This is a genomic window from Streptomyces sp. GQFP (assembly GCF_021545335.1).
Taxonomy (GTDB): Bacteria; Actinomycetota; Actinomycetes; order Streptomycetales; family Streptomycetaceae; genus Streptomyces.
The window spans coordinates 8,119,926-8,174,410 of record NZ_CP089312.1 but is presented as its reverse complement, the minus strand read 5'-3'; the positions used below and the strand labels follow the sequence as shown (position 1 = coordinate 8,174,410).

General features: G+C 70.2%; 58 protein-coding genes (1 of these 58 only partly in view). 26 read left to right on the top strand and 32 right to left on the bottom strand.

Translation table 11 applies throughout. The features are described from left to right. Positions 1–54: 54 nt before the first annotated feature. The 5 genes from LUX31_RS36840 to LUX31_RS36820 all read right to left on the bottom strand — a co-directional run bounded on the left by LUX31_RS36840 (position 55) and on the right by LUX31_RS36820 (position 5,068). A complete protein-coding gene (locus tag LUX31_RS36840) occupies positions 55–1,353 on the bottom strand; it encodes a family 2 encapsulin nanocompartment cargo protein terpene cyclase (protein WP_235479642.1) in 1,299 nt (432 codons plus the stop codon). A 69-nt stretch (positions 1,354–1,422) separates the two neighbouring features. Then, entirely contained in the window at positions 1,423–2,838 is a 1,416-nt protein-coding gene (locus LUX31_RS36835; protein WP_235479641.1) for a family 2B encapsulin nanocompartment shell protein, read from the bottom strand. A gap of 140 nt (positions 2,839–2,978) precedes the next feature. Beyond that, the gene (locus tag LUX31_RS36830; RefSeq protein WP_235479640.1) at positions 2,979–3,224 is read right to left on the bottom strand and encodes a hypothetical protein; all 246 of its coding nucleotides are present in this window, start codon (positions 3,222–3,224) and stop codon (positions 2,979–2,981) included. Positions 3,225–3,228: 4 nt separating this feature from the next. After that, entirely contained in the window at positions 3,229–3,954 is a 726-nt protein-coding gene (gene npdG / locus LUX31_RS36825; RefSeq protein ID WP_235479639.1) for an NADPH-dependent F420 reductase, read from the bottom strand. Positions 3,955–3,991: 37 nt separating this feature from the next. Then, on the bottom strand, positions 3,992–5,068 hold the full coding sequence (locus LUX31_RS36820) for a sialidase family protein (protein ID WP_235479638.1): 1,077 nt from the start codon (positions 5,066–5,068) through the stop codon (positions 3,992–3,994). A 155-nt stretch (positions 5,069–5,223) separates the two neighbouring features. Between LUX31_RS36820 and LUX31_RS36815 the strand changes: the two genes are divergently transcribed. Both LUX31_RS36815 and LUX31_RS36810 read left to right on the top strand, forming a co-directional pair. Beyond that, complete coding sequence (locus LUX31_RS36815; protein WP_235479637.1) at positions 5,224–5,793, top strand: hypothetical protein; 570 nt, start codon at positions 5,224–5,226, stop codon at positions 5,791–5,793. Between the two features lie 83 nt (positions 5,794–5,876). Beyond that, complete coding sequence (locus LUX31_RS36810) at positions 5,877–7,175, top strand: MFS transporter (RefSeq protein ID WP_235479636.1); 1,299 nt, start codon at positions 5,877–5,879, stop codon at positions 7,173–7,175. A 98-nt stretch (positions 7,176–7,273) separates the two neighbouring features. Here the strand turns inward: LUX31_RS36810 and LUX31_RS36805 are convergent, their stop codons facing one another. Beyond that, positions 7,274–7,501, bottom strand: a complete 228-nt coding sequence (locus tag LUX31_RS36805) for a hypothetical protein (RefSeq protein WP_235479635.1) — start codon at positions 7,499–7,501, stop codon at positions 7,274–7,276. 60 nt (positions 7,502–7,561) lie between these two features. On the opposite strand from LUX31_RS36805, the gene map reads away from it, so the two are divergent. Both map and LUX31_RS36795 read left to right on the top strand, forming a co-directional pair. Further along, entirely contained in the window at positions 7,562–8,419 is an 858-nt protein-coding gene (gene map, locus LUX31_RS36800; RefSeq protein ID WP_235479634.1) for a type I methionyl aminopeptidase, read from the top strand. A gap of 142 nt (positions 8,420–8,561) precedes the next feature. Beyond that, entirely contained in the window at positions 8,562–9,215 is a 654-nt protein-coding gene (locus LUX31_RS36795; RefSeq protein WP_235479633.1) for a biliverdin-producing heme oxygenase, read from the top strand. A 176-nt stretch (positions 9,216–9,391) separates the two neighbouring features. Here the strand turns inward: LUX31_RS36795 and LUX31_RS36790 are convergent, their stop codons facing one another. The 3 genes from LUX31_RS36790 to LUX31_RS36780 are packed head-to-tail and all read right to left on the bottom strand — an operon-like array spanning position 9,392 to position 13,130. Further along, positions 9,392–10,036, bottom strand: coding sequence for a PhzF family phenazine biosynthesis protein (locus LUX31_RS36790; RefSeq protein WP_235479632.1), 645 nt, complete (start codon positions 10,034–10,036; stop codon positions 9,392–9,394). Positions 10,037–10,093: 57 nt separating this feature from the next. Continuing rightward, a complete protein-coding gene (locus LUX31_RS36785; RefSeq protein WP_235479631.1) occupies positions 10,094–11,614 on the bottom strand; it encodes an HtaA domain-containing protein in 1,521 nt (506 codons plus the stop codon). Positions 11,615–11,669: 55 nt separating this feature from the next. Continuing rightward, a complete protein-coding gene (locus LUX31_RS36780; protein ID WP_235479630.1) occupies positions 11,670–13,130 on the bottom strand; it encodes an HtaA domain-containing protein in 1,461 nt (486 codons plus the stop codon). 162 nt (positions 13,131–13,292) lie between these two features. Here LUX31_RS36780 and LUX31_RS36775 point away from each other — a divergent pair, with 162 nt between their 5' ends. From LUX31_RS36775 to LUX31_RS36745, 7 genes are all read left to right on the top strand, one after another. Next, a complete protein-coding gene (locus LUX31_RS36775) occupies positions 13,293–14,324 on the top strand; it encodes a heme/hemin ABC transporter substrate-binding protein (RefSeq protein WP_443046035.1) in 1,032 nt (343 codons plus the stop codon). Continuing rightward, positions 14,321–15,406, top strand: a complete 1,086-nt coding sequence (locus LUX31_RS36770) for a FecCD family ABC transporter permease (RefSeq protein ID WP_235479628.1) — start codon at positions 14,321–14,323, stop codon at positions 15,404–15,406. The genes LUX31_RS36775 and LUX31_RS36770 overlap by 4 nt, the downstream gene beginning before the upstream one ends. 94 nt (positions 15,407–15,500) lie before the next feature. Further along, a complete protein-coding gene (locus tag LUX31_RS36765) occupies positions 15,501–16,325 on the top strand; it encodes a heme ABC transporter ATP-binding protein (RefSeq protein ID WP_235479627.1) in 825 nt (274 codons plus the stop codon). A gap of 219 nt (positions 16,326–16,544) precedes the next feature. Continuing rightward, a complete protein-coding gene (gene efeO / locus LUX31_RS36760; RefSeq protein WP_235479626.1) occupies positions 16,545–17,687 on the top strand; it encodes an iron uptake system protein EfeO in 1,143 nt (380 codons plus the stop codon). 19 nt (positions 17,688–17,706) lie between these two features. Then, positions 17,707–18,972 (top strand): iron uptake transporter deferrochelatase/peroxidase subunit, encoded by a 1,266-nt coding sequence (gene efeB, locus LUX31_RS36755; protein ID WP_235479625.1) that lies wholly within the window; start codon positions 17,707–17,709, stop codon positions 18,970–18,972. Positions 18,973–18,977: 5 nt separating this feature from the next. Continuing rightward, entirely contained in the window at positions 18,978–19,874 is an 897-nt protein-coding gene (gene efeU / locus LUX31_RS36750; RefSeq protein ID WP_235479624.1) for an iron uptake transporter permease EfeU, read from the top strand. Next, the gene (locus LUX31_RS36745; RefSeq protein WP_235480190.1) at positions 19,819–20,838 is read left to right on the top strand and encodes a hypothetical protein; all 1,020 of its coding nucleotides are present in this window, start codon (positions 19,819–19,821) and stop codon (positions 20,836–20,838) included. Before efeU ends, LUX31_RS36745 begins: the two co-directional genes overlap by 56 nt. Positions 20,839–20,860: 22 nt before the next feature. On the opposite strand, the gene LUX31_RS36740 is transcribed toward LUX31_RS36745, so the two are convergent. Then, a complete protein-coding gene (locus LUX31_RS36740) occupies positions 20,861–21,613 on the bottom strand; it encodes a bifunctional DNA primase/polymerase (protein ID WP_235479623.1) in 753 nt (250 codons plus the stop codon). A 177-nt stretch (positions 21,614–21,790) separates the two neighbouring features. Next, positions 21,791–22,432: a TetR/AcrR family transcriptional regulator gene (locus LUX31_RS36735; RefSeq protein ID WP_235479622.1), complete on the bottom strand. Its 642-nt coding sequence runs from the start codon at positions 22,430–22,432 to the stop codon at positions 21,791–21,793. A gap of 111 nt (positions 22,433–22,543) precedes the next feature. Between LUX31_RS36735 and LUX31_RS36730 the strand changes: the two genes are divergently transcribed. Beyond that, positions 22,544–22,729, top strand: coding sequence for a DUF6243 family protein (locus tag LUX31_RS36730; RefSeq protein ID WP_235479621.1), 186 nt, complete (start codon positions 22,544–22,546; stop codon positions 22,727–22,729). A 9-nt stretch (positions 22,730–22,738) separates the two neighbouring features. Here LUX31_RS36730 and LUX31_RS36725 read toward each other — a convergent pair whose 3' ends face one another. Further along, complete coding sequence (locus tag LUX31_RS36725; RefSeq protein WP_235479620.1) at positions 22,739–23,836, bottom strand: helix-turn-helix domain-containing protein; 1,098 nt, start codon at positions 23,834–23,836, stop codon at positions 22,739–22,741. Between the two features lie 99 nt (positions 23,837–23,935). Here LUX31_RS36725 and LUX31_RS36720 point away from each other — a divergent pair, with 99 nt between their 5' ends. Both LUX31_RS36720 and LUX31_RS36715 read left to right on the top strand, forming a co-directional pair. Beyond that, positions 23,936–25,153, top strand: a complete 1,218-nt coding sequence (locus tag LUX31_RS36720; RefSeq protein WP_235479619.1) for an MFS transporter — start codon at positions 23,936–23,938, stop codon at positions 25,151–25,153. Beyond that, positions 25,150–25,563: a cytidine deaminase gene (locus tag LUX31_RS36715; protein WP_235479618.1), complete on the top strand. Its 414-nt coding sequence runs from the start codon at positions 25,150–25,152 to the stop codon at positions 25,561–25,563. The genes LUX31_RS36720 and LUX31_RS36715 overlap by 4 nt, the downstream gene beginning before the upstream one ends. Before the next feature lie 316 nt (positions 25,564–25,879). On the opposite strand, the gene LUX31_RS36710 is transcribed toward LUX31_RS36715, so the two are convergent. From LUX31_RS36710 to LUX31_RS36700, 4 genes are read right to left on the bottom strand one after another with little or no spacing between them, the layout of a single operon-like run. Further along, on the bottom strand, positions 25,880–26,185 hold the full coding sequence (locus LUX31_RS36710; RefSeq protein WP_235479617.1) for a putative quinol monooxygenase: 306 nt from the start codon (positions 26,183–26,185) through the stop codon (positions 25,880–25,882). A 59-nt stretch (positions 26,186–26,244) separates the two neighbouring features. Further along, complete coding sequence (locus tag LUX31_RS37605) at positions 26,245–26,649, bottom strand: ExeA family protein (RefSeq protein ID WP_268828275.1); 405 nt, start codon at positions 26,647–26,649, stop codon at positions 26,245–26,247. Beyond that, positions 26,610–27,053 carry an AAA family ATPase gene (locus tag LUX31_RS37600; RefSeq protein WP_268828246.1) on the bottom strand — a complete coding sequence of 148 codons (444 nt, stop codon included), beginning with the start codon at positions 27,051–27,053 and terminating at the stop codon, positions 26,610–26,612. Before LUX31_RS37600 ends, LUX31_RS37605 begins: the two co-directional genes overlap by 40 nt. A gap of 31 nt (positions 27,054–27,084) precedes the next feature. Next, positions 27,085–27,456, bottom strand: coding sequence for a Mu transposase C-terminal domain-containing protein (locus LUX31_RS36700; protein WP_268828274.1), 372 nt, complete (start codon positions 27,454–27,456; stop codon positions 27,085–27,087). A 365-nt stretch (positions 27,457–27,821) separates the two neighbouring features. Between LUX31_RS36700 and LUX31_RS36695 the strand changes: the two genes are divergently transcribed. Beyond that, on the top strand, positions 27,822–29,030 hold the full coding sequence (locus LUX31_RS36695; protein WP_235479615.1) for a Mucin-2: 1,209 nt from the start codon (positions 27,822–27,824) through the stop codon (positions 29,028–29,030). On the opposite strand, the gene LUX31_RS36690 is transcribed toward LUX31_RS36695, so the two are convergent. Both LUX31_RS36690 and LUX31_RS36685 read right to left on the bottom strand, forming a co-directional pair. Continuing rightward, the gene (locus tag LUX31_RS36690) at positions 29,031–29,240 is read right to left on the bottom strand and encodes a DUF397 domain-containing protein (RefSeq protein WP_235479614.1); all 210 of its coding nucleotides are present in this window, start codon (positions 29,238–29,240) and stop codon (positions 29,031–29,033) included. Then, positions 29,237–30,064: a helix-turn-helix domain-containing protein gene (locus tag LUX31_RS36685; protein WP_235479613.1), complete on the bottom strand. Its 828-nt coding sequence runs from the start codon at positions 30,062–30,064 to the stop codon at positions 29,237–29,239. The genes LUX31_RS36690 and LUX31_RS36685 overlap by 4 nt, the downstream gene beginning before the upstream one ends. A gap of 79 nt (positions 30,065–30,143) precedes the next feature. Here LUX31_RS36685 and LUX31_RS36680 point away from each other — a divergent pair, with 79 nt between their 5' ends. The 3 genes from LUX31_RS36680 to LUX31_RS36670 are packed head-to-tail and all read left to right on the top strand — an operon-like array spanning position 30,144 to position 31,722. Further along, positions 30,144–30,392, top strand: coding sequence for a hypothetical protein (locus LUX31_RS36680; RefSeq protein ID WP_235479612.1), 249 nt, complete (start codon positions 30,144–30,146; stop codon positions 30,390–30,392). After that, on the top strand, positions 30,389–30,568 hold the full coding sequence (locus LUX31_RS36675) for a hypothetical protein (protein ID WP_235479611.1): 180 nt from the start codon (positions 30,389–30,391) through the stop codon (positions 30,566–30,568). The genes LUX31_RS36680 and LUX31_RS36675 overlap by 4 nt, the downstream gene beginning before the upstream one ends. Positions 30,569–30,576: 8 nt before the next feature. Next, positions 30,577–31,722 (top strand): methyltransferase type 11, encoded by a 1,146-nt coding sequence (locus LUX31_RS36670; RefSeq protein ID WP_235480189.1) that lies wholly within the window; start codon positions 30,577–30,579, stop codon positions 31,720–31,722. Between the two features lie 49 nt (positions 31,723–31,771). Here the strand turns inward: LUX31_RS36670 and LUX31_RS36665 are convergent, their stop codons facing one another. Beyond that, positions 31,772–32,494, bottom strand: a complete 723-nt coding sequence (locus LUX31_RS36665; RefSeq protein WP_235480188.1) for a class I SAM-dependent methyltransferase — start codon at positions 32,492–32,494, stop codon at positions 31,772–31,774. A gap of 245 nt (positions 32,495–32,739) precedes the next feature. On the opposite strand from LUX31_RS36665, the gene LUX31_RS36660 reads away from it, so the two are divergent. Beyond that, complete coding sequence (locus LUX31_RS36660; RefSeq protein ID WP_235479610.1) at positions 32,740–33,315, top strand: DUF1062 domain-containing protein; 576 nt, start codon at positions 32,740–32,742, stop codon at positions 33,313–33,315. A 2-nt stretch (positions 33,316–33,317) separates the two neighbouring features. Here the strand turns inward: LUX31_RS36660 and LUX31_RS36655 are convergent, their stop codons facing one another. From LUX31_RS36655 to LUX31_RS36610, 10 genes are all read right to left on the bottom strand, one after another. After that, on the bottom strand, positions 33,318–34,316 hold the full coding sequence (locus LUX31_RS36655) for a small ribosomal subunit Rsm22 family protein (protein WP_235479609.1): 999 nt from the start codon (positions 34,314–34,316) through the stop codon (positions 33,318–33,320). Between the two features lie 56 nt (positions 34,317–34,372). After that, positions 34,373–34,942, bottom strand: coding sequence for a Uma2 family endonuclease (locus tag LUX31_RS36650; protein ID WP_235479608.1), 570 nt, complete (start codon positions 34,940–34,942; stop codon positions 34,373–34,375). 97 nt (positions 34,943–35,039) lie between these two features. Then, positions 35,040–36,863, bottom strand: a complete 1,824-nt coding sequence (locus tag LUX31_RS36645; protein WP_235479607.1) for an endo alpha-1,4 polygalactosaminidase — start codon at positions 36,861–36,863, stop codon at positions 35,040–35,042. 154 nt (positions 36,864–37,017) lie between these two features. Next, a complete protein-coding gene (locus LUX31_RS36640) occupies positions 37,018–38,469 on the bottom strand; it encodes a diacylglycerol kinase family protein (protein ID WP_235479606.1) in 1,452 nt (483 codons plus the stop codon). An 88-nt stretch (positions 38,470–38,557) separates the two neighbouring features. Continuing rightward, positions 38,558–39,025, bottom strand: a complete 468-nt coding sequence (locus LUX31_RS36635; RefSeq protein WP_235479605.1) for a DUF7144 family membrane protein — start codon at positions 39,023–39,025, stop codon at positions 38,558–38,560. A 30-nt stretch (positions 39,026–39,055) separates the two neighbouring features. Beyond that, on the bottom strand, positions 39,056–39,520 hold the full coding sequence (locus LUX31_RS36630; protein ID WP_235479604.1) for an SHOCT domain-containing protein: 465 nt from the start codon (positions 39,518–39,520) through the stop codon (positions 39,056–39,058). Between the two features lie 133 nt (positions 39,521–39,653). Continuing rightward, a complete protein-coding gene (locus tag LUX31_RS36625; protein WP_235479603.1) occupies positions 39,654–39,851 on the bottom strand; it encodes a hypothetical protein in 198 nt (65 codons plus the stop codon). 54 nt (positions 39,852–39,905) lie between these two features. Continuing rightward, positions 39,906–40,421: a hypothetical protein gene (locus LUX31_RS36620; protein ID WP_235480187.1), complete on the bottom strand. Its 516-nt coding sequence runs from the start codon at positions 40,419–40,421 to the stop codon at positions 39,906–39,908. A gap of 565 nt (positions 40,422–40,986) precedes the next feature. Further along, the gene (locus LUX31_RS36615; protein ID WP_235479602.1) at positions 40,987–43,686 is read right to left on the bottom strand and encodes a LuxR C-terminal-related transcriptional regulator; all 2,700 of its coding nucleotides are present in this window, start codon (positions 43,684–43,686) and stop codon (positions 40,987–40,989) included. Between the two features lie 122 nt (positions 43,687–43,808). Beyond that, on the bottom strand, positions 43,809–44,135 hold the full coding sequence (locus LUX31_RS36610) for a carboxymuconolactone decarboxylase family protein (protein WP_235479601.1): 327 nt from the start codon (positions 44,133–44,135) through the stop codon (positions 43,809–43,811). Between the two features lie 191 nt (positions 44,136–44,326). Here LUX31_RS36610 and LUX31_RS36605 point away from each other — a divergent pair, with 191 nt between their 5' ends. The 3 genes from LUX31_RS36605 to LUX31_RS36595 all read left to right on the top strand — a co-directional run bounded on the left by LUX31_RS36605 (position 44,327) and on the right by LUX31_RS36595 (position 46,948). Further along, the gene (locus tag LUX31_RS36605; RefSeq protein WP_235479600.1) at positions 44,327–44,695 is read left to right on the top strand and encodes an amphi-Trp domain-containing protein; all 369 of its coding nucleotides are present in this window, start codon (positions 44,327–44,329) and stop codon (positions 44,693–44,695) included. Between the two features lie 130 nt (positions 44,696–44,825). Further along, positions 44,826–46,181, top strand: a complete 1,356-nt coding sequence (locus tag LUX31_RS36600; protein ID WP_235479599.1) for a hypothetical protein — start codon at positions 44,826–44,828, stop codon at positions 46,179–46,181. 41 nt (positions 46,182–46,222) lie between these two features. Beyond that, on the top strand, positions 46,223–46,948 hold the full coding sequence (locus tag LUX31_RS36595) for a class I SAM-dependent methyltransferase (RefSeq protein ID WP_235479598.1): 726 nt from the start codon (positions 46,223–46,225) through the stop codon (positions 46,946–46,948). 12 nt (positions 46,949–46,960) lie between these two features. Here LUX31_RS36595 and LUX31_RS36590 read toward each other — a convergent pair whose 3' ends face one another. After that, on the bottom strand, positions 46,961–48,145 hold the full coding sequence (locus tag LUX31_RS36590; RefSeq protein ID WP_235479597.1) for a serine hydrolase domain-containing protein: 1,185 nt from the start codon (positions 48,143–48,145) through the stop codon (positions 46,961–46,963). Continuing rightward, on the bottom strand, positions 48,097–49,413 hold the full coding sequence (locus LUX31_RS36585; protein WP_235479596.1) for a multidrug effflux MFS transporter: 1,317 nt from the start codon (positions 49,411–49,413) through the stop codon (positions 48,097–48,099). Before LUX31_RS36585 ends, LUX31_RS36590 begins: the two co-directional genes overlap by 49 nt. A 104-nt stretch (positions 49,414–49,517) precedes the next feature. On the opposite strand from LUX31_RS36585, the gene LUX31_RS36580 reads away from it, so the two are divergent. The 4 genes from LUX31_RS36580 to LUX31_RS36565 all read left to right on the top strand — a co-directional run bounded on the left by LUX31_RS36580 (position 49,518) and on the right by LUX31_RS36565 (position 53,997). Further along, positions 49,518–50,522: a Gfo/Idh/MocA family protein gene (locus LUX31_RS36580; RefSeq protein WP_235479595.1), complete on the top strand. Its 1,005-nt coding sequence runs from the start codon at positions 49,518–49,520 to the stop codon at positions 50,520–50,522. After that, complete coding sequence (locus tag LUX31_RS36575) at positions 50,519–51,280, top strand: SDR family oxidoreductase (protein WP_235479594.1); 762 nt, start codon at positions 50,519–50,521, stop codon at positions 51,278–51,280. Before LUX31_RS36580 ends, LUX31_RS36575 begins: the two co-directional genes overlap by 4 nt. A gap of 449 nt (positions 51,281–51,729) precedes the next feature. Beyond that, positions 51,730–53,229 carry an ABC transporter permease gene (locus LUX31_RS36570; RefSeq protein ID WP_235479593.1) on the top strand — a complete coding sequence of 500 codons (1,500 nt, stop codon included), beginning with the start codon at positions 51,730–51,732 and terminating at the stop codon, positions 53,227–53,229. 78 nt (positions 53,230–53,307) lie between these two features. Next, the gene (locus tag LUX31_RS36565; RefSeq protein ID WP_235479592.1) at positions 53,308–53,997 is read left to right on the top strand and encodes an ABC transporter ATP-binding protein; all 690 of its coding nucleotides are present in this window, start codon (positions 53,308–53,310) and stop codon (positions 53,995–53,997) included. Between the two features lie 99 nt (positions 53,998–54,096). Here LUX31_RS36565 and LUX31_RS36560 read toward each other — a convergent pair whose 3' ends face one another. Continuing rightward, positions 54,097–54,485, bottom strand: partial view of an aldo/keto reductase gene (locus LUX31_RS36560; RefSeq protein WP_235479591.1) — the 3' portion only. 616 nt of this gene lie beyond the right edge of the window; only the last 389 of its 1,005 coding nucleotides appear in the window; its start codon lies beyond the right edge, outside the window — the gene reads right to left on this strand; its stop codon occupies positions 54,097–54,099.

The following is a 54,485-nucleotide window of genomic DNA, read 5'->3' as shown; positions in this document are numbered from 1 at the left end:
GGAGAGGGCGGGGGTGATATCCGTGGTCACAGAGGCTTCCGTTCGTCCGTTCGATTACCAGAAGTCGGGCAGGGTGTAGCGGTAGGTGTTGGTGCGGTGCCAGTCGTGGTTGCCGTCGACCCAGGCGGCCACGCCCTTGAGGAAGCGCGCCACGGCGGGCAGGGGGCAGGCTGCGGCGAGGTCGGCCGCTGCCGCCTCGAAGGCGTGCATGAGGTCGTTGTGGACCTCGACCGCCTTGAGATACGCGTCGCGCTCGGAGAGCCGTTCGCGTTCCGCGATCACCACGGGCAGGTTCAGGTGCCGGCCGGGACTGGCCAGTTCCTTGGTGTAGGAGTACAGGTCGTTGACGATGGTGGTCGCGTTGCCGGCCAGCGCGATGACCCGCTGTGTCTCCGGCTGTGCGTGCAGGTCCGCCGGGAGCTCGTAGCCTCCGACGGTGTCGGTGATGGTGGGGCAGGGGCGGAAGTTGTTGAACTGGCGCATCGCCAGGTACTCCCACACCTCCGGGACGTGATCGGTCTCGGCCCAGGCCGCCTCGGCGAGATACCCCATGTGCAGCCGGGCCATGTCGTGCCGGAAGCGGTCGGCCTGGGAGGGTGTGGCCGCGCGGACGAAGTGGTCCATCGCGCTGCGATAGGCGCGCCGCGGCGGATCCGAGCCGAGCGACGTCTGCCACTCCGGCGCGTACTCCGGGGTGGTGTGGAGAGGGTCGAGCGCGGTGTGCGCGAGCAGGAGACGGCCGCCGAGACCGACGGGTGAACCGCCGTGGTCCTCGCAGTAGCAGTCGTCGACGGCGTTCTCCGCGACCATCAGCCGGGTGGCGATCATCAGATGATCCACGGTGGGGGCGTCGGGGTGGCAGCCGACCATGTACCGCCCGACGGAGAAGCCGTCGAACTGGCCTTCCCACTCCTCGGGGTAGAGCTGGACCTCGTCCTCGGCCCAGCGTTTGATCCGGCGGCTCACCTCCTCGACGCGCACCGGGTCGGGCTCCGGGACGGAGTGGTGGTACAGGCCGGGAACGGCCTTGCCCTCGGCGGGTGGCGCGGGAGCGGGGAGCACCGGGTCGGGTGTGCGGGCCAGGGACAGGGAGGCCGTCCCCAGACCGGTCGGCCCGCCCAGGACCCGCCGCTGGACGACGGGTACGGGAGGTGGAGGTACGGGAGGTGGAGGTGCGGCCGGTGGACGCGGTGCACTGGCCAGGGACAGCGAGGCCGTTCCCAGTCCGGTCGGCCCGCCCAGGACCGGGGGGACGACGGGTTCGGGAGGCTTGGCGGGCAGGACCGGCGTGGTGGTGGACGGCCCCGGCCGCCGCTCGGGCACGGGTGGTCCGAGGGGCCCGGTGTCGGGCATCTGTTGCTCCTTGCTGTGGTGCTGTGGTGGGACGAGCGGGGGCGTCGACCTGTTCGACGCGGCGCGCCGTCAGTCCCGCGTGCGGGCGATCTGCACGTTCTCCAGCACTCCGAGCGCGTCGGGCAGGAGGACCGCGGCGGAGTAGTACGTGCTGACGAGATAGGAGATGACGGCCTGCTCGTTGATGCCCATGAAGCGCGCGGAGAGGCCCGGCTCGACCTCGTCCGGCAGGTCTGTCTGCCGCAGGCCGATGACTCCCTGGTTCTCCTCGCCCGTGCGCATCGCGATGATGGAGCTGGTCTGTTCCCTGCTGATCGGGATCTTGTTGCAGGGCAGGATCGGGACCCCGCGCCAGGCCGGGACCGACTGCCCGCCGAGGTCGACGTGGTCCGGGTAGAGGCCGTAGGCGTTGAAGCCGCGTCCGATCGCGGCGATCGTCCTCGGGTGGGCGAGGAAGAGCTTGGTGCCGCGGCGGCGGCAGAGCAGGTCGTCCATGTCGTCCGGGGTCGGCGGGCCGGAGTGCGTCTGGATGCGCTGCTTGAAGTCGGCGTTGTGCAGCAGTCCGAACTCGGGGTTGTTGACGAGCTCGTGCTCCTGCCGCTCACGCAACGCCTCGATGGTGAGCCGAAGTTGCTCCTCGGACTGGTTCATCGGCCCGTTGTAGAGGTCGGCGACCCGGGTGTGGATCCTCAGGACGGTCTGGGCGACGGAGAGTTCGTACTCGCGCGGCTTCAGCTCGTAGTCGACGAAGGTGGCCGGCAGGTCGGCCTCGCCGGTATGGCCGGCCGACAGGGCGATCGCGGCCTCGCCGTGTTTGTTCTGCGGCTGCCGTGCGGCGGAGCCGAACTCCTCGATGTGGGCCTGAAGGCCGGGCGCGGCCTCCCGTACGGCGGCGAAATCTGCGCGGGAGAGCGTGAGGAGAGTGCCGGAGGTCTCAGCGGTGACCGTGTAGTCGTGGCGGGCGTCGGAGTCCAGCAGGGCGTTCTCGCCGAAGCGGTCGCCGTCCGCGAGTACCGCGATGGCGATCGCCCCGCCGTACGGGCCCTCGCCGGACTGACTGACGCGGCCGTGGGCGATCAGGTGGATCCGGTCCGCCGGGCTGCCGCGCTCGACGAGGACCTCACCGGCGGCGAAGTCGCGCCGCACACAGCGTTCGGCGAGGGCGGTCAGGACGTCCACGTCGTCGAAGCCCCGCAGCAGGGCCAGTTCACCGAGTTCGCGGGGGATCACCCGGACCGTGGCGCCGTCCTGGACGAACTCGATGCGCCCGTCGCCGACGGTGTGCCTGAGCCGCCGGTTGACCCGGTAGGCGCCGCCCTTGGTCTCGACCCAGGGGAGCATCCGCAGCAACCAGCGGGAGGTGATCTCCTGCATCTGCGGGGCGGACTTGGTGGTGGTGGCGAGGTTGCGGGCGGCGGCGGTGCCGAGGGCCTGCTGCGGCACTGCTGGCTCGGCCTGGACTTCCGGGCTGCTGTCCACGGTCATCGGGGTGCGGTACTCCTTGCCGGACACAGTGAGGATCGCGGCGATCCGTCTACCCGCAGGACGCTATGACCGGCCGACCGGCATCTCCAGGGAAAGCCCGGCAGCTTCCTTCGAAGCGGTGAAACTCCTCTGGCTTCGGTTTATCCGTGGGTCTGCTTGCCGCGCCGGACGTAGTACCAGCACATGTTGGACGACAGCCCGGCCAGCAGCACCCACACGATCCCCAGCAGGTTGCCCTGGACGAAGGACACGACGGCGGCGGCCACGGCGAGCAGGCAGACGGCCAGGGCGTAGAGGGCGAGGCGGGGCATGTGGACTGCTCTCCTGTCGGGGACACCGGTCGGGGGGACACTGCCGGAAACGGAAACCCGTCCAGTGTCCCCCATCCGCTCAGATGTCGGTGACGCGCAGGCCCGCGTGGGCCTTGTAGCGGCGGTTCACCGAGATCAGGTTGGCGACCAGCGACTCGACCTGGTGGGCGTTGCGCAGCCGGCCCGAGAAGACCCCGCGCATGCCGGGGATACGGCCGGCGAGCGCCTGCACGATCTCCACGTCCGCGCGCTCCTCGCCGAGGACCATCACATCGGTGTCGATCTCCTCGATCTCCGGGTCCTGGAGCAGTACGGCCGACAGGTGGTGGAAGGCGGCCGTGACCCGGGAGTCCGGCAGCAGGGCGGCGGCCTGTTCGGCGGCGCTGCCCTCCTCCGGCTTCAGCGCGAACGCGCCCTTCTTGTCGAAGCCGAGCGGGTTCACACAGTCCACGACGAGCTTGCCGGCCAGTTCCTCGCGCAACGATTCGAGGGTCTTGCCGTGTCCGTCCCAGGGCACGGCGACGATCACGATGTCGCTGCGGCGCGCGGTCTCGGCGTTGTCGGCGCCCTCGACCCCGTGGCCGAGTTCGTCGGCGGCGGCCTGGGCACGGTCGGCGGCGCGCGACCCGATGATCACCTTCTGGCCGGCCCTGGCGAGCCGGTAGGCGAGGCCCTTGCCCTGCGGCCCGGTCCCGCCGAGCACGCCGACGACGAGCCCGGAGACGTCGGGAAGGTCCCAGGGGTCCTTGGCGGGGGCCTTCGCAGGGGCCTGGGCAGGGGTCTGTGCACTGTCGGTAGAGGTCATGGGCCGACTTTACGTCCGTGCCAGGGCACCCATGGGATCAGGTGAGCTGGGTCACGGGCACCCGCCGGAAGGGGATCCTCTCGTACGGGCCGAAGTCGCCGGTCTCGAAGAGGAGTCCGACGGTGTCGGCGTCGATCCGGACGAGGTCGGAGTAGGCGGCGGGCAGGCCGTTCACCGTGTGCACGGGGCGCCAGGTGGTGCCGCCGTCTGTGGAGACGCGGATGGTCATCAGGGCACGGGCGGCGGGATCGGCGGGCCCGGAGAAGAGGAGCAGATCGGGGTCGCGGAACTGGAGCACACTGCCCTGGCAGATGGGGGCGGCCAGACCGGCCTGCGGGCGGAACTGCTTGACGAGGGTCCGGCCGCCGTCCGTGGAGTGGGCGTCGGCGCGGTTGCCGGGTGACGGGGAGTCGTTGCGGGTGTTGAAGTAGACGCGGCCGTCGGGGAGTTCGGCGGCGGTGGTCTCGTTGACGTTGATGTACCCGTTGGTGTTCTCGTCCAGGTACCCGATGTACCAGCTCTCGCCGCGGTCGTCGCTGAGCAGACAGTGGCCGCTGTTGTAGCGGGCCTCGTTGCCCAGGTCCTCGCCGGTGGGCGGAATCGTGTGGTTGGCGGCGACGACGACCCGGCCGCCGCTCAGCTGGATGGCGTGGCCGGGGGTGGTGGCGTACCAGCGCCAGTCCGTGTGCTTGACCTGGTCGGTGATCTCCACGGAGGAGGACCAGCTGACGCCGTCGTCGTCGCTGTGGCGGACCCAGATACGGCGGCCGTCGGCGGCCGAGACGTTGCCGAGCAGGATGTCCTTCTCGGTCACCGCGCCCGAGGCCCGGACGTACACGAGGAGGATGCGGCCGGTGTCGAGGACGACGGGGGCGGGGTTGCCCGCGAGATGGACGCCGTTGTTGGCGGCGACCGTGAGCGGGCCCCAGGTGCGGCCGCCGTCCGTGGACCGCTTCAGCACGATGTCGATGTGACCGTGGTCCGACGCGGAGTCGACCCGGCCCTCGCAGAAGGCGAGCACGGTACCGGAGTGGGTGACGACGACGGCCGGGATGCGGTAACTGGCGTAGCCCTCCTGGCCGGACCAGAAGGGGATGCTCGTCTCGACGGTCATGTGCGGCTCCTCGGTGGGGCGGTGAGTCGGTAAGTAGGTGCCTACGTGGTAGATGAGTGCGTGGTGAGGGCAGTGATTCGTGTCCTTACCCAGGTTGGGCGAAAACACTGTGAAGTGAGCGCCCCGAGTTGTCCGTTGCGGCAGGATGCGCGGTCATGGACGCCGTACGGGTCGCGCTGCTCCGCGAAGTGCTCGCGGGAACCGAGTGGTTGGGGGCCACGCGGAGGTTCGCGGGGGCGTTACGGGGATCCGTGGTGTCGTACGGGGGCGGACTGCTGTTGGCGGGCACGCCGGAGTACGAGCCGTGGCACCTGGCGGCCCATCTCGTGGACGAGGCGGCGTGGTCGGGGACACCCGAGCTGGCCCCGACGCTCGTACGGTCGGACGGGCTCGGGCGGATCGAGGCGGCCCGCCGGGGTGAGACGTTGCTGATGGTGGCGCCGGAGGGGGTGGACGGCGGCCTGCTGGAGCGGGTTCTCGACGCTCGGCGGAGCGGCGTGAAGGTGCTGGTGCTGGGGTCGGGTGAGGGGGAACTGGTGTCGCTGGCGCATGAGTCGCTGGCGGTGCCGGAGGGCCTGGAACTGGACCTGGACACGGTGCAGCACCTGGTCAGCGCGGCGGTCGGGGAGAACTCGGTGCCGGTGGTCCGAGGGCGGCGGAGTTTCCGTGACCGGCTGTCGAGGCTGGCGGATGTCCTGACGGCACCGCCGCCGTCCCGCTGGTGAAGACGCCCTTCCCGAAGATCGGGAAAACCCTTCCCGAATAAACCTGTTGCTTCGCCCTCCCCCACCCCACAGCATGACCCCCCGTGACCTCAGCGCTCCGTGCCCTCCTCCCCGACCTCTCCCCCTGGCGGGCCTCCCCCGACTTCCGGAAGCTCTGGCTGTCGGGGCTGATCACCAACTTCGGGAGTTTTCTGACCTTCGTCGCGCTGCCGGTGCAGATGAAGGAGCTGACCGGGTCGGCCGCCGCGGTCGGGGCGATCGGGGCCGTGGAGCTGGTCCCGCTGATCGTGTTCGGGCTGTACGGCGGGGCGCTGGCCGACGCGGCGGACAAACGGAAGCTGATCCTGTGGACGGAGGCCGGGCAGGGGCTGCTGTGCGCCGCACTGCTCGTCAACGCCCTGCTGCCCGACCCCCTCATCTGGCCGCTGTACGTCGTCGCCGCGCTCACCTCGGCCCTCGGGTCGGTGCAACGGCCGGCGCTGGACTCGCTGATGCCGAGGATCGTGGCGCACGAACATCTGCCGGCCGCGGCGGCGCTCAACTCCTTCCGCTGGACGGTCGGCGGGGTCGCGGGCCCGGCGCTCGCGGGCGTGGTCGTGGCGTACGCGGGGCTCGGCTGGGCGTACGCCGTCGATGTCGTGACCTTCGCCGTGTCCCTGCTGTTCGTCGTGGGGCTGGCCGCCTCCCCCGCCTCCCACGAGGCCGCGAAACCCTCCCTCCGGTCGATCGCGGAGGGCGCCCGCTACGCGTGGAACCGCAAGGAACTCCTCGGGACGTACGCCATCGACCTGGCCGCGATGTTCCTGGCGATGCCGCTGGCCGTCCTCCCGTTCCTGGCGGACGAGTTGAACGCCGAGTGGTCGCTGGGCCTGATGTACGCGGCGATCCCGGCCGGTTCCCTGCTCGTGAGCCTCACCAGCGGCTGGACCTCACGGGTGCACCGGCACGGGCGGATGGTGGTGCTCGGGGCGGCGGGCTGGGGCCTGGCGATCGCCGCGTCCGGGACCGTAGCCAACGTATGGCTGGTCCTGCTGTTCCTCCTCCTCGCCGGCTGCTTCGACATGATCAGCGGGATCTTCCGAGGCGCGATGTGGAACCAGACCATCCCGGACGAACTACGCGGCCGCCTCGCCGGCATCGAACTGCTCTCCTACTCGGTCGGCCCCCAGCTCGGCCAGGTCAGGGCAGGCGGCGTGGCCGCGTTGCGCGGGGTGCGCACATCGGTCTGGTCGGGCGGCCTGGCCTGCGCGGCGGGCGTGGGCGCACTGGCCCTGTGCCTACCGGCCCTGATGCGCTACGACGTCCGAACGAACGAACACGCGATACGGCTACGAAAGCAACGGGAGAAGACTGGCGGTACTGCCAAACAGAGGGCGATCTGACCTGCTCAGGGGCGCGGGGCTGTATCTGATCTGCGGCTCCGCCGCGTGGGCGCGACCAGCCACAGCGCACCCGCAGCCAACGAACCGCCCCCGACAACTCAGTCCTGGTCCCCGCCGCGCGCTCCCTCGTGCCACTTGGGATCGTTCTCCCACTCAAGGTTCCGCTCGCGGGCCGTCTCCATCGCGTGTTCGGCCTCCGCGCGAGTGGCATACGGACCGAACCGGTCCTTGCCCGGACAGTCCGGCCCCTCTTCGACCTTCTTGTGCTCCAGGCAGTAGTACCACTCGCCCGGTTTACCGACCGTGCGCTTCTTGAACAGGGCCATTGCCCACGCTCCTTTCACCACGTTCATCGTCCCCCACCCACGCTCGTTAAACTCACTGTCATGTCTGGCCAGTCGCTGCTCGTACCAGGGGACCTGTCCCCCATCCGTTCCGTGCCCGGAAACATCCGGCGTCCCGAGTACGTCGGGAAGCCCGCACCGACCCCGTACACCGGGGCGGAGGTGCAGACGCCCGAGACGATCGAGGCGATGCGGATCGCCGGGCGGATCGCCGCGCGGGCGATGGCGGAGGCCGCGAAGCTCATCGTGCCCGGGGTGACCACCGACGAGTTGGACCGGGTGGCGCACGAGTACATGTGCGACCACGGCGCCTACCCGTCCACCCTCGGTTACCGCGGCTTCCCCAAGTCTCTGTGCACGTCCGTCAACGAGGTCATCTGCCACGGCATCCCGGACTCGACGGTGCTGCGGGACGGCGACATCATCAACCTCGACGTGACGGCGTACATCGGCGGGGTGCACGGCGACACCAACGCGACGTACCTGGTCGGGGACGTGGACGAGGAGAGCAGGCTGCTCGTCGAGCGCACCCGGGAGTCCCTGGACCGGGCGATCAAGGCGGTCAGGCCGGGCCGGCAGATCAACATCATCGGCCGGGTCATCGAGTCGTACGCCAAGCGCTTCGGCTACGGAGTCGTCCGCGACTTCACAGGCCACGGCATCAATTCCTCGTTCCACTCCGGCCTGATCGTCCCGCACTACGACAGCCCCCACGCCACGACCCTCATCCAGCCCGGGATGACCTTCACCATCGAGCCGATGCTGACGCTGGGCACGTACGAGTACGACATGTGGGACGACGGCTGGACGGTCGTCACCAAGGACCGCAAGCGCACGGCCCAGTTCGAGCACACGCTCGTGGTGACCGACTCGGGCGTGGAGATCCTCACGCTGCCCTGACCCGCCCACCATCCATAAACCTGACATACAGCCCGCCTTCTCCTTGAGGGCGGGCTGGCTGCTTTTTCTGGGTACGCTTTTACCGACAGCCAGTCGGTAAAGGTATTGACTTAGGTTAGCCTTACCTCAGAGGATAGGTCTCATGGACTCCTTTTCGACAGTCATCCGCACCGCGTCGCACGAGCAGCACGTGGAGGCGGAGACCTCGACGTTCATGAGCGACATGCTCGGCGGCAGGCTCGGCGTGGACGCGTACGCGCGCTACACCGAGCAGTTGTGGTTCGTGTACGAGGCTCTGGAGGCGGCGGCCGGACGGCTGGCGTCCGACCCGGTGGCGGGTCCCTTCATCCAGCCCGAGCTGATGCGGCTGCCGGCGCTGGAGAAGGACCTCGCGCATCTGCGCGGCGCCGACTGGCGAGCGACGCTCACCGCGCTGCCCGCGACGCGGGCGTACGCGGACCGGGTCGCCGAGTGCGCCCGGGAGTGGCCGGCCGGATACATCGCCCACCACTACACCCGCTACCTCGGAGACCTCTCCGGCGGCCAGATCATCCGCGACCGGGCCGAGAAGACGTGGGGCTTCGCCCGCAAGGGGGACGGCGTCCGCTTCTACGTCTTCGAGGAGATCACGAACCCGGCGGCGTTCAAGCGGGGGTATCGCGAGTTGCTGGACGGGGCGGGGGTGGCGGTGGACGAGCTGGAGCGACAGCGGATCGTGGCGGAGTGCAAGCGGGCGTTCGCGCTCAACACGGGCGTCTTCCGGGCGTTGGGCGAGGAGTTCCCCATGTCCGCGTGACGGTCACCCCGGGGTGTTTCGCCCCCGCCGCCCCTACCCGTACCCATCCCTGGGGGCTGCGCCCCCAGACCCCCGCTACGGCTGGGTATTCAGCCCCTCCGGCGTTTGAGGAGCGGGGGTTCGGGGGCGGAGCCCCCGAGGATGGGACGGGTAGGGGCGGCGGGGGCGAAGAAAGCTCACCGCTCCAGGAACACCCGGCCCCCGACCTCCACCCACCCCATCGGCTGGGGCGCCGTCAGTATCTGTGAACCCTTGCCCTGGGTGATGTTCAGCGCCCGGCCCAGCTCGTGCGTCAGCAGCAGCGCCGCCGCCCCCGTCGCCTCGTCCTCCTCGATGCCGTCGTCGCGGCCGGGAAAGCCGCGGGCACGCACTCGGCCCGCCGCCTCGTCCTCCCAGGCCCACGCGTAGATCCACTCCCCCGCCGGCGGCACCGGCAGCGCGTCCACCTCCGCCGCCGAGCCGTACCGCCGCAGCGTCCGCCCCGGCACCCACTCCGCCCGCGCCTCGATCCAGCTGAACTCGCCGTCCAGCCGGGCCCCCACCAGCCCGGCCGGTGTGACGAGTTCGGGCACGTCGAGCAGCCAGGCCGTGCCGACGCAGGGGTGACCGGCGAACGGCAGGCGCAGGGTCGGGGTGTAGATGTCGATGACCCCGCGCTCGGGGTCATCGACGAACACGGTCTCGCTGAACCCGAGTTTCGCCGCGAACGCCTGCCGTTCGTCCCGCTCCGGCATGACGGAGCCCTCACGGACCACGCCCAGTTCGTTGCCGTATCCGCCGGTGGGCGAGCAGAAGACGCGGAGTACGTCGTAATCAGTCACGCGCGCATTCAAACACCCAGGTGGCGGCCGTCACCAACTACGCGTCCCCGTACGTCCTCACGCCTCCGTACGGCGACGCCTCACCGCCAGCACCACACCCGCGCCCGCCGCCACCGTCACCGCGGCGGCCGTGCCCAGCGCACCCACCGGAACGCCCGCACCGGTGGAAGCGAGCCCGCCGGTGGTCGAGCCGGTGGTGCCGCCGGTCGTGGAACCCGTCGTACCGGAGGACGAGCCGCCCGTGGAGCCGGACGAGCCGGAGGAGGAGCCGCCTGTGGAGTCCGACCCGCCGTCCCCGCCCGGGAGTTCGGCGCCCTCGGCGACCGCCACGGACAGGTCGACCGGGTCGAGTTCCGTGCCCGTCTCGTAGAAGTCGCCGAAGGCCTCCGCACCGGCCGCTGTGAGCTTCGCGGTCACGTCGGACAGGGTGATGACATCGTTCACAGCCGTGAGGTCGGTCGCGTCCGTCGTCAGGTCGGCCAGGACCACGTCGTCGGACGTCTCGCCGAGGCTCTCCACGTCGGCGGTGAGTTCGCCGGCGCCGTTGTCGATCGTCGCCTTGAGGTCGCTGAGGGTGAGGTCGAGGCCGTACATGCCGTTGTCCTCGTGGCCCTTGAAGTTCACGGCGCCCGCGAAGGCGGCGGAGAGGGTCTCGGCGTCGGTGTCGTACTCGCCCGAGCCGTCGACGAACGTGAACACGCCGTTGTCGGCGGCCTGGGTCGCGCCGTCGGAGGTCGTGATCGCGCCCTTGGCGACGCCGTCCACGACGTACGTACGGAAGGACTGCTTCACACCCCAGCCGAGCGTGCCGTCGGTGATGTCACCGCTCACCGGGGCTGCGGTGTCGGTGTCCGACGGGGACTCCGAGGGCGAGGCGGACTCCGACTCGCTCTGCGACGGCGACGGGGATGCCGAGGTCGAGGCCGAGGCAGAGGACGAACCCGACGGAGTCAGGGACGGCGAGGTCGACGCGCTCGGGGACGTGGACCCGGACGGGGTCGTGGACTCCGTCGTCTTCTCCACGACCGTCAGCGGGTCGCCCGCCGCCCCGCTGTAGCTGGAGCTGCCGAAGACGGTCGCCGCCTCCGCCGTCAGCTTGGTCGCCATGTCGGTCATCGTGCGGGAGACCGTGACGTCGGCGAGCGGGACGTCGTCCTGGGTGGTGCCGCTCTTCGTGACATCGGCGGTGATCTTCGCCGCCTTGCTGTCGAACTTGACGTCGGACAGGGTGAGTTCGAAGCCGTGCGCCGTGGAGGCGATCTTGAGGCTGCCCTTGAAGCCGAGGTCCACGGTGTTGTCGGTGGTGTCGTAGGTCCCCGCGCCCTCCGTGAAGGTGAAGGCTCCGTTGTCCGCGGCCTGCGAGGCGCCGTCCGCCGGGGTGAAGGTACCGGCCGCCATTCCGGTCACGTAGGTGCGGTACGACTGCTTGATACCCCAGGTCAACTCGTAGCCACTGAGCGGGACTTCGGCGGCCGAGGCGGTGGAGGCGACCGTCGTGGCGAGCGCGGTGGCACCGAGCGCGACAGCCGTGGCCACGGCGGCGGCGAGAGCGAGGGGGCGTCTGGAGGAGGCGGACATGGTGGTGGTTCTCCTAGGTGGACGGTCCGCCAACCGGCGGACGATGTAAGGGAGTTCAGGCCCCGTCCGGCGCATCGGCGGCGGCGGCGGTGGCCGTGCGGGCTTTGCGCCTGCGGACGACGACCGCCAAGGCCGCGGCCGCCAGCAGCAGGGCGCCGGCCGCCAGGCCGACGGGCAGGAGCGGTGAGCCGTCGTCGGAGCCGGAGGCGGTGTCGCTCGCGGCGTTCTCCGTGTCCGGTGCGGCGGACTTGGCCGCCGCCTCCGGGGTCGCGGACGTCTCCGTCCCGGTGCCCGCGCTGCCCAGGTCGGGCAGGGCGGGAAGTTCGGCGTCGTCGGTGAGGGTGACGGCGAGGGAGACGGGGTCCATCTCCGTGCCCGCCTTGTACATGCCGCCGAAGGCCTGCGCGCCGCGTTCCGTCAGTTTCGCGGGCGCCTCGGTCAGCGCTACCAGGCCGTTCTTGGCCGTCGGCTTGGCGGCGGTGAAGGTGATCAGCGGGACGTCGGCGCCCTTGAAGTCCGGGCTCGCCACGTCCGCGTACAGCGTGCCGGTGCCGTTCGCTGCGACCGTGGTCCGCAGTCCGCTCAGCGCCAGGTCGAGGCCGTTCTCACCCGTGAAGCGCACCACGCCGGTGAAGGTGACGGCCAGTTTGCCGTCCTTGTACGTGCCCTTGCCGCTCGGGAAGCGGAAGAGGGCGCCGCCGTCCTGGGCGCCTGAGGACAGCGTCCACTTGCCCTTGGCGATGTCACCGGTGACGTACTCGCGGAAGGTGCGGCGCACCCCCCAGTCAACGGCGCCGTCCTTGATCGCGCCCGAAGTCGCCTTCGGGGCCGTGGAGTTGGAGGGGGTGGCGGTGGGGGCCTTGGTCGTCGGTGTCGTCGTCGGCTGCTTGGTGGCCGCCGCCTGCACATCCGCCGAGAGGCTCACCGGGTCGAGTGCGGTGCCCGCCGTGTAGTACCCGGCGAAGGACTTGGCGCCCTCGGCGGTGAGAGTGGCGGGGAGGTTGTTGAGGGTGACCGCGTTGCCGCCGCCCCGCATGTCGATCCCGCCCAGGGAGAGGGAGGCGAAGGGCACCTGCGAGGACGTCGTGACCGTCCCGGTGTCCTTCGCCTTGCTGGTGACGTCGACGTAGAGGGTGCCGGAGCCGCCGGAGATCCGGACGGTGGGGCGGCTGATGGTGAGGTCGAGCTGGTAGGTCCCGTCGGCCTTCTTGTGGCCGACGAAGTGGACACCGCCGGAGAAGCCCGCGCGGAAGGCGCCCGTGTCGCCGTCGTACGAACCCGTGGCCGAGTGGAAGCGGAACTGGCTGCCGCCGACCGTGGCCGCGCCGCCCGTGAGGGAGAAACTCCCCTTCGCTATCGGGCCGGTGACATAGCTCTGGAAGGACGATTTGATGCCCCAGTCGAGCCTGCCGCCCTGCACGGTACGGCTCGCGGCATGCGCGGCACCGGCCGGGAGGAGGGCCCCCAGGACGGCCGCACACAACACGGTCACCAGGGCACGTAGGCGCGCAGGCATGAGTTGTCCTCCGATATCCGACGGGATTCGACTGCCAGTAGCGAGCGAAGGTAAGGCTAACCTAAGCTTTGGCCAGCGGAAGCGTAAGAGGGCCGAGAGAATCCGAGTCGATCCAAGTCGATCCGAGACGCTCCAAGAGAAACGGATGGCACCGTGGGACGCTTGCGTACGCGATTGGCGGGAGCACTACTGTCCGCGCTCGCCCTCACGGCGACCGGCTGCGCCGGCGCCCAGGGCTCGGGGCAGGACAGTCCGCAGGGCACGGCCAAGGCCGCCGCGAGTGCCGCCGCCGCGGATCGCGTGGAACCCCTCGCGAACCCTGCCGAACCCCAACTCCCCGTCACCGTACGGTCGTCCGACGGGGCGAAGGTGACCGTCGAGGCCGCCGAGCGGATCGTGCCCCTCTCCGGCAGCCTCAGCGAGATCGTGTTCACGCTCGGGCTCGGCGACCGGGTCGTCGCCCGGGACATCACCGCCACCTTCGCCCAGGCGGAGAAGCTGCCGATCGTCACCCGCAACCACGACGTCTCCGCCGAGAGCGTGCTCTCCCTCAAGCCCGACCTGGTCCTCGCCGAGACGACCACCGGCCCCGAGGAGGCCATCGGCCAGATCCGCGACGCCGGTGTCCCGGTCCTCGTCATCGACCCGGCGAAGGACCTCGGCGACGTCGGCCCGCGCATCCAGGCGGTCGCCGACGCGCTCGGCGTACCGGCCGCCGGGAAGGAGCTGACCAAGCGCTCCGAGGACCGGATCGCCGCCGTACGCAAGGGGATTCCGAAGTCTTCGGAGGGGAGCGAGAAGCCTCGCGTCGCCTTTCTCTATCTGCGTGGCTCCGCCTCCGTCTATCTCATCGGCGGCAAGGACTCCGGGGCGACCTCGCTCCTGGAGGCCGCGGGTGCCGTCGACGCGGGCGCGGACTCGGGGCTCGAAAAGGACTTCACGGCGATTACGACGGAGGCGTTGGCGCAGGCCGCGCCTGACGCGATTCTCGTCATGACCAAGGGACTTGAGTCCGTCGGCGGGATCGACGGGATGGTCGAGATTCCCGGTGTCGCGCAGACGCCGGCCGGGATGGAGCGCCGGGTCGTGTCGATCGAGGACGGCGTGCTCCTCAACTACGGGCCGCGTACGGACCAGGTGCTGAAGTCGATCGTGGCCCAGCTGTACGCCGACAGCGACGGAGATGCGCAATGACCTTGCTGGACAAGGTGGTTGATGCCGCTGAGGAGGCCTCGCCCGTACGCCGGGTGCGTGGCGGCACCTGGCTGCTGACCGTCGGACTCGTCGTCGCGCTGCTCGTGCTCGTTCCGGTCGCCGCCGGGCTCGGGGCGTATCCGATCCCCACGGGTGATGTGTTGGGCTCGGTGCTGCACAAAGTCGGGCTCGGTGGGGCCGAGTTGGAGCGTGTTCCCGAGTCTGTTCTGTGGAACGTCCGTTTCCCTCGTATCGTGCTCGCGCTGCTCGTGGGGGCCTCGTTGGGGTGTGCGGGGGCGTTGATGCAGGGGATGTTCAGCAATCCGCTTGCCGAGCCGAGCATTATCGGCGTCTCGTCCGGGGCGGCGGTCGGTGCGGTGGGGGCGATCTCGCTCGGCCTCAACTTCCTTGGCACGGTGACGATTCCGACTGTCGCGTTCGTGACGGGGCTCGGGACTGTGTTGCTGGTGTATTCGATGTCTCGCGCCGGTGGTCGTACGGAGGTCGTGACTCTGATCCTCACCGGGATCGCCGTGAACGCGTTCGCGGGGGCGTTGATCGGGCTGTTTCTGTTCTTCGCGGACACGGCTGCGGTCAACCAGATCACGTTCTGGCAGCTCGGGTCGCTTGCGCAGGCGACCTGGTCGAAGGTGCTGGCGGTGTTGCCGTTTGCGGTGGTTGGGCTGTTGATCGCGCCCCTTTATACGCGTCGGCTGGACCTTCTGGCCCTCGGTGAGCGGCCTGCGCGGCACTTGGGCGTGGATGTGGAACGGATGCGGGTCGTGCTGATTCTGGTGATCGCGCTGCTGACGGCGGCGGCCGTCGGCGTCTCGGGGATCATCGGGTTCGTCGGACTGGTGATTCCGCATCTGCTGCGGATGGCTGCGGGGCCGGGGCATCGGTTCCTTGTGCCGGGCAGTGCGCTTGGGGGTGCGGTGGTTTTGCTGGCCGCCGACTTGGCGGCCCGGACGGTTGCCGCCCCCGCCGAGCTTCCGCTCGGGGTACTGACGGCGCTGCTCGGTAGCCCGTTCTTCTTCTGGTTGCTTCGGAGGACTCGGCGTCGGCAAGGGGGGTGGGCTTGAAGGGTTGTTTGTCGGCTGGCGGCCGGTGGGGACTTGTCGCGCAGTTCCCCGCGCCCCTGGGTAAGTCTCCAACTCGACCTCTAGGAAGCTTCACGTGAGACTCCTCCGTTCTCGTCCCTCCCCTCCTCCCCCCGCCGAACCAGGGGACGTTCTCGCCGAAGTCGAAGGGCTGCATGTTCGCCTTGGCGCCCGTGAGGTGCTTCAGGGGGTTGATGTGGTTGCCCGGGCCGGGGAGGTGTTGGCACTCGTCGGGCCCAATGGGGCCGGGAAGTCCACCCTGTTGGGTGCGCTCGCCGCCGATCTGCCGGCCGCCGCAGGGGTCGTACGGATTCATGGGCGGCCTGCCGGTGAGTGGCAGGCCGCCGAACTCGCCCTGCGGCGGGCCGTGTTGCCTCAAGCCGCCTCGCTCTCCTTTCCGTTCAGTGTGGAAGAGGTCGTTCGGATGGGGCGGGCGCCCTGGGCCGGGACCGAGCGGGAGGACGAGGACGATGTGGCCGTGGGTGAGGCGATGGGGGCCGCCGAGGTGGCCGGGTTCGCCGTGCGGCCGTTCTCCGCGCTGAGCGGGGGTGAGCGGGCCCGGGTCGCGCTGGCCCGGGTGCTCGCCCAGCGGGCGCCGCTGCTGCTGCTCGACGAGCCGACGGCCGCGCTGGACCTGCGGCACCAGGAGCTGGTGCTGCGGGTGTGCCGGGAGCGGGCGCGGGCCGGGGACGCCGTGGTGGTCGTACTGCACGATCTGGGACTCGCGGCGGCCTACGCGCACCGGGTGGCGATCCTGAGCGCCGGGCGGGTGGTGGCCGACGGGACGCCCGAGGTGGTCTTCGAGGAGCGGTTGCTGTCGGACGTGTACCGGCAGGCCATCGAGGTGTTTCCGCATCCGCGTACCGGAGCTGTCCTGATCTCGCCGGTCCGGGATTCTTGACCTGTGCATTGCCTGTGAATGGGGCCTTCTTTACGTCCCCTTTGGTGAGCGATTGGGTTGCCGTGATCGGAGCGTGCCCTTACGGCGCCTGTGAGAGCTGAATCACCGAATGTCCGGGTATCACTGAGGCAAGCCTTAGGTAAGTTAGGGCCGCCTCACCAACTTTTGTGAGTCCGGACACGTCGATTTCTCGCCACTCACCTTCACCCAGGAGCCCGTATGCGTGCCGTCAGACTCTCCGTCGTCACCGCAGCCGCCACCGCGGCGGCGCTGGCCGCCGTCACCGGCTGCACGGAGAAGGGCAGCTCCGGGAGCGACGGCGACCGGGTCATCAGCGTCACCGCGACGGACGACAAGTGCGAGGTGTCGAAGAAGGAGTTCCCGGCCGGGCACGTCGAGCTGGACATCGAGAACAAGGGTTCCAAGGTCACCGAGGTCTACGTCCTCTTCCCGGACGACCGGATCGTCACCGAACGCGAGAACATCGGCCCCGGCACCAAGCAGAAGGTCACCGCCGAGGTGAAGGCCGGCGACTACACGATCGCCTGCAAGCCCGGTATGAAGGGCGACGGCATCCGTCAGGCCGTCAAGGCCACCGGCGGTACGGTCGCCAAGCGCGACCCTCGTCTGGACGCGGCCGTCGCCGCCTACCGCAAGTACGCGCAGGAGCAGGCCGACGCCACGGTGCCGCTCGCCGAGGTCTTCGCCAAGGCGGTCAAGGCCGGCGACATCGAGGCCGCGAAGAAGGCGTACGCGCCCTCGCGCATCGGCTGGGAGCGCACCGAGCCGGTCGCCGAGTCCTTCGGTGACATCGACCCCAAGGTCGACGTCCGCGCCGACGGTCTGGAGGCCGGGCAGGAGTTCACGGGCTGGCACCGGCTGGAGAAGTCCCTCTGGCAGGACAAGAAGATCACCGACGCGGACAAGACCCTCGCCGACCAGCTGATCACCGACCTGACCGACTGGCAGAAGCGCGTCGGCAAGGCCGAGATCACCCCGACCTCCATGGCCAACGGCGCCAAGGAACTCCTCGACGAGGTCGCCACCGGCAAGGTCACCGGCGAGGAGGAGCGCTACTCGCACACCGACCTCGTCGACTTCAAGGCCAATGTCGAGGGCGCGGAGAAGTCGTACGAGCTGCTGAAGACGGTCGCGAAGGAGAACGACGCGGCGCTGGTCACGGAGCTGGACAAGCAGTTCGCCGCCCTGAACACGCTGCTCGACAAGTACCGCGCGGACAAGAACTCGTACGACTTCACCTCGTACGACAAGGTCAGCGACGCCCAGCGCAAGGAGCTCTCCGACGCGGTGAACGCGCTCGCCGAGCCGCTGTCCAAGCTCGCCGCCGCCGTCGTGAAGTAGAAGTGAGCGAGGAACTGTGATGACGGAGACACCCGAGACCCCCGCGGGCAGTACCTCGCGGCGGGCGCTCATCGGCTGGGGCGGGGCCGGGCTCGCGCTCGGGGCCGCCGCGGTCGGCGGGGCCGTGGCGGTGACCCGTGGCGGCGACGACGTGCAGACGGTCGCCGCCGAGACGGGCGGCGCGATCGACTTCCACGGCGGCCACCAGGCGGGGATCGCGACGCCGGTGCAGGACCGGCTGCACTTCGCCGCGTTCGACGTGGAGACCGACGACCGCGCCGAGTTCGTCCAGATGCTCAAGGACTGGACGGCCGCGGCCCGGCGGATGACCGCCGGGCAGACGGTCGGCGAGGGCGCGTACGGAGGGCTGGCCGTGGCTCCGCCGGACGACACCGGGGAGGCGCTGGGGCTGAAGCCGTCGCGGCTGACGCTGACGGTCGGGTTCGGGCCCGGCCTGTTCGAGAAGTTCGGGCTGGCCGAGCGGCGGCCTGAAGCGCTCGTCGATCTGCCGCAGTTCCCCGGGGACAACCTCGACAAGAACCGCAGCGGCGGCGATGTGTGCGTGCAGGCGTGCTCGGACGATCCGCAGGTCGCCGTGCACGCGATCCGCAACCTGGCCCGGATCGGCTTCGGCAAGGTCTCGGTTCGCTGGTCGCAGCTCGGCTTCGGGAAGACGTCCTCCACCACCCCCGAGGCACAGACCCCGCGCAACCTGCTCGGCTTCAAGGACGGCACCCGCAACATCGCGGGCACCGAGACGGCCCGGCTGAAGAAGTTCGTGTGGGTGGACGGTACGGATGTCGATGACAACTCGGCCTGGATGGACGGGGGTTCGTATCTCGTCGCCCGGCGCATCCGGATGCACATCGAGCCCTGGGACCGGACCTCCCTGCAGGAGCAGGAGGACATCATCGGCCGCGACAAGGGCGAGGGCGCCCCGGTCGGCAAGGCGAAGGAGCGCGACAAGCCGTTCCTCAAGGCGATGCTGCCCGACGCGCACGTCCGCCTCGCGCACCCCGACTCCAACCACGGGGCGACCCTGCTGCGCCGCGGCTACTCCTTCACGGACGGCACGGACGGTCTCGGCCGGCTTGAGGCGGGCCTGTTCTTCCTCGCGTACCAGCGGGACGTCCGCAAGGGGTTCATCCCCGTGCAGCGCAATCTCGCGACCGACGCGCTCAACGAGTACATCCAGCACGTGGGTTCGGCGGTCTTCGCGATCCCCCCGGGCGTCCGGGACAAGGACGACTGGTGGGGCCGCGCACTGTTCACTGAGGAGGCGTAGGCGCCGTGTTCGCGAACTATCTCATCGGCCTGCGCGAAGGGCTGGAAGCAAGCCTCGTCGTCTGCATCCTCATCGCCTATCTGGTGAAGACGGACCGCAGGGACGCCCTCAAGCCGATCTGGATCGGCATCGGGGTCGCCGTCACACTGGCCCTCGCCTTCGGCTGCGTGCTCGAATTCGGCTCCCAGGAGCTGACGTTCGAGGCCCAGGAGGCGCTCGGCGGCTCACTGTCGATCGTCGCCGTGTGCCTGGTGACGTGGATGGTCTTCTGGATGCGGCGTACGGCCCGTCATCTCAAGGCCGATCTGCACGGCAGGCTGGACGCGGCGCTCCAGATGGGCACGGGCGCGCTGGTCGCGACCGCGTTCCTGGCGGTGGGCCGGGAGGGCCTGGAGACCGCGCTGTTCGTGTGGGCGTCGGTACGGGCGTCCAGCGACGGCACCGAAGGGCCCCTGATCGGCGTGCTGTTGGGCATCGCGACGGCGGTCGTGCTCGGCTACCTCTTCTACCGGGGCGCCCTGCGCATCAACCTGTCGAAGTTCTTCACGTGGACCGGCGGCATGCTGGTCGTGGTCGCGGCGGGCGTCCTGGCGTACGGCTTCCACGACCTCCAGGAGGCCGACTGGCTGCCGGGGTTGAACAACAAGGCCTTCGACATCAGTGACACGATCCCGCCGGACAGCTGGTACGGCACGCTCCTCAAGGGCGTCCTCAACTTCCAGCCGGACCCGACCGTCCTCCAGGTCACGGTGTGGGCGCTGTACCTGATCCCGACGCTCGCGCTGTTCCTCGCCCCGGTAGGGTTCGCCTCCGGGAAGGGGAAGGTGAAGCCAGCTGATGAGCAGGTTGAGCAGGGGTCGCACCCCTCGGACACCACGAAGGACACGGCGAGTCCGTCTTGACCGGAGTGCCCTCGTAGCGGCCTCGGTGACCGTGTTGTCGCTGGCCGCGAGCGGCTGTGTCGTGGTGCACGGCGAGCGCGAGGTGGTCCCGGCGGCGACCCGGGCGGAGGCGGCCGAGGCGCTGAAGGACTTCACGGCCGCGTACAACAAGGCGGACAAGGCGAACGACCGTGCCCTGGACGCCGACTACGTCACCGGCGCCCTCGGCGCGATCGACGCGGCCCGGCTGAACGCGGGCCGCGAGAACAACCCGGCCGGCAACCCGTCGTACGTGCCGCTGGAGTTCACGGACACGAAGTTCGCGATCCCGAAGAAGGCGGGCTGGCCGCGCTGGTTCGTCGCGGACGCCGACGCCAACAAGGGCAACGACTCGCGCTGGCTGCTGGTGTTCACGCGCAGCAACGTGGCCGAGCCGTGGGCGGTGGCGTATCTGACGCTGCTCGCCCCGGGCGACGTACCGGCGTTCAAGACGGACAAGGACGGTCTCGCGGAGCCGGTGACGGCGAACTCGGCCGAACTGGCCGTCGCGCCCAAGGACTTGAGCGCGGACTACGCGACCTACCTGAAGGACGGCACCGGCGACGTCTTCGCGCCCGGGGTGCACACGAGCGGCTGGGTGGAGCAGCGCAAGAAGAGCGCGATCAAGCCCGGCCTCGTCACGCAGTACATCGACGAGCCGCTGAGCAAGGACGACTTCGCCCCGCTGGGCCTGCGTACGGCGGACGGTGGCGCCCTGGTCTTCTTCGCCACGCACCACTACGAGAAGCAGACGGCCGCGCTGGGTACGTCGATCCCGGAGCCGAGCGACAGTGTGCTGGCGCTGACGACGGGTGAGATCAAGCAGTCGCTGACCCTGGAGTTCGTGTCGAACCAGGCGGTCCTCGACCCGGGCAAGGGTGCCGCGGGCCAGGGTGTGGAGTTCCTGAGCCGCATCCAGGGTCTGACGGCGGCGCAGGGAGAGTAACTCCGGCTGTTGTGGCGGGGGTTCAGCCTCGGGAGGGCCAGGCCGTGGCGGCGTGGTCGTGGTCGGGCTCCTCGCCGGCGTACCGGGCGCAGGCGTCGGTGAGGACTTCGAGAAGGCTCAGCGGGTCGGGGAGGGCGAACTCCGGTCCGCGTACCCAGTACACGCCCTGGTCACCGGGCAACCGGGCGGGCGGTACGAGGACATAGGAGCCCCGGCAGTGCCAGCGCAGGCCCGGATGCTCGTCCGCGGTCTCGGGGTGGCAGTCCAACTCGCAGGGCCACCACTCGTCCTCGTCGTCCGGGGTGCCACGGGTGAGCGTGAAGAACAGCAGCCGGCCGTCGTCGCTCTCGGCGACGGGTCCGACCTCGATACCGGCCCCGAGGAGCCGCTCCAGCGCCTCGCGCCCCGCTTCGAGGGGCACGTCGAGCACGTCGTGGACTATGCCGGTCGCGGTGATGAAGTTGGCCTGCGGCTGATGCCGGGCCCAGCGCTCGATCTGGGCACGGTCGGTGGTGGACTGCGTCTGCCAGGCGAAGGAGATCGGGTGCCGGGCGGGCGTCGGACAGCCGACGCGGTCGCACGAGCATCGGTAGGCGGAGGGGTGCGCGGCGGGCGCGAGGGGCAGTCCCGCACGGGCGGCGGCGAGCAGCAGCTCCTCACGGCGCCCGCGCTCGGCGCCGGCGGCGGCCTCGTGGGCATCCGCTCGGCGTCCACGCAGCCACTGGGAGATCCTGCCCTGCCGGCCCGTCGTACGACCGCCGAACTCCGCGCTCATGTATCGCCTCGCCTCGCTGTTGTGCGGACAGCCTGCTCCATGGTCCCACCATCCTGCGCTGCGGGAGGCCGGAGCCGACATCCGGGGTGGGTGGGACGAGGCGTACGGGAGGTGGGATCGGCCGTTTTCCGGTCGATTGACAGGATTTAGCACCTGCCGTTTTCGGCCATCCTGGGCCTACTTGGCACTGGGCGAGGCGATTCCGTGGAGGGCGTAGTCGACGAGGGTGTCCGTGTACTCGTACGAGATCGGCCCGGTGTACTGGAGCCAGCGCTGGGCGAGCGGGGAAACGAAGAGTTCGAGGGCGATACGGGGGTCGATGTCGGCCCTCACCTGCCCGGCTTCCTGGGCGGCGCGCAGGCGGTCGACGTAGAGCTGGAGGGAGGGTTCGAGCAGCTTGGCGACGTATCTGCGGCCGAGTTCCTCGTTGACGAGGCCTTCGGCGGCGAGGCCTCGGGAGGGGACCGCGAACACGGGGTCGAGCAGTTGGTCGACCGTGAGGCGCAGGACGGCCTTGAGGTCGGCGGACAGGTCGCCGGTGTCGGGGATGACGTACGCCTGGCCGGGCGCGGCGGCCTCGGCGGCCTGCTCGCTCAGATCCAGGAAGGCCTCCATGAGGACGTCCCCCTTGGAGGACCACCACCGGTAGATGGTCTGCTTCCCGACTCCGGCCCGGGCGGCGATGCCCTCGATGGTCGTCTTCTGGTACCCGACCTCGCCGATGAGGGCGAGGGCGGCTTCGTAGATGGCACGGCGGGACTTCTCGCTGCGGCGGGTGGAGTCGGGGGCGGGCCTGTCGGGGGCGGGTTTCTGGACCATGTCGGCAATTTATCAGGTTGACAAGACGGAGCGTCTCGCCGCAGGGTGAGAGGGTCCGGTTGGACGAGACGATACGTATCGTCATTCATCTACGGCAGAGGGAGACGCACCATGGCACGAGGCAGCGGAAACATGCTCGGAGTCGGCGGCACCCGCAGCAACCTGGGCCGCAGTGCCCTGCGGGGCGGTGGCCGGGGCGAGAAGGTGGGCGGCGGCACGGATCCGCAGGCCCAGAAACGGGAGCTGCTGCGCAAGCTGCAGGAGAAGCGGGCCGAGGAGGAGGCGCAGGACGAGTAGGGAAGCCGCTCAGCGCAGTACGGCCGCCAGCAGGTCGGTCCCCAGGGCCGTCAGGTCGGGCAGGTTGAGGGTGTGCCGGACGTAGCGGCCGTGCCGCCGGGCCGTGAGCAGGCCCGCGCGGCGCAGGACGGCGAGGTGGCGGGAGACCTCCGGGGGCGTGAGGTCCCAGACGTGGGCCAGTTCGCCGGTGGTGTGCGGGCCACGGGCCAGGGTGCGCAGCAGCCGCAGCCGTACGGGATGGGCGAGGGCCTCCAGCCGGAGGGTGACCGTTTCCAGCGGCACCGGCTCCGCCGACGGGCTCGGCTCGGCCACCGGGTACTGGACGACCGGATGCCAGCCGGGCGCCTGGACCGCCACCAGGTGCGGCCGGCCGAAGACGCTGGGGATGAAGGTGACCCCGGTGCCGTGGGCGGCGGTCGCCTTGTCCTGGAGCTTGTCCACGATGATGCAGTCGCCGTCGGGGGCGAGGGCGACGGCGCCGGAGACCGACGCGAGCGCGGCCCCGATGCCCTGGCGCTTGAGCAGGTCGTTCTTGAGGCGCAGATCGGTGGCGAGCCGTACGGCGACGCCCGTCCAGGCGGCGTCGAAGAACGCGTCGGCGCACTGCTCGAGGGTGTCGCGCACCCAGGCCCGTACGACGGCCGGGTCCGCGAGGAGCCGTTCCGCGAAGGCCTCCTGGCGTGCGCCGCGGGCCTGGGCGAGGTCCAGGGCCCATTCGCGCGCGGTCCTGTCGCTGAGCGGCGACGGCGAGCCGAAGTGGACCCGGCTGCTGCCGCAGGTGGTGACGAGCGCGGCGGTCACGTACAGCTCGTCGTCGATGCGGTCCACGTCGTCCAGTTCCTCGGCGAGGATGGGCCGGGGGCGGGCGGGGATCAGGAAGTCGGCCTGCGAGGAACGCCAGAGGAAGTCCGCCTCCCGCAGCCGCTCGGCCAGTTCGGGCCGCAGGCCGACCCAGACCTCCCCGGCCCACCCGGCGAGCTGCGGATGATGCCCGGGCTCGGCGAGCACGTGGAGCATCGCGGTCAGTTCGGCCAGCGGGGAGGCGGCGAACCGCAGTCGCTCGGACGGCGGTCCGCTGATTCCGCTGATGTCGATGCGCAACGTCATCCATTCATCATCGCTGGCCGAAGGGGCGAGGACAGCGTCAGTTGACGCTGTCCGTCAACTGACATGACCGACCGGACGGCCGTACGCACTGTTGACGCCATGCCGACAACCACGACCAAGGTCGATCCCCGCGCCCTCGTCCGCGCCTCCGGAGGCCCCCGCTACGCCGTCGCCCTCGCGGTGGACGCGCTCGGCACCGGCCTCCTCCGCCCGTTCCTCCTCCTGTACGGGGTGACCGTGCTGGGGCTGTCCGCGCCGGCCACCGGCATCGCCATGACGGCCGGGATCATGGCGGGTCTGATGTGCATGCCCTTGGTGGGCCGTTGGCTGGACCGGGGTGCGCGCAGCACGGTCGTGGCGGCGTCGATGCTGGTGCGGGTGGTGGGCGTGGCGCTGCTGCTGGCCACCCCGGCGGGGCATGTCGGGCAGTTCGCGGCGGCGGCGCTCTTCCTCGGTATCGGCAACCAGGCCTGGCCGGCCGCCCACGCGGCCCTCGTCGCCACGATCGCCCACGGCAGACAACGCGACGCCGCCCTCGCGGCGGGCCGCGCCCTGCGCAACGCCGGCCTGGGCGTGGGCGCGCTCATCGCGACGGCGAGCCTGGCGGGCGGCGCCGACGCGCTGCGGGCACTGGCGGCCGGCACCGGGCTCGCGTATCTCACGGCGGCGGCGCTGGCGTGGTCGGTCCGGGTGCGAGTGCGTCCGGCCGCCGTCCCGGCAGGGAGGAGGATCGCGGGACCACCGGCACCCCGTATGCCCGCACTGCTGGCCGCCAACGTGGTGTACGTCTTCTGCCTCAACATCCCTGAGATCGCACTGCCGTTGGTGCTGGTGACGCAGTTGCACGCGTCCCAGGTGTGGTCGGCGGCCATCTTCGTCGCCAACACGGTGCTGGTGGTCACCCTTCAGGTCCCGGTCACCGTGCTGCTGTCCCGCTACTCCCGGCGGACGGTGCTGGCAGGCTCCGGCGTGGTGCTCGCGGTGTCGTACGTCGGCTTCCTCGCGGCCACTTCACTGGGGCACGGGTGGGCGGCCCCGGCGGTCGCCGCCGTTTCCGTGCTCTGCACGATCGGCGAGATCATCTACGCGGGCAGCGCGACGGCACTCGTCACGGCGATGGCGCCGGCCCAGGTCATGGGCCGTACCCTCGCCCGCTTCGAACTCTCCACGGGGTTCGGGCTTGCGGTGTCCCCGGCGGTGATCACGGTTCTGGCACCGCACGGGGCGACGGCGCTGTGGGGCAGCCTGGCGGCGGCGACACTCGTGTCCTCGGCTGCCGTGGCCAAGGAGAAGGAGAAGGAGAAACGGAAGAGATGACCACCCACCACCACCCCGTGGACCACGAACTCATCGAGGCCGCGGCGCACATCGCCCGCACACGCTGCCGGGGCGACAACCACACGATGGCGGCAGCGGCCCGCGCCCGGGACGGCCGGATCGTCACAGCGGTGAACGCCTACCACTTCACCGGAGGCCCCTGCGCCGAGTTGGTGGTCATCGGCACGGCGGCGGCCCAGGGGGCGTACGACCTGGACACGATCGTCGCGGTGGGCGACCGCGAGCGAGGGGTCGTCCCGCCGTGCGGCCGATGCCGCCAGGTGCTCCTGGACTACTTCCCGACGCTCAAGGTCATCGTCGGCAAGGGAGACGACCTCCGAGCGGCCCTCATCACCGAGTTGCTCCCCGAGACGTACGTCTGGGCGGACCACCAACTGGACGCCGAGTAGCGACGCGTCGGCGTCCAGGCTGTCCGAAGCGACTGCGCACCGAACGAGCGTTCGGAGAAACGGAGACATGGTCGCCTCCTACTCCTCCGCGCTGGACGGTGTCGCCGCCAACCCGGCACTCCCACACCGCTGTTGCTGCGGTTGCTCGCCTTCGAGGGCAGGGTGTTGAGCGACGCTGAAAATGCCGACAGTCGCGGCACTCAGGATGCCGACGGATGAAGAGCAGGACGCCCCGCTGGGGTGGTCCCAGCGGGGCGGTTGTTGGCGAGGTGTCGCAGGGGTCGGCACGGTGCCGGATCCAGTCGCGGGCTGGCGATCAGGAGGGAAGGCCCTTGCCGCCGTGAACCGTCAGGTGCGTCTGCTCCGGAATTCCCGCGATCAATGGCCGAGCCTGTTGGATAAGCGTCCTGATGTCCTCGGGCTCCAAAGATGCATCATGTGCTGGTTTGTCGGTCCAGAGTTCGAGGACCCAGACCATGTCAGGCTCGTCCGAGGTGCTGACGAGGTAGTGGATGCAGCCGGGGTCACGCTCCAGCAGCTTCGCCGCTCGTAGCAGGCAATCAGCCAGGTCATCGCCTTTGCCGGGTTGGGTCGGGAACTTGCTGACGAGTCCGTATGTCATGCCGGAACCGTATGGCCAGCCACTGACAATGGCCGTTGTCAGAAGTTTCCGTGATCGCTTCAGTCGAGGACTTCGGTGACGGCGGACTGTGCGGCTTTTTCGTCGACGAGGGACTTGCCTGCGGCGAACGTGGCGACGAGGGATTGCAGGCAGAGGTTGTTGACGGCGCGGGGGAAGCCGCGCGAGGTGGTGTGGATGAGGGTGACGGCGTCGTCGGTGAACAGTTGGTCGCTGCGGCCGGCCAGGCCGAGGTGGTGCTTGATGTAGCTGCCGGTCTCGCTCGCGGTCATGCCCGGCATGGTGTAGCGCAGGGCGGTCCGCTGTTCGAGGGCGGCCAGGACGGCGAGTTTCATCGTTCTGCGCAGGGTGGGCTGGCCGACCAGCAGGCAGGACAGCGGCGAGTCCTGGTCCATGGCGGTGTTGGTCAGCATCCGGATGGCTTCGAGCTGTTCGTAGGAGAGCAGGTGGGCTTCGTCCAGGACGAGGACGGGGTGCGGCCGCGTTCTTCGCGTTCGGCGGCCAGGGCCAGGCCGGTCTGTGCGGTGAGGCGGGAGCCGAGGTGAGAGGGCTGCTGGCCGAAGGCGGTGACGATGGCTTCGTGGATGCCGCGGACTCCGATCATGGGGTTGGGCAGGTAGATCACGGTGTGTTTCGAGGGGTCGATGCCGTGGAGGACGGTGCGGACGGAGACGGTTTTGCCGGCGCCGACTTCGCCGGTGACGACGCCGATGGAGCGTTCGGAGATGCACCAGGTGATGCGGGCGACGGCTTCGTTGTGGGATGCGTGGCGGTGGAGCATGCCGGGGGCGAGGTCGCGGCCGAAGGGCATGCGGCTGAATCCGTAGTGGGCCTGGAGTTTCTCAATCACGCTGGTCCTCCGTGCAGTTGGCGGTGCGGGGTCATTCGCCGGGCAGGTCGGTGAGGTCGACGACCGGTGTCGGCGGCGGTTCGCCCAGGGCCGCATAGTTGACCTTGGCGGCGAGTTCGGCGGTGTGGGCGGTGTTGATCAGGCCGAGGTAGTCGATCCCGGTTGTCGTTCGGGGCTCCTCCGCCGGTGTTTCGGGGCGGGCCTTGGGGTGGGAGTGTCGGCTGACCTGGAAAGGCAGGGCGGTTCCCATGTCCTGCCCCTGGAGACGGACGCGCAGGAAGGAAAGGTCGAAGGGGTCGAAGACCAACTCGACTCGCTGACCGACGAGTTGAGGGTCGACTTGGTAGCGGTTGCCGTGCACGCGAACGTGCCCACCCCCACGGCCGCAACATGCCCGAGCAATCAGGACAAACCAACTCGCCCCTCACCAGGCGAACTTCGACCCACGCCGGATCAACCTCTACCGTGCGCACAGCGCCTCCGCGCGCTACACGGCCCTCCCGGCGCTCGGTCAAGAGATACCGGGAGGGCCTCTTCGCGCGCCCTTCGCCGGCAAGGTGCCGCCCCAAATCTGCACCTCTCCGTCGGCAGGCACGCTTACCGATCTTGTCGGCGCAAAGCTGCCCAAAGTGCCACACTCGTAGGTATTTTCAATGACGGCTAACAGGCAGGGGCGAGGGCCCGCCCTTCCAGTCCCTCCACCGGCCGGGCCTGGCCGCCTCGGCCGTCGAGGCTGTCCGCGCCCACCCGATCCCCCATGTGCGAGTCATGTTCGCGACCCGCGGCCAAGCCGAGCCCGAGCAGCGGGCCTTGCTCGCGGACGACCCCTCACCCGAGGTACGGGCCGCCGTCGCGGCCGGACCCGAGTGGACCCACGATCACCGGACGAAGGTCCGTCCCCTGTCGGACGCCGCGTGCGAGCGCCTCCTCGCGGACCCCGAACAGGCCGTACGCAGAGCGGTGTTGCACTCGACCCACGTGCCGCCGTCCTTCCTCGCCTCCCTGGCCGGGCATCCCGACCCGGCCGCACGCCGGGCCGCCCTGCGCGTCTGGGACGAGCTGACGGCGGACGAGCACGCGGCGCTGCTCGCCGATCCCGACCCGGAGGTACGGCGGCGGCCCGAACTGTGCGCGTGCCCGCAGGACGCCAAGCTGACCACGGCGCTGCTCGCCGACCCCGCGCCCCTCCGTGAGGTGCTGCGCCGGGGGCTCCTCGACCGCACGGAAGCGGAGCGACTGCTCACCGAGGGCGCCCACTTGGCCGGCCTCGCCGCCAACCCGTCCCTGCCGCCCGCCCTGGTGAACCGCCTCGCCGTCGACCCCGACCACGACGTACGCCTCGCGGTCTCCCTCCGCCCCGAGCTGACGGAGGCCCGCCGCGCCGCGATCGACATCACCGTGGACCCGCACGCACAAGCGACCGTGGACTGGGTGGCGGCCGCCCTCGCCGACCAGGACGTACTGCGCCGGGCAGCGACCTCGACCCACCCCTTGCTGCGCCGAGCCGTGGCTCTCAGCCCTCACCTGCCCCCCGGACCTCCTACGGCTCCTGTCCGAGGACACGGACGCCGAGGTGCACAGATACCTGGCCACAAGCCACCCGGACACACCAGTGGAGGTCCTGATGAGCGTGTACGCATGGCTCGGCGGAACGTGCTCCGCCTGGATGGCGACGGGCCACCCCGACTTCCCCCGCGAGGGCCTGGCCGCCGCTACGCGGATGACCCGAATCCGATCTACCGCCTCCTGGTCGTCCGCGACCCCGCCGCCGCCCCCGATCTGCTCGAGCGCCTGAGCCACGACCCGGACATCCGGGTCCGCCAGTCGGCGGCCCAGGACCCCCGCCTCCCCTTACCCCGCCTCATCGAGGCCCTCACAGAACCCGAACTGGCCTTCTGCGCGGGCGTGAACCCGGCGCTTCCTCCAGGTGAGATGGCGAGGGTCATGGACAAGGCGGGGGTACCCACGACCGGGTGATCAGACGGTGCCGAACTCGCCGCCCTTGACGCCCTCGACGAAGGACGAGAACGCGTCGACGGGAAGGCCCAGAACCGGGCCACTCGGGTCCTTGGAGTCACGGACGGGGACCACGCCGCGAGTGGCGGCGAGGTTTGCGGCGACCTCGATGCACTGGCCGCCGTTGTCGCTGTAGGAGGACGTGAACCAACGCGGGGACTCGGTCGTCACGGGGTGCCCTTTCGTAGCTGCTCGATCATGGCCACGGATGCCGCTTGGGAGAGCGCTTCGGCCTGTAGCTGATGGTATGCCGTCAACACGGGCAATACGAACGGGCTTTCACGTTCGAGGTGCCCCCGCTGGGCGGACTCCGCGTACGAGATGAGCGAGCGGTCCGGCAAGGTCAGCACCGTGATCGGCAAGTTGAACGGGCGTCGCTCCCCCATGTCGAACGGGGCGATCTGGAGGACGGTGTTCGGCAGTTCGGCGAACTCCAGCAGCCGCGCCCACTGGCCGCCCATGACGGCCGGTTGACCGATGGGCCGACGGATGCAGCTCTCGTCCAGCACCACGAAGATCATCGGCGGCGGTGTCCGCACGAGCGTGGCCTGACGTTCCGCGATGAGTGCGATCCGCTCGTCGGCCTGGTCGCCGGTGATCGCTCCCCGCTTCACCGCGCTCCGCGCGAGGGTTGCCGCGTACTCCGGTGTCTGCAACAGACCGGGCATGATGCCCACTTCGTACAGCCGGATCTCCGCCGCTTTCGCCTCGTGCTCGACCATCTGCGGGAAGCCCTCCAGCAACCCCGCGTTGCGCACCTTCCTGTACGCGCGTTCGAACATGTCGCCCGTCCCGAACGCCGCGTCCGCACTTCGCGCGAGGCGCAAGGTTGGAAGTTTGCGACCGGTTTCGACCGACGATAGATGCGTGCTGGAGTACCCCATCCGCTCTGCCAGCTCTTCCTGCGTCCAGCCACGCTCTTCCCGTGCAGTGCGTAAGCGCGCCCCGAAGGCTGCCTGGGGCGAACTGTCCGGGTCCAACTCCTTGCGGTTCAAAGTTCGTTCATCAACCTTTCTTGCTCGCCTGACAAGTTGAAGGGTTCCCGCCCGTGGGCCACGCTGAAACACCTTAGTAGTGGAGCGACTACGGAGAGGAGTGATCGTGTACGTACCGACGCCCGGCACACTCGTCGTGGACACCAGTCGTGAAGGCCGAGTCGGGGAGTTCCGGGGTACGACCGGCCCCTACTGGTCCCTGCGTCCGGTCTGTGGCGGAACGGAGTGGGACGCGGTTCCGGAGCACGTCCGCCTGGCCACACCCGCGGAGCGTCTCAGCGCCAGAACGGCGCGCGAGAATGCGAGGAGCAGAGGTGAGGTGGCATGACCCACAACACCGACACCGACCCCAACACGCCCACCAAGCCCGTTGGTTGCCCGGTCTGCCAGGAACTCGACCAGGCGGAAGCCGTCGCCAGAACGGAATGGGACGCGAGCAAGGTGACCGACTGCCGTGTGCTGCGTGCGCGGCACCTTGCCGCCGAGCACGGGGAGCAGTCGTGAACACGGTCGTGAACTGGGAGAAGAGGGCCGGCGCACTCGCCGACCAGGTGACCGACCCGGATTCCCGGTGGCGCCCGTTGGTGGCGGCCGTCCCCCGGCACGAACTGGTCCCGCGCTGGTGGGAGGCCGACGGTTCGGGCGGGTGGGCTCTCCGAGAGGGCGGGAGCAACGAGGACGCGTGGGCTGAAGTGGCGTACGCGGACCGGTCGTTGGTCACCAGGGTCGGCGGGCTGCACGCGGACCACGCGAGTCCCGGCGACCGCCCCGAAGGGCTGCCCACATCATCCGCGACGCAGCCGAGCCTGACCGTCCGGATGCTCCGGCACGGACGACTCGGAACGGGACTGTCACTCCTGGACCTGGGCACCGGAGCCGGCGGTCTGGCGGCGTACGCGTGTTGCCGTATCGGAGAGCGCTACGTGACAAGCCAAGACGTGGACGCCTACCTGACCACAGCGGCGGCCTCCCGCCTCGCCGCCCTCGGACTGCACCCCAAGTTCATCACCGGGGACGCGACGGAACGCGTACCGGGCACGTACGACCGGATCGTCTCGACGGTCGGCCTGCCCACGGGCCCGGGACTCCGCCCGGTGCTAGCCGCGCTGGCACCGGGCGGCCGTATCGCGACGACACTCGCGCGGACGTCTCTCATCATCACGGGCTGGAAGCAACCGAACGGCGATGTGGTGGGCAGGGTGGAACACGACACCGCCGGCTTCATGCTCACGCGCTCCGGCGACGACTACCCGCCCCCGCTCACCGAGTTGCTCGCCCACGCTCGCGCATCGGAGGGGGAGACGACGACCACGGGCCGTTATCCGGTACTTGACGTGTCGAACGCGCGGGAACTCCGTTCGATGCTGGAGGTCACGGCACCTGGCGTCGAACTCGCCTACGAGAGCAGTGGCCTGACACGAACCGCCTACCTGGCACACCCGGACGGTTCATGGGCACGCGCCTCGGCCGAAGGGACGGCCTCTCCGGAGGTGCACGAGGCCGGCCCACAACGCCTCTGGCAAACCCTGGACCGCATCCGCGAACGCCTCAACACAGAAAGCTCGTTGCCGTTGCTCGGCGCGCGGGTCCGCATCACACCTGATGGCGTGTGCCACCTGTGGCGCGGGCAGTGGCGGGCGTCCATGGGCGCGGAATGAAACCCCCCAGCCCGCTCCTGCCACCACTCGCGGAACGTGTCCGAACCTGTCAGCTGCGCCGACAGCTGATGAGCAGGAACGGCGGCAGTCCGGCCCGCTGCGGCTGCTCGGCGACCACGCGCGCGTCCGGAGCCGGCTCCGCCACACTCTCGATCGCGAACCCGTGCTCGACCAGGACGGTCACGTAGGTGGAGAGCATCCGGTGCTGGTTCCCGGCCCGGCGGGCGCCGTCCGGGTTGGCCGACCGCCAGAATCCCTCCGCGAGGTAACTCCCCACCACCCGCCCCGGCAACTCTCCTCCGTCATCGCTCCACCGCGCATACGGCGCCTCGAAGCACGGGTGAGGAACGGTGAAGACCAACTGCCCCCCAGGCACCAGAACCCGCCGCACCGCACCGACAGCAGCCGCTAGGTCAGGCACGTTGTTCAAGGCCAGCCCAGCGGTCACCCACTCCACACTCCCACTCTCGACCGTGGCCAGGGAGCACCCGTCGTCCACGGCATAGCGAGCGCCGCTCGGACATGACTCCTCGGCGGCCCGAGCATGGCCGATCATGCGAGGGGACGGGTCGATGCCGACAATGGAACCCCCACGGCCGGCAAGGGCTCGCGTGATGAGCCCTTCCCCGCATCCCAGATCCAGGATGCGCTGACCCCGCAGGTCAGTTGGAAGCCTGCCGAGCAGAACATCGTGAGCGAAGGCGTGCATCGCCGAACCGGCCCGCACCCGCTCTGCATACCAATCAGCGATCGTGTCCCAGGTATCGGTCATCAAGACCTTTACGCTACCGACCAACCGCCTGCCGAACCACCGCCCGCGAGGCGCCGGAAAACCAGTGGAGCGGCGCCGCTGTGCGCCATTACCGTGCTGCCGGACCAAGTCGTCTAGGCAAGGACGTCCCGTTGTACACCGTGTGAGACCCCCCGAGTGCTGATCTGTCGCGCGTCGCGCATCTAGGCATGTGCGCCGTGCTGCTTTTTGCTGCGGACTTCTCACACTGAAACCGGTGTACTTCTGTGCTCGCAAACTGGGTTGTCATGCCCACCTGCCTGCCGCTCGTTCGTCGTCGTTGCCACGCGTGCACGTCCGGCACCTTCCGGACGAGCGGAAAATTCCGCGTCAACGCCAACCACAAGCTCCTGGACGCCTGGCTCCTCGCGCTCTGCACGACCTGCGGGGAGACCACGAAGCTCACGGTCCTGGAGCGCCTGAACGTACGCTCCATACAGCCCGAGCTGCTGGACCGACTGCACGACAACGACCCTGGCCTGGCAGCCGAGTTGCTCCAGGATCCGGTCGTACGGCGCCGCAACCGCATCGCCCTCGACTGGGACAACGCCTGGCGCCTCGACACCGGCGGACCGGATCACCTGGACCGCGAGGTGATCGAGGTGACTGATCTGACCGACGTGATCGATGTATCGGTCCGCTTCGCGGCACGGATCCCGGTCCGGCCGGTACGGCTGATCGCAGAAGGCTGCGGTCTTTCACGGGCCGAGGTCGAGAGGCTGATCAAGGAGGGCAGCCTCGTCTCGGCAGTCCGGCTGAGCGGCAAGCTCTCCGGCGACTTCACGTTCACGCTGAAGCGCTAGCCCTACTCCCCGGTCGCCTCCCCCGGCGGCCACGCGTCCCCCCAGTCCGTGTCACGCGCGGCCCGGTAGAGCAGCCCGTGCCGCTTGGTGACCGTCGCCCGCCGCAGCGAAGGCTCCGTCTCGCACAGGTCGAGCAGGACCTGGCCCTTCCGGATCTGGGGCCTGCGTACGACACGGGAGGGCGCCGGGGTCACCGGGAAGCGGGTCGCGGCGACGTAGCTGAACTTCTCGTCCTCGTACGGCAGGGAGCCTCCCTTCACCTTGCGGTGGAGGGAGGAGCGGCTAACCCGGGCCGAGAAGTGGCACCAGTCCTCGCCGGGGACGATCGGGCAGGCCTGGCTGTGCGGGCAGGGGGCGGCGATGTGGAAGCCAGCCTGGACGAGTCGCTCGCGGGCCTCGATGACGCGGAGGTAGCCGTCGGGGGTGCCGGGTTCGATGACGACCACCGCCTGGGCGGCGCCGGCAGCCGCTTCGACCACGGAAGTGCGGTCGGTCGCCGTCAGTTCACCCAGGACGTAGGAGATCGTGATGAGATCAGTGCTCTCGATTCTGAGCGCCGCTCCGATCCGAGAGCGCTGCCACTCAGCCCCCTTCAACTCCGGGTTGGCGGCGGCGATCTCCCGCCCGAGGGCGAGCGCCGGCTCGGCCCAGTCCAGCACGGTGACGGGCCGCACGCCCGCCCACACCGCGTTGACAGCCCAGGTCGCGGACCCCGTCCCGCCCCCGACGTCGACATGGCTGCCGGGCGCCCAGTCGGGTGCGGCCTCCGCGAAGGCGTCCAGCGCCGAGCACACCGCCTCGAAGGTCGCCGGCATCCGGTACGCGGCGTACGCGGCCACGTCGGAGCGGTCCCGCAGCACGGGTGCGTCGGTCGGCGTCCGCCCCCGATAGTTGGCGATCAGCCGCTCGACCGCCCGCGCGGCCGTCTTCGGCGGCAGTCCGTCGAGGAGACCGGCCAAGGCGGCGCGTAGGGCTTCAGCAGGGGAAACGGGAGTGTGCACGGGGAGATTCTAGAGGTGGGGGCGAGGGGCGGAACGGCCGCTTCTCCTCAGGACGCTCAGACCTGACCGAGGTCGATCTCCACAGCGAAGGGGGCGGAAACCTTGACGACACCGGTGAACATGTCGCCGGTCCGATAGCTGTTGATCGCCGGGTCGAGGATGTACGTGTAGATCAGCGGAACGCCGGTGGCGGCCTGCTCGATCCGCCAGTAGAACGCGATACCGGCCTTGGCGTACTGGTCCACCTTCACGATGCGGTCAGTGGTCTCCGACCCCGGCGAGACGACCTCGGCCACCATCAGCACGTGCTCGGGGCGCGTGGGTGCGATGTCAATGGTGTCCGCCCGATAGACCACGACGTCCGGGTGACGGTTGGTGAGCGGCACGTCCTGAAGGCGTACGTCGAAGTCCGTATCGGCGTTCCAGTCCGGTCCGGCCGCGGCATCCAGCCCGTTCGCCAGGATCCGGGCGAGACGGTTGTGCCGCCGCTTGGACGCACTGGGGCTCACGACGACCATCCCGTCCACAATCTCGATCCCCGCACACTGTTCCTCGGACCAGGAGTCGTACTCCTCCGCCGTGATCTGCTCATGCATCCACGCGGGGGCCACCGTCTCGGCACTCATGACTCTCCTCCCTGGCACCCGTCGGGCTGGTCTGATCCCGCTGAAGTCAGCGTACTGTCCCTGCGGTCCCCGGGGACGCCGGACCGTCCTCCGCAGGTCAGCAGGTCTCGCGGAAGTAGGCGCTCGCGCCCTTGGGCTCGACCTCCGGGTCGCGGCGGACAATGCTCAGCTGCCCGCTCCAGCTGGAGCACGCCTTGGTCATGCCCTTCGCCGTGTACTCGACCACGAGCACGTTGTTGTCGAACGCGTCCGCGAACTCCCCGCACTCGTCCCACTGGCCGCACTCCTCCGCGATGGCGAAGTCCAGGCCCACCGACGCCCGGTCGCGCAGGAGTTCGGCGGTGTTCTTCTGGGCGACGGCCAGACCCTTCCCGTGGGCGTGTGCCACCAGAAGCTTCATGAGCGCCTTGGCCTGGTCGGCCGTCAGGTACTCCGGGAAGCGGGTGAAGGAGTCGTAGTTGTCGGGTTCGACGGCCCTGTACCCGCCGGCCGCGCACTCGTCGATCCATGTGTCCAGCTCGGCCGCGATGCGCTGCCGCTTGGCGTCCGTACGGATGTCCAGGACCGCTTCGCCCCAGTCCTGGTCGTAGACGACGTCCCCGTCGGCGTCGCGCAGCAGCAGGTCGGGGTTCCAGTCGCCCTCCGCGCCCTTCTCCACCTGGAAGGCGTTGATGTTGCAGATGTTGTACGCACCCTGCGCGGGCGCGTCCTCATAGCTGCGGCTGACCACCCGCACGCCGGTCGGCAGGGGGTACGCGCCGCCGATCTGGTAGTCCCACGGCACGTGCTTCGGCGGCAGGGTCACCGCGGGCGCGCGGGCAGCAGTGGGAGCGGGGGTGAAGGCGGAAGTAGAGGAATTGGGTGGCTGGGAGTCGCTGTTCCTGTGCGATCCGATGTTCACTGCCGTGATGCTCAAACCCGTAACAACCACCACCCCTGCGGCGAGCCCGGCAGCGATGCTCCGCCCTCGGCGTCCGTTTCCGGTGCGGGCTGCCCTCCTCGTTCCCGCCGTTCCCTGCGCGGTGGCCGGTTCTCCCGGGCCGGAGTGCGTACGGGAGACCCCCGGGTCGGTCTCCGCCACGTCGGCCGCCGCTGGCGGTGCGTCCGGAGCGGCCGAGTCGCCCAACCCCCTGAGCAGTCCGTGCAGTTCGGCCAGTCCGGGCCGGGCGGCCGGGTCCTTGTCCAGGCAGCGTTCGGCGATGCTCCGGAGCGGTTCGGCGACTCCGTCCAAGTGCGGGGCCTCGTACATCACCTGGTAGCCCGTCAGATACGGGCTGCTGCCGTCGAACGGACGGTTGCCGGTGGACGCGTACACCAGGAGGGACCCGAGTGAGAAGACGTCCGAGGCCGCGGTGACGTCACGCGGCGCGGCGAACTGCTCCGGGGACATGAAGGGCGGGGTGCCGATCAGCCGTCCGGTCACCGTGAGGGCCTCGTTGTCCACGGCGTGGGAGATGCCGAAGTCGATGACGCGCGGCCCGTCGTCGGCCATGAGGACGTTGCTCGGCTTCAGGTCGCGGTGCACCACACCTGCCCGGTGGATGTCCCGCAGCGCCTCGACCAGGCCCAGCGCGAGGACGCGCAACTCGCGTCCACGCAACGGGCCGTCCTTGGCCACGATGTCCGACAGAGTGCGGCCCGGCACGTACAGGGTCGCCATCCACGGCTGCTGGGCGTCGGGATCGGCGTCCACCACCGGGGCCGTGAACGCCCCGCTCACCCGGCGGGCAGCCGCGACCTCCTGCCTGAAGCGCGTCCGGAACTCCTCGTCCAGCGCGTACTGCGCGTGCACGACCTTGACGGCGACCCGCCGTCCCGATTCCGAGTGGCCCAGGTACACGACACCCATGCCGCCGCTACCGAGCCGGTCGACCAGCGTGTAGCCGGCGATGGAGTCCGGATCGCCGGGGCTCAGCGACATCACTGGTCACCTTTCCCGTGTGCCAGGCTTCGAAAGCCGTTCGTTGAAGGTGATCAGGGTAATACGGGGGCCGTTTCCCCGAACCCCCGAACTCCCGATCCCCTACGCCCCATGCCCCATGCCCCATGCCCCATGCCCCATGCCCGACGAGGTCTCAGCTGTCGCGGCCGCCGCCACGAACCCGCCCCGGGCCGGAAGGCTGGTGCTGGCCCCGGCCTGGGAACAGGGACAGAGAGCCCAGCGCCAGCCGTGCCACGCGCGGCCAGTCGGCCGTCGCCGCGCCCGCCCGTGACGTACCCGGGCGACGGCGTGGCACGCGCACCCGGAGTGCCCCGGGGTCGCTGCGGCACACGACGGGTGACGGCAGAACGACGTGCTCTCCGTCGATGCCGACCGGGAGGGTGTCCGTGTCGGCTTCGACCGTCACTTCCCCGGCGCTCAGCCTGATGAGTCCCCCGGAGCGCGCGCCGCGCACCAGGCGGGCCGCCTGAGCGGTGTTGCCGACCCGCACGCACACCACGCCGAGCAGGCCCGAGTCCAGTCGTTTCCTGCGCCCCGGACGGGCCGCGTCGACAGCACGTCCGTAGGGATTGTTGCTGATGAGGAGGGCCTGAAGATCGTCGACGGACTCTCCGTCGGCCCGCGCCCGCAGTCCGGACGCGCCCTCGCCGGTGAGGAGGCCGGGGAGGGTGCGCAGCGTGGTGCGGGCCTTGGCGTCCCGGTACGCGGGGTCGGTGACGACTGACGCGTACGTGCCGAACGAGGCGTTGTTGACGAAGACCCGGTCCGCGGCGTATCCGAGGTCGATGCGGAGTTCGACGCCGTGGGTCAGGGCTTCCAGGGCCGCCGCCGGATCGTCGCGGTCTAGGCCGAGGTCGAGGGCGAAGTGGTTGCGGGTACCGGCGGGAATCACCAGGAACGGCACGTCATGGCGCGCCGCGACCTCGGCCACGAGCGCCTGGGTGCCGTCGCCGCCCGCGACCGCCAGCAGATCGGCCCCCTCGGTGACGGCCCGCCGGGCCAGTTCGGCGACATCCTCGTGGCCCCCTTCGAGCAGGACCACCCGGCAGCCGGCCGCCCTGGCCTTCTCCACCAGGTGGAATCGGCCCACCTTGCCGCCGCCGGAGCGCGGATTCATGAGGATCCAGGGGCTGTGGGGCGCCTCGGCGACAGTCTGTTCGGTCTGTTCGGTTTGTTCGGTCTGTTCGGTCTGTTCGGTCTGTTCGGTCTGTTCGGTCTGTTCGGTCTGTTCGGTCTGTTCGGTCTGTTCGGAGGCGGTGGGCCCTGGGCTCAGGGCCGTACGGGCCACCGTCACGGACAGCACCCACAGGGCCAGAGACAGCAGGGCCGGCCACAGCATGTCGTACGCGGCAAACAGGGCGAGAACGGTGACCGGCGCGGCCACCGACAGCACGGCCCCGAGGACACGCAGCGCACCGGTGTGCGCCAGTGCCCACCACACCCCGACGGCGGCGAGCGCCAGGCCGGCGATGCCGACCAGCACCCACAGCACGCTCCGCAGACCGGCGGCGACGAGCGGCACCAGGATGCTTGCCAGGAGGGTGAGCAGGGCGAGACGGGCCCGTCCGGCATGGCCATCGGGCACGGTCCGGGATCCCGCCGTACTCGATCCCCTCGTGCCGCCGCCGTGGGATCTCACCTGTCGGCCCCTTCTTCTCTTCCTCTCTTCCGCCTCACACCCTGTGCGACGGGCGCTCCTCGTACGTCGGGCGCTGCTCGGACAGGTCGTTGGGGCTGCCGCGCCGGACCACGCACAGGGCCCAGATGATGAAGCCCGAGATGGTGATCATCACGACCGACCACACCGGGTAGTACGGCAGGGAGAGGAAGTTGGCGATGATGACGAGTCCGGCGATGGCCACGCCGGCGACGCGTGCCCAGGTCGCGGTCCGGAGCAGTCCGAAGCTGACGATCACGGCGACCACGCCGAGGGCCAGGTGGACCCAGCCCCAGCCGGTCAGGTCGAACTCGAACACGTAGTTGCGCGTCGTGAGGAAGATGTCGTCCTCGGCGATGGCCATGATGCCCCGGAAGATGTCGAGGAGGCCGACGAGGAAGAGCATCACGGCCGCGAAGGCCGTCAGGCCGCTCGCCCATTCCTGCTTCGCCGTGCCTGCCGGGCTGGTGTGTGTCGCAGTCATCTTGTGCCTCGATTCGTGTGGTCCGGATACTCAGCGACCGGAGGCGTGCGGGGTGGCGCCCGAGGACTCCGCCGGACCGTGACCGGTCAGGACCAGGTCCTTCGCCCTGCGGAACTCCTCGTCCGTGATGTCACCGTGGGCGCGGATCTCCGACAGCCTGGCGAGTTCGTCGACGCTGCTGGTCCGGCCGCCGGCCGCGGTCTGCCTGATGTAGGCGTTGAGCTCCTCCTGCTGCGCACGCGCCTGCTTGATCTCGCGGCGGCCCATGTTCTTGCCTCGGGCGATCACGTAGACGAACACGCCGAGGAATGGCAGGACCACGCAGAACACCAGCCAGCCGGCCTTCGCCCAGCCGTTCATGGTGTCGTCGCGGAAGATGTCGGTGATGATCCGGAAGAGCAGGACGAACCACATGATCCACAGGAAGAACCAGAGCATGGTCCAGAAGGCGCTCAGCAGTGGGAAGTCGTACGCCAGGTAGGTCTGCGCGCTCATGTCCGTCCTCCGTCTCGGGCGTTCGCCCGGCCGCAGTGCTGTGACGTATTCAGCGTGCCCACGCCAGGTGCCGGGCGCCTCACCCGGCGCGGGTGAGTGTGCGCGCCGCGGGTTCACGACAGCGCCCGGCCCGTCACTCCGGCAGCTGGCGCATCTCCAGGACCCGCAGTCCCAGTGACTGGCAGCGTGCCAGCAGTCCGTAGAGGTGCGCTTCGTCCACGACGGGGCCGAACAGGATGGTCTGGCCGGACATCACCACGTGGCCCAGTTCCGGAAACGCCTTGGCCAGCGTTTCCGACAGGTGTCCCTCGACTCGGAATTCGTAGCGCACGAGCTGTCCTTCCGTGGACTGCCTCGGACAGGCGGACGGCACCCGGGATCGGGATCAATGGGTCAGAACGATCTTGACGGAGATGATCAGCAGGCCGAGCAGCAGGTTGACCGACGCGGTGGCGGCCATGAGCCGCGGCGAAGCACCGGCGCGGCTCGCCGCGGCCACGGACCAGCCCACCTGGCCGGCCACAGCGACGCAGAGAGCCAGCCAGAGGGCACCTCGCACGTCCAGCCCCAGGAGCGGGCTGACGGCCACCGCGGCGGCCGGTGGGACGGCGGCCTTGGCGATCGGCCACTCGTCACGGCACACCCGCAGCACGACCCGGCGGTCCAGAGCCTGCTGTGCCAGGTGCGCCCCGAACAGCTGGGCATGCACGTGCGCGACCCAGAACACCACTCCGGTGAGCACCAGCAGCAGCACCAGTTCGGTTCGGGGGTACGAGCCGAGGGAGCCCGCGCCGATCACCACGGAGGCCGCGAGCATGGATCCGTAGACGCCGCCCGTGTAGTCCGTGCGTGCCCGGCGTTCGGCACGGCGCGTACCGCGGGTCGTGGCCGGGCCGGTCATGGCTCTGGTCCTGGACACAGGCGGCTCCCTCGGAACTCGGCACGTCGGTCCGGCCAGGGCTTCGGCCTCCGGCCAAGGCTTCGGCCTCCGGCCAAGGCTTCGGCCTCCGGCCAAGGCTTCGGCCTCCGGCCAAGGCTTCGGCCTCCGGCCAAGGCTTCGGCCTCCGGCCAAGGCTTCGGCCTCCGGCCAAGGCTTCGGCCTCCGGCCAAGGCTTCGGCCTCCGGCCAAGGCTTCGGCCTCCGGCCAAGGCTTCGGCCTCCGGCCAAGGCTTCGGCCTCCGGCCAAGGCTTCGGCCTCCGGCCAAGGCTTCGGCCTCCGGCCAAGGCTTCGGCCTCCGCTGCCGCGGACGGCCTCGCCGTGCGGTCGGCAGGTGCGGCGTGACCGGGAAACCGGCGAGGGTGATGCCGCCGGTGGCGAGGATCGCCGCCTTCGGGCCGTCCGCCGACGCATGTCCCGCCCCCTCATCGCATCCGAAGCACGCGCCGCCCGCCTCACCCGTCACGGGGGAAGCCCGGGTCCCGCGATGTCCCGCCGAGGGGGGCCGGCCGCACTCACCGGCGTGCGTTCACAGCAGCCCGAGGTCGCGCGCGCGGCGCACCGCGTCGTTTCGCCGGTTCACCGCCAGCTTCCGGTACACGCTCTTGAGGTGGGTCTTCACCGTGTTCACCGACACGTAGAGGTCTGCGGCGATCTCCTCCGTCGACATCATCCGGGCCAGCCGCTCAAGGACGTCGCGCTCGCGTCCGCTGAGCTCCACCACGAGGGGCGGCGAGGGCGGGGTCTCCGGGCCGGGCATGAGCCAGCCCGCTGCCAGTTCGCGCAGCCCGGCCGTGGCCAGGAGAGGCCGGATCCATGGTCCGGCGTCGAGGAACGGACGCCGCAGCCGCTCGCGCCGGGCGTCGAGGAGGGCCTGCGCCATGAGCCCGCGGGCGGTGGCGGTGTCTCCCGCCCGCTCCGCTGCCTGAGCTCTCACCAGCGCCGCCCGCACGGTCACCGCCGGACCTGTCCGGCCGTGAGCGCGGATGCTGTCGAGCAGGTTCAGGGCCGCCTCGGGACGCCCTGCGGCGATCTGGATCGCCGCCGCCTCCACCGCACACGCCGGCTGGTCGCCGGACATGTCCTGGAGCAGCTCGGCGGCCTCGTCCGGCCGTCCTTCGGCCAGGTGGGCGGCGGAGGCGACGAGCGCCTCATGGCCTGCCGCCCAGGGTGAGGCCACGGCGGCGGAGACGACCGGGTCCGCCGCCTCGACGGCGGCCCGTGCCTTGCCCCTGACCAGCAGGAGGCGGGCGGTGGCGAGGGCTCGCCCCGCCGTCGGCACCGGATCCCGTGCGCCGGCGGGGAGCCGGGCCGTCTCGTCGAGGAGGGCCTGGGCCCGGTCCAGCTCATGGCGGTCGACGGCCACGGCGGCCAGGACCAGCTGTCCGAGGCCGGAGCCGGCCGGCTGGGGCAGACCGACCCGCTCCGTCTCGGACACCGCCGCCAGGGCCTTGCGCTCCGCCCGGCCGAGCCAGCCGTTCAGATAGTCGAGCAGGGCCAGGTGTCCCATCGACTCCTCCCGGGGCAGCAGAGTGGAGGCGCTGCCGCGCAGGCCGGCCACGGTGGTCAGAGCGGCGCGCGCCTCCTCGTAACGCCCCGCCCACAGACACGCCGATCCCACATGGGTCAGCAGCAGAGCGCGCATTTCGGGATGCTCGTCCAGGAGCCGCGCCGGGACTTCCCGCCACAGCCCGTCGGCCGCTTCGGCGGCCTTCTCGGCCCGTTGGGAACTACCGGTCAGCCGGGCGGCCAGGGCCTCCAGCAGCGCGCAGCTCAGCTGGGCGGCCGCCCGGTCGTGCGTCACGTCGGGCGCCGGTCCTGGCTCCTCGGGAGCCAGTCGTTCCTCGGCGTGGCGCAGGCGGGCCAGACCGCGGTCCACGTCGCATCGGGCCAGGTCGCGGGCCGCACGTACGAGGTCCGTGGCCGGGCTCCTGGCCTCGGGCCCCATGTCGGAGAACACCTGGGCCAGGTCGCCCTCGCGCAGGCCGGTGAAGAGCCGGCCGATCGCCAGGTCGTCGACGAGGACACCGGCGGCGAAGTCCCAGTCGCCCGCGGCGGTGCCATGGGCGAGTGTCTCCGGCAGGAATCCGGAATGCCGCAGCCACCGCGCGGCCCGCCGGTGGAGTTCCGGCTCCAGCCCGGGCAGGCGCACGCGGAGATGGGCCCGGAGTATCTCCCCGAACAGCGGGTGGAGGCGGTACCACGAGTGCCCGAGGTACTCGACGAACGCGTTCGCGCGGTGCAGCCCGACGAGAAGGGGCTCGGCATCGGTGCGGCCGGTCAGCGCGTCGGCCAGCTCGGGAGAGAAACGATCGAGGACGCTGACACGCAGCAGGAGGTCCTGTGTCTCCTCCGTCTGCCCACGGAGGACCTCGGCCAGCAGGAAGTCCGCGATCGCACTCCGGTCGGCCTCGAACTCCTTGAGGTAGACCTCCGGGTCGGCGCTCTCCCGAGCGGCGAGGGCCGACAGGCGCAGGCCTGCGGCCCAGCCCCGCGTGCGCTCCACCAGGGCGCGCGCGGCGTGCACCGGAAGACTCAGACCGTGCAGCTCCAGCAGTGCGACCGCCTCCTCGGAGGTGAAGGCCAGCTCGGCGGCGCGGATCTCCGTCAGCGCGCCGGCCGCCCGGTAACGGTGCAGCGGAAGCAGCGGTTCGGTGCGGCTGACGATGACGAGGCGCAGCCCCCGCCCGGCGTGGTGCAGGACGAACTCCAGCTGCTCCGCGATCTCCGGAGCGGTCACGCGGTCGTACTCGTCGAGTACGAGGACCACGGGCCGTCCGCGATCGTTCAGCTCGGCGGCGAGCGCCGCCAGAAGCCTGTCGTCCACCCGGGACGCGTCCGCCGGGAACCCCACCGGGCCGGGCGGCAGCGCACCGCAGGCGCGCAGGGCCTTGACGACGTACGCCCAGAACACCCCGGGACGCCGGTCCCCCGCTTCGACGGTGAGCCAGGCGACCGGCGACCGCAGCCCGTCGGCCCAGTCGGCGGCCAGCAGGGTCTTGCCGGCTCCGGCCGCGCCGTTGAGCAGCGTCAACGGTGTCCCGAGAGCGTGGTCGAGGTGGTCGACGAGCCGCTGCCGCCTTAGGAACGTGGCGGGCCTGGCGGGGAGGGCGAACCTGGTGCACAGAAACGGGTCTCCCAGGGGATCGGCAGACGCAACGGCCGGTCCTCGCGCGTCCTCGTGGATCTCGGCCACGGCGTTCACCACCCTGTCCGTCGGCCACGTCATGGGCGGCACCGACCTTTCCCCGTCAGGCCGACACGCATCGCCGTGATCGCGTTCTGGGACATCGAAGGCCGTCCTGCCCCGGGTCCCGCGCGGATCACTGAAACAGGGGTGGGCGTCCGCTCTCAGCCCTGGGACCCGATCTCGGCATCGGCTACGGCGATGGCGATGCCGAGTGCCGTGGCGATGTTGCCCGCCGCCGTCATGACGCGCGCGGTGCCCACAATGGGCGCGATGGCGACCAGGACGTCCTGCAGTTGTTCGGCGGTGAGGCCGGCTCTGAGGCCGGGGTCGATATGGGCCACATAGGAGATGGGCGGGGCGTCCGAGGCGGCGAGTGCCGCGATACGCGTGAGGATGAGCGTGTCTGGGGCCAGGCCGCAGCGCTCCAACGAGTCGACCGTCATGGCGGCGAGGGTGTCCAGGACAGGGGTTTCGGATGCAGTGGACATGTCGCATGCCCTCCTGGTGAGAGGCTCTGGGGTTCCTCCGGGGTTCCTTTCAACCCTAGATCCCCTCCGGCTCTCGCGCATGGAGACGCCTGGAGACGCCTGGAGACGCCTGGAGACGCCTGGAGTGTCCAAACCAACACATGGCATGACAATGAGCGCTATCCACCCTTTTCATCTGATCGGAGGCGTTCATGAAGGACCTCAAGTTCGAACAGAAGCGCTCGTTGTCACGCCTTGAGGCGGCCGACCAGCTCACGGCACTCGCAGCCGCGTTGCGGGAGGGCGGGGAAGCCGAGGTGGAACTCGGCTTCGGAACGCTGAGCCTGCGGATCCCCGACGACCTTCGCGGCGAGATAGAGGTCGAGATCGGTAACGGCGAGATCGAGCTGGAGGTCGAGTTCAAGTGGCCGACCGCACGGCCCCGGAAGGCGCCGGCGCGGGCGGCCGCAGGTGCGGAGAAGGCCACGAAGCGCAAGACCGTGCCCGCCAAGCCCGCTCGCAGCGGCACGGGCACCGGCAGGAGCAAGGGCACGAAGCGGTCCGCCACGAAAACCCGCTGAGCCGAGCCGGGGCTGCCACACTCCCGGCGGGTGACCGTGTTTCGCCCGTACGGCCCTCCTGGGCGGGCCGTCTCGCCGCGCGGCGGCGGAGATGGAGGCAGACCAGTTCCCCAGGAGCCCCGGAGCAGCCATGACCAGCCCGCACGAGCCGTCCGAGCCTGCTGCCGTCCCGGAGACCGGCGGAGGTGACGCGTCGGGGAGCGGGACCAAGCACGGCTCGGCGCCCGCGCGGATCGTACGGAAGACCGTCTCGGCGGTGCTGATCGTGCTCACGTGCATCCTCGTGCCGGTCGCACTTCTCACGGTGTGGGTGCACGACATCGCTCTGGACACCGACCGCTACGTGGACACGGTCTCCCCGCTGGCCTCGGATCCGGCGATCGAGGCCGCGGCGGTCAAGCGCATCACCGAGGCCGCGGACGTGCGGGTGGACGGCAGCCGGGCCGCCGCGGACATCGCGGCGTGGCTGCAGACGCAGGGGCTGCCGCCCCGCGCCGCGCAGGCGGTGAAGGGGCTGGGCCCGCAGCTCGACAGCGCGGTCAACTCCACGGTCGAGAAGGTGGCCACCCGCTTCGTGGAGAGCGACCGCTTCGAGCGGATCTGGACGAACGCCAACCGGGCCGCCCACAACGCCGTCGTGCACGCGCTCACCGGCGAGGGCCGTGGCGCCGTGGGTGTGGAGAGCGGGACGGTCACGCTCGACGTCGGGGAAGCCGTCGACCAGGTCAAGCAGGCGCTCGTGGACGCCGGGGTGTCCCCGGCGTCCAGGATCCCCGACGTCGACAAGCAGATGGTCCTCTTCCAGTCCGACGAGTTGAAGAAGATCCGCAAGGGCGCTCACCTGCTGGACGTGATCGGGCGCTGGTTCCCCGTCATCGTCGTGGTGATCGGCGCGGCCGGCGTGCTGCTGGCCCACCGGCGCCGCCGCGCGCTGGCCCGTACGGCTCTCGGCGCGGCCTTCGCCTGCCTGGTCGTGGCCGTCGTCCTGGTCGTCGTCCGCCGCTACTACCTGGACCATCTCCCGCCCCAGGTCCAGTCGGAGGCCGCCGCGGCAGCCGTCTTCGACACCCTGCTGCACTTCCTGCGCGTCAGCCTGCGCACGGCGATCGTCCTCGGCGTGGTCATCGCGCTCGGCGCCTACCTCATCGGTCCCGGACGGTTGCCGCGCGCCGTCCGAGGCAGGTCCGAGCGCGCCGCCGGCTCCGCGGCGCGGTGGGCCTACGCCCACGAGTTCCGCACCGGCCGGGTGGGGACCTGGACCCAGACCCACCGCCGGTGGATCGCCGTGGCCGTCCTGCTGATCGTGGCCCTGCTCTTCGCGCTGTGGAACCACCCGACAGTCCTGACCATCTTGCTGCTGGTCATCATTCTGCTCGTCGTTCTCGCGCTGCTCGCCCTCCTCGCCGCCACCGGCCGCGCCACCGCCGACGCGGAGCGGGCGGAGGGCGGTGCTCACGCCGAGGGTCCGAGCACCCAGCGGCCTTAATACAGAGGGCCGCACACCCCGGCCCCCGCTACCTTCGCCCCATGCCCAACGAGGTCTTCCAGCACCCCCGCCTGGCCGCCGTCTACGACCCCCTCGACCCCGACCGCTCCGACCTCGACGCCTACGTCGGCATCGCCGCCGAGTTCGAAGCGGACCGCGTCCTCGACATCGGCTGCGGCACCGGTGTGTTCGCCCTGCTCCTCGCGCGGCGGGGGATCGACGTCGTCGGTGTCGACCCGGCTCTCGCCTCCCTGGACGTGGCCCGTGCCAAGTCCGGTGCCGAGCACGTCCGTTGGATCCACGGCGACGCGACAGCCCTGCCGTCCCTCCAGGTGGACCTCGCGACGATGACCGCGAACGCGGCCCAGGAGATCACCGATCCGTCCACCTGGCAGCGCACCCTGCGCGGCGCCCACGCCGCCCTCCGTCCCGGCGGTCACCTCGTCTTCGAGAGCCGCGATCCGGCGAAGCGTGCCTGGGAGCAGTGGAACCGTGACTCCTCGTACCGGGTGACCGACATCCCAGGCGTCGGTGCGGTCGAGAGCTGGGTCGAGCTGACCATCGTCAACACCCCGCTGGTCAGCTTCCGTTGGACCTTCGTGTTCGCCGAGGACGGGGAGGTGCTGACCTCCGACTCCACGCTGTGTTTCCGTGAACGGGCCGAGATCGAGGCGGAGTTGCTGGCCCAGGGCTATGAAGTGACGGATGTGCGCGACGCACCCGACCGCCCCGGCCGGGAGTTCGTGTTCCTCGCACAGCGGCCGTAGCCACACGCGCCCTCACCTCCCCCGCACCCCCCGAGCCACCCGATCCCCCACCCCCGCCCTCGGCCCGTTCCCCACCCGCCCCCAACTCCGCTTCGGATGCACGGCGTTGGCGAGCAGTACCACGAACGTGTCCGTGGCCCGGTCCAGGACCAGGGACGTGCCGGTGAAGCCCGTATGGCCCGCCGCTCCCCTGCCCGCCAACTCCCCCATAAACCATGGCTGGTCGACCGCGAAGCCCAGGCCCGGCGGCGTCAGCAGCAGCTCCACATAGTCCGGACCCAGGATGCGCGCCGGGCCGTAGGCGCCGCCGGCCAACAGGCAGCGGCTGAAGACCGCCAGGTCGTGGGCCGTGGAGAACAGGCCCGCGTGGCCCGCCACGCCACCCAGTGCCCACGCGTTCTCGTCGTGGACCTCGCCCCGTACCATCCCCCGTTCCGCCTTGGCCCACGGTCTGCGCTGGTCCTCGGTCGCCGCCGCGTCGGGGCAGGGGCCGAAGTCGGTCGCCGTCATGCCGAGGGGGCGGGTGATGCCCTCGTGGATCAGGACGTCCAGCGTGCGGCCCGTGATGCGCTCCAGGACGTACTGGAGGAGAAGCATGTTCAGGTCGGAGTAGAGGTAGGCGCCCGGCCTTGACGACGGGGCCTCCGCTCTCAGCAGTGCCTTGCGCGCCGCGTCGTCCGGGCAGTCGTACAGCGGGAGTTCGGGGCGCAGGCCCGAGGTGTGGGTCAGTAGCTGGCGGACGGTGATGTCGTGTTCGGCCGCCGCCGTGAAGTCCGGCAGGTACGCGGCCACCCTCGCGTCCATGCCCAGCGTGCCGCGCTCCAGCTGCTGCACCGCCGCCACCGCCGTGAAGAGCTTCGTCAGGGAGGCCAGGTCGAAGGGGGTCGACATCGTTGCCGGGGTCCTGGCCTCCGGCGGGAGTTCCACTCCCGTGTCCGTGCGCTCGTCGTACGACGCGTACCGCACCGCCCAGCCCGCCGCCTCCCGCACCGCGATCACCGGGCCGCGGCCGACGATCACCACCGCGGCCGACGCCCAGGGGCGCTCGCCGGTCGTGAGGGCGCGTACCTCTCGTACGAGGTGACGCATCTCCTCGGGGTCGAGGCCGGCCCGTTCCGGGGTGTCGACGCGCAGTCTCGGTGCGGCGCTCAGCTCTCCGCTCCCTCCAGGGTCGTACGTCCGTTCCAAGGACGGCACATTCCCACGAAGCAGCCGACCGCCACCAGTGCCGCCGCCAGTTGGACGACGGCCATCGGGACGGCGGTGTCCTCCCCAGCGATGCCCACCAACGGGGAGGCGACCGCGCCGATCAGGAAGGAGGTGGTGCCCAGGAGGGCTGATGCGGCGCCTGCCGAGTGGCGTGTTCGCAGCAGGGCCAGCGTCTGGGTGTTGGGCATCGCCAGGCCCATCGCCGACATCAGGACGAAGAGCGCCGCCGACACCGGGAGCAGGCCCACCTCGCCGAAGACGCCCGTCGCCATCAGCAGGAGCGCCGTAGCCGAGAGGGTGATGACGGCCAGGCCCACCGCCAGCACCTTGTCCATCGACACCCGGCCGACCAGCACCTTGCCGTTGATCTGGCCGACGATCACCAGCCCGATCGAGTTCACGCCGAACAGCAGGCTGAACGTCTGCGGGGAGGCGCCGTAGATCTCCTGGATCACGAAGGGGGACGCGGCGATGTACGCGAACAGCGCCGCGAAGGCGAAGCCGCCCGTCAGGACGTAGCCGGTGAAGACCCGGTCCGCGAGCAGGGTGCGCATCGAGCGCAGGGCCTCGCCGACCCCGCCGCTGTGCCGGTCCGCCGGGTCGAGGGTCTCGGGGAGGCGGAACCAGACCAGCACCGCCAGCGCGATCCCGACCACCGTGAGGACGGCGAACACACCCCGCCAGTCCGTCACGCGCAGGATCTGGCCGCCGATGAGCGGCGCGACGATCGGGGCCACGCCCGAGATCAACATCAGGGTGGAGAAGAAGCGGGCCATGGCGTCGCCGTCGTACAGGTCCCGTACGACCGTCCGCGCGATCACTATCCCGGCCGAGCCCGCCAGCCCCTGGACCAGCCGGAAGGCGACCAGGAACTCCAGGCTGGGGGCGATCCCGCACAGGACGGTGGCCACTACGTACACCACCAGGCCCGCGAGGAGGGGGCGGCGGCGGCCCCAGCGGTCGCTCATCGGGCCGATCAGGAGCTGGCCGAGGGCCATGCCCGCCAGGCACGCGGTGAGGGTCAGCTGGACGCTCGCGGCGGGCGCGTTCAGCGAGGTCGTGACCTCGGGGAGGGACGGGAGGTACATGTCCATCGCCAGCGGGGGCGTCGCCGTCAGCCCGCCGAGGATGAAGGTGACGAGGAGGCCGGTACGCCGGAGGGAGCGGGTGGGGCGGGAGGTGGGTGCGGATACCGGTATGGGTATGTCTCCGAGAGCACTTTTCTCGTCCCCCGCCGTTCGGCCGCGCTCGGGCATGCGCCCCTCCCTTTTCCAGTAATCCGCCACCTATGCTCTCAGCTCGTACACGCTGTTCGTACAGCGTGTTCGAGGTCACACAGATCACAGAACTAGGGGCTGGCATGTCGGCTGAGCGCGTGCGGTGGGGAATTCTGGCTACGGGAGGGATCGCGGCCGCGATGGCCGCGGATCTGGTGGACCTGCCGGACGCGGAACTCGTGGCGGTCGCCTCCCGCTCGGAGGCCTCCGCGAAGGCGTTCGCGGAACGGTTCGGGATCCCCCGGGCCTACGGCGACTGGGCGTCGCTGGCCGAGGACACCGACGTGGACGTGGTGTACGTCGCCACTCCGCACTCGGCGCACCGGGCCGCCGCCGGCCTGTGTCTGGAGGCCGGGCGGAACGTGCTGTGCGAGAAGGCGTTCACGCTGAACGTGCGGGAGGCGGAGGAGCTGGTCGCGCTGGCGAAAGAGCGCGGCGCCTTCCTGATGGAGGGCATGTGGACCTACTGCAACCCGGTCATACGGCGGCTGAAGGAGCTCGTCGACGGCGGGGCGATCGGTGAGGTGCGGACCATTCAGGCCGACTTCGGGCTTGAAGGGCCCTTCCCGCCCTCGCACCGGCTGCGTGATCCGGCGCAGGGCGGCGGGGCGCTGCTCGACCTGGGGGTCTACCCGGTGTCGTTCGCTCATCTGCTGCTCGGGGAGCCGGACGGCATCTCGGCGAGAGCAGTGCTCTCCGCAGAGAGCGTCGATCTCCAGACGGGAGCGCTGCTCTCCTGGGAGAGCGGTGCTCTCGCTTCGGTGCACTGCTCCATCGTCGGCGGTACGTCCACCAGCGCGTCGGTCACCGGTTCGAAGGGCCGGATCGACGTACCCGGCGGGTTCTTCTTCGCGGACCGGTTCGTCCTGCACCGCGACGGCCGTGACCCCGAGGAGTTCGTCGCGGCCCCGGACCACGGCGCGCGCAACAGCTTCCGGCACGAGGCCACCGAGGTGATGCGTGCCCTGCGGGCCGGCGAGACCGAGTCCCCGCTCGTCCCGCTCGCCGGCACCCTCGCCGTCATGCGGACGATGGACACCATCCGGGAGCAGATCGGCGTGCGCTACCCCGGCGAGGCCCGCCGATGACGGCCGGGGAGCAGGCGAGGATCGCGGTCGTCACCGGCGCCGGTTCCGGGATCGGGCGCGCCGTCGCCCTCGAACTGCTCGGCGCAGGCTGGTCGGTGGCGCTCACGGGACGCCGTACCGAGCGGCTGGAGGAGACGGCGGCGCTCGCGCCGGACGGTGACTCTCTCGTCGTACGGGCCGATGTGGCCCAACCCGACGACGTGGCCGCCCTGTTCACGGCCGTGCGGGAGCGGTTCGGGCGGCTCGACCTGCTGTTCAACAACGCGGGGACGTTCGGTCCCGGCGGGGTGGCGTTCGAGGACCTGGAGTACGAGGCGTGGCGGCACGTCGTCGACACCAACCTCAACGGGGCGTTCCTGTGCGCGCAGGCGGCGTACCGGCAGCTGAAGGAGCAGGATCCGCAGGGCGGCCGGATCATCAACAACGGGTCGATCTCCGCGCACACACCCCGGCCGCACTCGGCGCCGTACACCGCGACCAAGCACGCGCTGACCGGCCTGACCAAGGCGTTGGCGCTGGACGGACGGCCGTACCGGATCGCGGTGTCGCAGATCGACATCGGGAACGCGGCGACGGACATGACCGCGCGAATGCAAACGGGCGCTCTGCAGGCGAACGGTGAGGTGGCGCCTGAGCCCGTCATGGACGTGGCTGACGTGGCGCGCACCGTACGGCACATGGCGGAGCTGCCGTTGGAGGCAAATGTGCAGTTCGCTACGGTTCTGGCGACGACGATGCCGTATGCGGGGCGCGGCTGAGCGGCACCCACGCACATGTTCGAAGTATCAACCTGCACAAGTGGAATTGATTGCTCCGTAGCGTTCGGGCCGGTCGCAGGCATATGCTCGACACGCCTTCTCCATCAGAGCTTCACACTTGATGCTCTGAGGTTCCGGTAGTACGCACAGCACGACGCGGTACGAAACGGACCACACCGAGGGGGGAAGGCGACAGCCGCTCCATGGCGCATCCGGGTGGGGGTGGACCTCGCGTGGGACCGCGGGGTACGCACCGGGTCATGGGGCGGCTGTCGTGTGCTCGGGCACATGAACACCACGGAAAACGGGCCGCGCGCCTTAATTGTTCGTGAGTGTTTCGGCCCCGATTTCTCAGTCCCCCCACATCAATTACCCAGTTCTCCACAAAGGTTCGTCCCTAGCTTGTGGCAGCGCCCACATGGGGCGCCAAGAACCTTTTGAGGAACGGGATGTTTGGCATCTATCTCAAGCGCGAGCTGAGCCGGCGCAAGAAGGCGGCTCTGGTCATCGCCATGGGTCTGGCGCTCGGTATCGCGCTGGTCATCACCGTCAACTCGGTGTCGGCCGGCATGCAGCAGGCACAGGAAAAGGTCCTGCAGTCGCTCTACGGCCTCGGCACCGACATGACGGTCACCAAGGCCAGGACGGCACCGACCGGCAACAACCAGTCGGACAGACCGAACTTCGAGTTCGACGCCAGCTCGAACGACTCGGACGACACCCAGAGCAGCGACCGCGTGACGACCCAGGGCGGACAGACCCTGAAGTCGGCGCTGGTCACCAAGGTCGCCGACCAGAAGGGCGTCTCGGCGGCGGTGGGCGCGCTGAGCCTCAACGTCACCAAGGTCGACGGCTCCTTCACCCAGGGCGAGGCGCAGACCGACACCTCGTCGTCGTCGGGTTCCTCGTCCTCCGGCCAGCAGGGCGGCCCCGGCGGCGGCCAGGGCGGCAACTCCGGCAGCACCGCTCCGCCGCAGGTGCAGGGTGGCGGCGCCTCGTTCGACGTCAACTCCTACTCCGTCATGGGCATCGACGTGACGAACCAGGAGCTGGGCCCGCTGGCCACCACGACGATCACCAGCGGCAAGACGTTCACGACGGCGCAGGCCAACGCGAAGGTCGCGGTGCTCAGCAAGTCGTACGCCAAGGAGAACAAGTACACGGTCGGCAAGACCCTCACGATCTCCGGTACGAAGTACACGATCATCGGCATCGCGACGCCCGAGAGCAGCGAGTCCACGACCGACGTCTACCTGCCGCTCAAGCAGGCGCAGACCCTCGGCGACTCCGCGAACCTGGTCAGCACGATCTACGTCCAGGCGACCGACTCGAAGCAGATCGACACCGTCAAGTCGACGATCCAGAAGAACATCTCGGGTACGACCGTCACGACCTCCGCCGACCTCGCGGAGACCGTCTCCGGCTCCCTCTCCACGGCCTCCAACCTCGCGACCAGCGTCGGCAAGTGGCTGTCCATCGCGGTCCTCGCGGCGGCGTTCCTGGTGGCCGCGCTGCTCACCTCCTCGGCCGTGTCCCGCCGGGTACGTGAGTTCGGCACGCTGAAGGCGCTGGGCTGGCCCTCGCGCAAGGTGACCCGGCAGGTCGTCGGCGAGTCCGTCGTGAACGGTCTGATCGGCGGCGTGCTCGGCATCGGCCTCGGCCTCGCGGCGGCGTACGCGGTGACCGCGGTCAGCCCGAAGCTGACCGCGCAGCTCGGCAACACGGGCGGCGGCGGTGGCGGCATGGGTGGCGGCCCCGGTGGCGGTGGCGGCCCGGGTCAGCAGTCCGCGGCCAACACGATGGAGATCGCCCTCTCGGCGCCGGTCTCCCTCACCACGATCGCGCTCGCGGCGGGCCTCGCCATCACCGGTGGTCTGATCGCCGGGGCGATGGGCGGCTGGCGGGCATCCCGGATGCGGCCCGCGGACGCGCTGCGCAGCGTGTCGTAACCCCTGCCCCGCTTCACAACTCCCCAACTCCCCCAACTCCCCCAACTCGCCCAATTCCCGTACGTCACGGAGTCGTTCATGTACAAGCTCACCGGTGTCACCAAGAGATACACGCGGGGCAAGGAGACGGTGGAGGCGCTGCGCGGCATCGACCTCGTCATCGAGGACGGCGACCAGCTCGTCATCCAGGGTCCCACCGGCGGCGGCAAGTCCACCCTCCTGCAGATGATCGGCGGCCTGGACCGGCCGACCGAGGGCAGTGTCGAGCTGGACGGTGCCGACCTCGGCTCGATCAGCGAGGCCAAGCTGACCCGGCTGCGCGCCGAGAAGATCGGCATCATCTTCCAGGCGTTCAACCTCATCCCGACGCTCACCGCGCAGGAGAACGTCGAGACGGCCCTCGTACCGCTCGGCGTGAAGCCCGCCGAGCGGCGCGAGCGGGCGGCCGAGGCGCTGAGCTCGGTCGGTCTCGGGGACCGGCTGTCCCACGCGCCGACCGAGCTGTCCGGTGGTCAGCAGCAGCGCGTCGCCATCGCGCGGGCGCTGGTGAAGAAGCCGAAGGTGTTGCTCGCGGACGAGCCCACGGGGAACCTCGACGAGGGGACGCGGGACGACATCATGGCGCTGCTGGAAGGGTTGTGGCGGGAGCATGGGTTGACGTTCATCATGGTTACGCATGACTCGTCGATTGCGCGTCGGGCTCCGCGGGTGGCGACCATCAAGGCGGGTCAGTTGACTGTTACTGAGCAGGATCAGTACGTCAGTTAGGTAGTTCTTTGGCTGCGGGGCCGGTGGGGGCTTGTCGCGCCCTCGCGGCGGAGCCGCATATAGACACAGCCCCGCGCCCCTAAAAGCAGGTTGGGTCGCTCACCGTTCCAATAGTTGGTTGATCTCAGTCAGCTGGCCTGGGGTGAGCGGCCCTTTCTGCATTGCGGCGGCGTTTTCCTCTGCCTGTGCCACTGAGCGGAAGCCGGGGATGGGGATGGTGTGGGGGCTGCGGGCCCAGAGCCAGGCCAGGGCGCCCTGGGCGAGGGTGCGGTTGTTGCTGGTGAGGATTGAGCGGAGTCCGTCGACCTGGGCCAGCCAGTCCGGGTCGGCGCCTGTGCCGGGGGTGAAGCCCGGGAGCCAGGCGGGCGGTGCGTTGCGGATGTCCCCGGCCTCCAGGGTCTGGCCTGCGGTCCGCTTGCCCGTCAGCAACCCCATGGCCAGCGGGCTGCGGTTGATGCTGGCGAGCCCCAACCCCTCGCAGAGTGCGA

What these genes read in the sequence shown, in the direction of transcription:
- LUX31_RS36840 (WP_235479642.1), bottom strand. Translation starts at nt 1,353, where the DNA reads ATGCCCGACACCGGGCCCCTCGGACCACCCGTGCCCGAGCGGCGGCCG.
- LUX31_RS36835 (WP_235479641.1), bottom strand. Translation starts at nt 2,838, where the DNA reads ATGACCGTGGACAGCAGCCCGGAAGTCCAGGCCGAGCCAGCAGTGCCG.
- LUX31_RS36830 (WP_235479640.1), bottom strand. Translation starts at nt 3,224, where the DNA reads ATGGGGGACACTGGACGGGTTTCCGTTTCCGGCAGTGTCCCCCCGACC.
- npdG (WP_235479639.1), bottom strand. Translation starts at nt 3,954, where the DNA reads ATGACCTCTACCGACAGTGCACAGACCCCTGCCCAGGCCCCTGCGAAG.
- LUX31_RS36820 (WP_235479638.1), bottom strand. Translation starts at nt 5,068, where the DNA reads ATGACCGTCGAGACGAGCATCCCCTTCTGGTCCGGCCAGGAGGGCTAC.
- LUX31_RS36815 (WP_235479637.1), top strand. Translation starts at nt 5,224, where the DNA reads ATGGACGCCGTACGGGTCGCGCTGCTCCGCGAAGTGCTCGCGGGAACC.
- LUX31_RS36805 (WP_235479635.1), bottom strand. Translation starts at nt 7,501, where the DNA reads ATGGCCCTGTTCAAGAAGCGCACGGTCGGTAAACCGGGCGAGTGGTAC.
- map (WP_235479634.1), top strand. Translation starts at nt 7,562, where the DNA reads ATGTCTGGCCAGTCGCTGCTCGTACCAGGGGACCTGTCCCCCATCCGT.
- LUX31_RS36795 (WP_235479633.1), top strand. Translation starts at nt 8,562, where the DNA reads ATGGACTCCTTTTCGACAGTCATCCGCACCGCGTCGCACGAGCAGCAC.
- LUX31_RS36785 (WP_235479631.1), bottom strand. Translation starts at nt 11,614, where the DNA reads ATGTCCGCCTCCTCCAGACGCCCCCTCGCTCTCGCCGCCGCCGTGGCC.
- LUX31_RS36780 (WP_235479630.1), bottom strand. Translation starts at nt 13,130, where the DNA reads ATGCCTGCGCGCCTACGTGCCCTGGTGACCGTGTTGTGTGCGGCCGTC.
- LUX31_RS36770 (WP_235479628.1), top strand. Translation starts at nt 14,321, where the DNA reads ATGACCTTGCTGGACAAGGTGGTTGATGCCGCTGAGGAGGCCTCGCCC.
- efeO (WP_235479626.1), top strand. Translation starts at nt 16,545, where the DNA reads ATGCGTGCCGTCAGACTCTCCGTCGTCACCGCAGCCGCCACCGCGGCG.
- efeB (WP_235479625.1), top strand. Translation starts at nt 17,707, where the DNA reads ATGACGGAGACACCCGAGACCCCCGCGGGCAGTACCTCGCGGCGGGCG.
- LUX31_RS36740 (WP_235479623.1), bottom strand. Translation starts at nt 21,613, where the DNA reads ATGAGCGCGGAGTTCGGCGGTCGTACGACGGGCCGGCAGGGCAGGATC.
- LUX31_RS36735 (WP_235479622.1), bottom strand. Translation starts at nt 22,432, where the DNA reads ATGGTCCAGAAACCCGCCCCCGACAGGCCCGCCCCCGACTCCACCCGC.
- LUX31_RS36730 (WP_235479621.1), top strand. Translation starts at nt 22,544, where the DNA reads ATGGCACGAGGCAGCGGAAACATGCTCGGAGTCGGCGGCACCCGCAGC.
- LUX31_RS36725 (WP_235479620.1), bottom strand. Translation starts at nt 23,836, where the DNA reads ATGACGTTGCGCATCGACATCAGCGGAATCAGCGGACCGCCGTCCGAG.
- LUX31_RS36720 (WP_235479619.1), top strand. Translation starts at nt 23,936, where the DNA reads ATGCCGACAACCACGACCAAGGTCGATCCCCGCGCCCTCGTCCGCGCC.
- LUX31_RS36715 (WP_235479618.1), top strand. Translation starts at nt 25,150, where the DNA reads ATGACCACCCACCACCACCCCGTGGACCACGAACTCATCGAGGCCGCG.
- LUX31_RS36710 (WP_235479617.1), bottom strand. Translation starts at nt 26,185, where the DNA reads ATGACATACGGACTCGTCAGCAAGTTCCCGACCCAACCCGGCAAAGGC.
- LUX31_RS36695 (WP_235479615.1), top strand. Translation starts at nt 27,822, where the DNA reads ATGTTCGCGACCCGCGGCCAAGCCGAGCCCGAGCAGCGGGCCTTGCTC.
- LUX31_RS36675 (WP_235479611.1), top strand. Translation starts at nt 30,389, where the DNA reads ATGACCCACAACACCGACACCGACCCCAACACGCCCACCAAGCCCGTT.
- LUX31_RS36665 (WP_235480188.1), bottom strand. Translation starts at nt 32,494, where the DNA reads ATGACCGATACCTGGGACACGATCGCTGATTGGTATGCAGAGCGGGTG.
- LUX31_RS36650 (WP_235479608.1), bottom strand. Translation starts at nt 34,942, where the DNA reads ATGAGTGCCGAGACGGTGGCCCCCGCGTGGATGCATGAGCAGATCACG.
- LUX31_RS36645 (WP_235479607.1), bottom strand. Translation starts at nt 36,863, where the DNA reads ATGTCGCTGAGCCCCGGCGATCCGGACTCCATCGCCGGCTACACGCTG.
- LUX31_RS36635 (WP_235479605.1), bottom strand. Translation starts at nt 39,025, where the DNA reads ATGACTGCGACACACACCAGCCCGGCAGGCACGGCGAAGCAGGAATGG.
- LUX31_RS36630 (WP_235479604.1), bottom strand. Translation starts at nt 39,520, where the DNA reads ATGAGCGCGCAGACCTACCTGGCGTACGACTTCCCACTGCTGAGCGCC.
- LUX31_RS36620 (WP_235480187.1), bottom strand. Translation starts at nt 40,421, where the DNA reads ATGACCGGCCCGGCCACGACCCGCGGTACGCGCCGTGCCGAACGCCGG.
- LUX31_RS36615 (WP_235479602.1), bottom strand. Translation starts at nt 43,686, where the DNA reads ATGACGTGGCCGACGGACAGGGTGGTGAACGCCGTGGCCGAGATCCAC.
- LUX31_RS36610 (WP_235479601.1), bottom strand. Translation starts at nt 44,135, where the DNA reads ATGTCCACTGCATCCGAAACCCCTGTCCTGGACACCCTCGCCGCCATG.
- LUX31_RS36605 (WP_235479600.1), top strand. Translation starts at nt 44,327, where the DNA reads ATGAAGGACCTCAAGTTCGAACAGAAGCGCTCGTTGTCACGCCTTGAG.
- LUX31_RS36600 (WP_235479599.1), top strand. Translation starts at nt 44,826, where the DNA reads ATGACCAGCCCGCACGAGCCGTCCGAGCCTGCTGCCGTCCCGGAGACC.
- LUX31_RS36595 (WP_235479598.1), top strand. Translation starts at nt 46,223, where the DNA reads ATGCCCAACGAGGTCTTCCAGCACCCCCGCCTGGCCGCCGTCTACGAC.
- LUX31_RS36585 (WP_235479596.1), bottom strand. Translation starts at nt 49,413, where the DNA reads ATGCCCGAGCGCGGCCGAACGGCGGGGGACGAGAAAAGTGCTCTCGGA.
- LUX31_RS36580 (WP_235479595.1), top strand. Translation starts at nt 49,518, where the DNA reads ATGTCGGCTGAGCGCGTGCGGTGGGGAATTCTGGCTACGGGAGGGATC.
- LUX31_RS36575 (WP_235479594.1), top strand. Translation starts at nt 50,519, where the DNA reads ATGACGGCCGGGGAGCAGGCGAGGATCGCGGTCGTCACCGGCGCCGGT.
- LUX31_RS36570 (WP_235479593.1), top strand. Translation starts at nt 51,730, where the DNA reads ATGTTTGGCATCTATCTCAAGCGCGAGCTGAGCCGGCGCAAGAAGGCG.
- LUX31_RS36565 (WP_235479592.1), top strand. Translation starts at nt 53,308, where the DNA reads ATGTACAAGCTCACCGGTGTCACCAAGAGATACACGCGGGGCAAGGAG.